59 protein-coding genes, 2 tRNA genes and 1 rRNA gene are annotated in these 55,095 nt (G+C 45.5%); 1 reads left to right on the forward strand and 61 read right to left on the reverse strand.

Translation table 11 applies throughout. The features are described from left to right. Positions 1 to 310: 310 nt before the first annotated feature. From lysS to metG, 47 genes are all read right to left on the reverse strand, one after another. Positions 311 to 1,810: a lysine--tRNA ligase gene (lysS, locus tag SB847_RS19955; protein WP_014416740.1), complete on the reverse strand. Its 1,500-nt coding sequence runs from the start codon at positions 1,808 to 1,810 to the stop codon at positions 311 to 313. 89 nt (positions 1,811 to 1,899) lie between these two features. Then, entirely contained in the window at positions 1,900 to 2,901 is a 1,002-nt protein-coding gene (gene dusB, locus SB847_RS19960; RefSeq protein ID WP_007409948.1) for a tRNA dihydrouridine synthase DusB, read from the reverse strand. A 24-nt stretch (positions 2,902 to 2,925) separates the two neighbouring features. Continuing rightward, positions 2,926 to 3,135, reverse strand: coding sequence for a helix-turn-helix domain-containing protein (locus SB847_RS19965; RefSeq protein WP_032872207.1), 210 nt, complete (start codon positions 3,133 to 3,135; stop codon positions 2,926 to 2,928). Continuing rightward, positions 3,087 to 3,590 carry a 2-amino-4-hydroxy-6-hydroxymethyldihydropteridine diphosphokinase gene (gene folK, locus SB847_RS19970; RefSeq protein ID WP_025854071.1) on the reverse strand — a complete coding sequence of 168 codons (504 nt, stop codon included), beginning with the start codon at positions 3,588 to 3,590 and terminating at the stop codon, positions 3,087 to 3,089. The genes SB847_RS19965 and folK overlap by 49 nt, the downstream gene beginning before the upstream one ends. Beyond that, on the reverse strand, positions 3,587 to 3,949 hold the full coding sequence (gene folB, locus SB847_RS19975) for a dihydroneopterin aldolase (RefSeq protein ID WP_003150671.1): 363 nt from the start codon (positions 3,947 to 3,949) through the stop codon (positions 3,587 to 3,589). Before folB ends, folK begins: the two co-directional genes overlap by 4 nt. Beyond that, positions 3,942 to 4,799 carry a dihydropteroate synthase gene (gene folP / locus SB847_RS19980; protein ID WP_410565245.1) on the reverse strand — a complete coding sequence of 286 codons (858 nt, stop codon included), beginning with the start codon at positions 4,797 to 4,799 and terminating at the stop codon, positions 3,942 to 3,944. The genes folB and folP overlap by 8 nt, the downstream gene beginning before the upstream one ends. Further along, complete coding sequence (gene pabC, locus SB847_RS19985; protein ID WP_410565248.1) at positions 4,780 to 5,664, reverse strand: aminodeoxychorismate lyase; 885 nt, start codon at positions 5,662 to 5,664, stop codon at positions 4,780 to 4,782. Before pabC ends, folP begins: the two co-directional genes overlap by 20 nt. Next, positions 5,661 to 6,248 (reverse strand): aminodeoxychorismate/anthranilate synthase component II, encoded by a 588-nt coding sequence (pabA, locus tag SB847_RS19990; RefSeq protein WP_082999159.1) that lies wholly within the window; start codon positions 6,246 to 6,248, stop codon positions 5,661 to 5,663. The genes pabC and pabA overlap by 4 nt, the downstream gene beginning before the upstream one ends. Positions 6,249 to 6,254: 6 nt before the next feature. Further along, positions 6,255 to 7,676 (reverse strand): aminodeoxychorismate synthase, component I, encoded by a 1,422-nt coding sequence (gene pabB, locus SB847_RS19995; RefSeq protein ID WP_285980395.1) that lies wholly within the window; start codon positions 7,674 to 7,676, stop codon positions 6,255 to 6,257. Between the two features lie 167 nt (positions 7,677 to 7,843). Next, a complete protein-coding gene (gene cysK / locus SB847_RS20000) occupies positions 7,844 to 8,770 on the reverse strand; it encodes a cysteine synthase A (RefSeq protein ID WP_007615206.1) in 927 nt (308 codons plus the stop codon). Between the two features lie 75 nt (positions 8,771 to 8,845). Beyond that, positions 8,846 to 9,736, reverse strand: coding sequence for a peptidyl-prolyl cis-trans isomerase (locus SB847_RS20005; protein WP_410578352.1), 891 nt, complete (start codon positions 9,734 to 9,736; stop codon positions 8,846 to 8,848). Positions 9,737 to 9,781: 45 nt separating this feature from the next. After that, a complete protein-coding gene (gene hslO, locus SB847_RS20010; protein WP_004264606.1) occupies positions 9,782 to 10,657 on the reverse strand; it encodes an Hsp33 family molecular chaperone HslO in 876 nt (291 codons plus the stop codon). A gap of 10 nt (positions 10,658 to 10,667) precedes the next feature. Next, entirely contained in the window at positions 10,668 to 11,444 is a 777-nt protein-coding gene (locus tag SB847_RS20015; RefSeq protein ID WP_007409940.1) for a type III pantothenate kinase, read from the reverse strand. A 148-nt stretch (positions 11,445 to 11,592) separates the two neighbouring features. Beyond that, positions 11,593 to 13,512 (reverse strand): ATP-dependent zinc metalloprotease FtsH, encoded by a 1,920-nt coding sequence (gene ftsH / locus SB847_RS20020; protein ID WP_007615201.1) that lies wholly within the window; start codon positions 13,510 to 13,512, stop codon positions 11,593 to 11,595. Positions 13,513 to 13,609: 97 nt separating this feature from the next. Beyond that, complete coding sequence (gene hpt / locus SB847_RS20025; RefSeq protein ID WP_004264611.1) at positions 13,610 to 14,149, reverse strand: hypoxanthine phosphoribosyltransferase; 540 nt, start codon at positions 14,147 to 14,149, stop codon at positions 13,610 to 13,612. After that, positions 14,146 to 15,564, reverse strand: a complete 1,419-nt coding sequence (gene tilS / locus SB847_RS20030; protein ID WP_410565257.1) for a tRNA lysidine(34) synthetase TilS — start codon at positions 15,562 to 15,564, stop codon at positions 14,146 to 14,148. The genes hpt and tilS overlap by 4 nt, the downstream gene beginning before the upstream one ends. Positions 15,565 to 15,668: 104 nt before the next feature. Beyond that, positions 15,669 to 16,670, reverse strand: a complete 1,002-nt coding sequence (locus tag SB847_RS20035) for a protein kinase domain-containing protein (RefSeq protein ID WP_410565260.1) — start codon at positions 16,668 to 16,670, stop codon at positions 15,669 to 15,671. Beyond that, entirely contained in the window at positions 16,636 to 17,373 is a 738-nt protein-coding gene (locus SB847_RS20040; RefSeq protein ID WP_004264624.1) for a vWA domain-containing protein, read from the reverse strand. The genes SB847_RS20035 and SB847_RS20040 overlap by 35 nt, the downstream gene beginning before the upstream one ends. A gap of 67 nt (positions 17,374 to 17,440) precedes the next feature. After that, complete coding sequence (gene spoIIE, locus SB847_RS20045) at positions 17,441 to 19,930, reverse strand: stage II sporulation protein E (RefSeq protein ID WP_007409936.1); 2,490 nt, start codon at positions 19,928 to 19,930, stop codon at positions 17,441 to 17,443. Between the two features lie 209 nt (positions 19,931 to 20,139). After that, positions 20,140 to 20,211, reverse strand: a tRNA-Glu gene (locus tag SB847_RS20050). 7 nt (positions 20,212 to 20,218) lie between these two features. Beyond that, positions 20,219 to 20,295: transfer RNA gene (locus tag SB847_RS20055), tRNA-Met, on the reverse strand. Positions 20,296 to 20,453: 158 nt separating this feature from the next. Further along, positions 20,454 to 20,840, reverse strand: coding sequence for a S1 domain-containing RNA-binding protein (locus SB847_RS20060; protein WP_004264630.1), 387 nt, complete (start codon positions 20,838 to 20,840; stop codon positions 20,454 to 20,456). An 80-nt stretch (positions 20,841 to 20,920) separates the two neighbouring features. Then, positions 20,921 to 21,298 (reverse strand): cell division protein DivIC, encoded by a 378-nt coding sequence (gene divIC / locus SB847_RS20065; RefSeq protein WP_014416730.1) that lies wholly within the window; start codon positions 21,296 to 21,298, stop codon positions 20,921 to 20,923. Between the two features lie 17 nt (positions 21,299 to 21,315). Then, complete coding sequence (gene yabQ / locus SB847_RS20070; protein ID WP_310528081.1) at positions 21,316 to 21,951, reverse strand: spore cortex biosynthesis protein YabQ; 636 nt, start codon at positions 21,949 to 21,951, stop codon at positions 21,316 to 21,318. Next, a complete protein-coding gene (gene yabP / locus SB847_RS20075) occupies positions 21,948 to 22,250 on the reverse strand; it encodes a sporulation protein YabP (protein ID WP_410565266.1) in 303 nt (100 codons plus the stop codon). The genes yabQ and yabP overlap by 4 nt, the downstream gene beginning before the upstream one ends. Positions 22,251 to 22,328: 78 nt before the next feature. Next, a complete protein-coding gene (locus SB847_RS20080; RefSeq protein WP_007409934.1) occupies positions 22,329 to 22,589 on the reverse strand; it encodes an RNA-binding S4 domain-containing protein in 261 nt (86 codons plus the stop codon). Position 22,590: 1 nt separating this feature from the next. Further along, complete coding sequence (yabN, locus tag SB847_RS20085) at positions 22,591 to 24,066, reverse strand: bifunctional methyltransferase/pyrophosphohydrolase YabN (RefSeq protein ID WP_007615180.1); 1,476 nt, start codon at positions 24,064 to 24,066, stop codon at positions 22,591 to 22,593. Continuing rightward, positions 24,056 to 25,636 (reverse strand): putative polysaccharide biosynthesis protein, encoded by a 1,581-nt coding sequence (locus SB847_RS20090; protein ID WP_410565271.1) that lies wholly within the window; start codon positions 25,634 to 25,636, stop codon positions 24,056 to 24,058. Before SB847_RS20090 ends, yabN begins: the two co-directional genes overlap by 11 nt. A gap of 168 nt (positions 25,637 to 25,804) precedes the next feature. Continuing rightward, the gene (spoVT, locus tag SB847_RS20095) at positions 25,805 to 26,341 is read right to left on the reverse strand and encodes a stage V sporulation protein T (RefSeq protein ID WP_004264646.1); all 537 of its coding nucleotides are present in this window, start codon (positions 26,339 to 26,341) and stop codon (positions 25,805 to 25,807) included. Positions 26,342 to 26,477: 136 nt separating this feature from the next. Continuing rightward, complete coding sequence (mfd, locus tag SB847_RS20100; protein ID WP_319937387.1) at positions 26,478 to 30,011, reverse strand: transcription-repair coupling factor; 3,534 nt, start codon at positions 30,009 to 30,011, stop codon at positions 26,478 to 26,480. Positions 30,012 to 30,080: 69 nt separating this feature from the next. Further along, the gene (gene fin, locus SB847_RS20105) at positions 30,081 to 30,311 is read right to left on the reverse strand and encodes an anti-sigma-F factor Fin (protein WP_004264650.1); all 231 of its coding nucleotides are present in this window, start codon (positions 30,309 to 30,311) and stop codon (positions 30,081 to 30,083) included. A gap of 61 nt (positions 30,312 to 30,372) precedes the next feature. Next, a complete protein-coding gene (gene pth / locus SB847_RS20110; RefSeq protein ID WP_029974667.1) occupies positions 30,373 to 30,939 on the reverse strand; it encodes an aminoacyl-tRNA hydrolase in 567 nt (188 codons plus the stop codon). An 84-nt stretch (positions 30,940 to 31,023) separates the two neighbouring features. Continuing rightward, complete coding sequence (locus SB847_RS20115) at positions 31,024 to 31,632, reverse strand: 50S ribosomal protein L25/general stress protein Ctc (RefSeq protein ID WP_410578355.1); 609 nt, start codon at positions 31,630 to 31,632, stop codon at positions 31,024 to 31,026. A gap of 84 nt (positions 31,633 to 31,716) precedes the next feature. Beyond that, positions 31,717 to 32,670: a ribose-phosphate diphosphokinase gene (locus SB847_RS20120; RefSeq protein WP_004264656.1), complete on the reverse strand. Its 954-nt coding sequence runs from the start codon at positions 32,668 to 32,670 to the stop codon at positions 31,717 to 31,719. Positions 32,671 to 32,691: 21 nt separating this feature from the next. After that, a complete protein-coding gene (gene glmU, locus SB847_RS20125; protein ID WP_004264658.1) occupies positions 32,692 to 34,062 on the reverse strand; it encodes a bifunctional UDP-N-acetylglucosamine diphosphorylase/glucosamine-1-phosphate N-acetyltransferase GlmU in 1,371 nt (456 codons plus the stop codon). 192 nt (positions 34,063 to 34,254) lie between these two features. Next, complete coding sequence (spoVG, locus tag SB847_RS20130; protein ID WP_004264660.1) at positions 34,255 to 34,548, reverse strand: septation regulator SpoVG; 294 nt, start codon at positions 34,546 to 34,548, stop codon at positions 34,255 to 34,257. A 196-nt stretch (positions 34,549 to 34,744) separates the two neighbouring features. After that, a complete protein-coding gene (ridA, locus tag SB847_RS20135) occupies positions 34,745 to 35,125 on the reverse strand; it encodes a 2-iminobutanoate/2-iminopropanoate deaminase (protein ID WP_004264663.1) in 381 nt (126 codons plus the stop codon). Beyond that, a complete protein-coding gene (purR, locus tag SB847_RS20140) occupies positions 35,122 to 35,979 on the reverse strand; it encodes a pur operon repressor (RefSeq protein ID WP_004264666.1) in 858 nt (285 codons plus the stop codon). Before purR ends, ridA begins: the two co-directional genes overlap by 4 nt. A 55-nt stretch (positions 35,980 to 36,034) precedes the next feature. Further along, positions 36,035 to 36,904 (reverse strand): 4-(cytidine 5'-diphospho)-2-C-methyl-D-erythritol kinase, encoded by an 870-nt coding sequence (ispE, locus tag SB847_RS20145; protein WP_007409927.1) that lies wholly within the window; start codon positions 36,902 to 36,904, stop codon positions 36,035 to 36,037. A gap of 143 nt (positions 36,905 to 37,047) precedes the next feature. Beyond that, positions 37,048 to 37,236 (reverse strand): small, acid-soluble spore protein, alpha/beta type, encoded by a 189-nt coding sequence (locus tag SB847_RS20150; protein WP_011996172.1) that lies wholly within the window; start codon positions 37,234 to 37,236, stop codon positions 37,048 to 37,050. A 162-nt stretch (positions 37,237 to 37,398) separates the two neighbouring features. Further along, positions 37,399 to 37,659 carry a biofilm formation stimulator Veg gene (gene veg / locus SB847_RS20155; RefSeq protein WP_007615173.1) on the reverse strand — a complete coding sequence of 87 codons (261 nt, stop codon included), beginning with the start codon at positions 37,657 to 37,659 and terminating at the stop codon, positions 37,399 to 37,401. A gap of 211 nt (positions 37,660 to 37,870) precedes the next feature. Then, a complete protein-coding gene (yabG, locus tag SB847_RS20160) occupies positions 37,871 to 38,746 on the reverse strand; it encodes a sporulation peptidase YabG (RefSeq protein ID WP_032872185.1) in 876 nt (291 codons plus the stop codon). 172 nt (positions 38,747 to 38,918) lie between these two features. After that, positions 38,919 to 39,800, reverse strand: coding sequence for a 16S rRNA (adenine(1518)-N(6)/adenine(1519)-N(6))-dimethyltransferase RsmA (gene rsmA / locus SB847_RS20165; protein ID WP_038456675.1), 882 nt, complete (start codon positions 39,798 to 39,800; stop codon positions 38,919 to 38,921). Continuing rightward, complete coding sequence (gene rnmV / locus SB847_RS20170) at positions 39,790 to 40,353, reverse strand: ribonuclease M5 (RefSeq protein ID WP_004264696.1); 564 nt, start codon at positions 40,351 to 40,353, stop codon at positions 39,790 to 39,792. The genes rsmA and rnmV overlap by 11 nt, the downstream gene beginning before the upstream one ends. A 134-nt stretch (positions 40,354 to 40,487) precedes the next feature. Next, complete coding sequence (locus tag SB847_RS20175; RefSeq protein WP_410578357.1) at positions 40,488 to 41,813, reverse strand: resuscitation-promoting factor; 1,326 nt, start codon at positions 41,811 to 41,813, stop codon at positions 40,488 to 40,490. A 134-nt stretch (positions 41,814 to 41,947) separates the two neighbouring features. After that, positions 41,948 to 42,715, reverse strand: a complete 768-nt coding sequence (locus tag SB847_RS20180; protein ID WP_410578359.1) for a TatD family hydrolase — start codon at positions 42,713 to 42,715, stop codon at positions 41,948 to 41,950. Positions 42,716 to 42,791: 76 nt separating this feature from the next. Next, positions 42,792 to 44,783, reverse strand: coding sequence for a methionine--tRNA ligase (gene metG / locus SB847_RS20185; protein WP_410572257.1), 1,992 nt, complete (start codon positions 44,781 to 44,783; stop codon positions 42,792 to 42,794). Between the two features lie 483 nt (positions 44,784 to 45,266). Between metG and abrB the strand changes: the two genes are divergently transcribed. Beyond that, a complete protein-coding gene (gene abrB / locus SB847_RS20190) occupies positions 45,267 to 45,557 on the forward strand; it encodes a transition state genes transcriptional regulator AbrB (protein WP_169510469.1) in 291 nt (96 codons plus the stop codon). A gap of 50 nt (positions 45,558 to 45,607) precedes the next feature. Here the strand turns inward: abrB and rsmI are convergent, their stop codons facing one another. The 14 genes from rsmI to rrf all read right to left on the reverse strand — a co-directional run. Further along, a complete protein-coding gene (rsmI, locus tag SB847_RS20195) occupies positions 45,608 to 46,489 on the reverse strand; it encodes a 16S rRNA (cytidine(1402)-2'-O)-methyltransferase (RefSeq protein ID WP_410578361.1) in 882 nt (293 codons plus the stop codon). Further along, positions 46,464 to 46,763, reverse strand: coding sequence for a GIY-YIG nuclease family protein (locus tag SB847_RS20200; RefSeq protein ID WP_038456669.1), 300 nt, complete (start codon positions 46,761 to 46,763; stop codon positions 46,464 to 46,466). The genes rsmI and SB847_RS20200 overlap by 26 nt, the downstream gene beginning before the upstream one ends. Continuing rightward, positions 46,750 to 47,493: a tRNA1(Val) (adenine(37)-N6)-methyltransferase gene (locus SB847_RS20205; RefSeq protein ID WP_004264717.1), complete on the reverse strand. Its 744-nt coding sequence runs from the start codon at positions 47,491 to 47,493 to the stop codon at positions 46,750 to 46,752. Before SB847_RS20205 ends, SB847_RS20200 begins: the two co-directional genes overlap by 14 nt. A 60-nt stretch (positions 47,494 to 47,553) precedes the next feature. Then, positions 47,554 to 47,913 (reverse strand): replication initiation-control protein YabA, encoded by a 360-nt coding sequence (gene yabA, locus SB847_RS20210; RefSeq protein ID WP_004264720.1) that lies wholly within the window; start codon positions 47,911 to 47,913, stop codon positions 47,554 to 47,556. A 14-nt stretch (positions 47,914 to 47,927) separates the two neighbouring features. Beyond that, the gene (gene ricT, locus SB847_RS20215; RefSeq protein WP_004264723.1) at positions 47,928 to 48,755 is read right to left on the reverse strand and encodes a competence/sporulation regulator complex protein RicT; all 828 of its coding nucleotides are present in this window, start codon (positions 48,753 to 48,755) and stop codon (positions 47,928 to 47,930) included. A gap of 2 nt (positions 48,756 to 48,757) precedes the next feature. Further along, a complete protein-coding gene (holB, locus tag SB847_RS20220) occupies positions 48,758 to 49,747 on the reverse strand; it encodes a DNA polymerase III subunit delta' (protein ID WP_032872173.1) in 990 nt (329 codons plus the stop codon). An 11-nt stretch (positions 49,748 to 49,758) separates the two neighbouring features. After that, positions 49,759 to 50,199: a YaaR family protein gene (locus SB847_RS20225; RefSeq protein WP_004264730.1), complete on the reverse strand. Its 441-nt coding sequence runs from the start codon at positions 50,197 to 50,199 to the stop codon at positions 49,759 to 49,761. A gap of 12 nt (positions 50,200 to 50,211) precedes the next feature. Continuing rightward, positions 50,212 to 50,541 carry a cyclic di-AMP receptor DarA gene (gene darA / locus SB847_RS20230; RefSeq protein ID WP_004264734.1) on the reverse strand — a complete coding sequence of 110 codons (330 nt, stop codon included), beginning with the start codon at positions 50,539 to 50,541 and terminating at the stop codon, positions 50,212 to 50,214. A 70-nt stretch (positions 50,542 to 50,611) separates the two neighbouring features. Beyond that, positions 50,612 to 51,250, reverse strand: a complete 639-nt coding sequence (gene tmk, locus SB847_RS20235) for a dTMP kinase (RefSeq protein ID WP_038463554.1) — start codon at positions 51,248 to 51,250, stop codon at positions 50,612 to 50,614. Continuing rightward, positions 51,247 to 52,680, reverse strand: a complete 1,434-nt coding sequence (locus tag SB847_RS20240; protein ID WP_410578363.1) for an aminotransferase class I/II-fold pyridoxal phosphate-dependent enzyme — start codon at positions 52,678 to 52,680, stop codon at positions 51,247 to 51,249. The genes tmk and SB847_RS20240 overlap by 4 nt, the downstream gene beginning before the upstream one ends. Before the next feature lie 76 nt (positions 52,681 to 52,756). Further along, on the reverse strand, positions 52,757 to 53,875 hold the full coding sequence (locus SB847_RS20245) for a toxic anion resistance protein (protein WP_410578365.1): 1,119 nt from the start codon (positions 53,873 to 53,875) through the stop codon (positions 52,757 to 52,759). A gap of 15 nt (positions 53,876 to 53,890) precedes the next feature. After that, positions 53,891 to 54,505, reverse strand: a complete 615-nt coding sequence (locus SB847_RS20250) for a 5-bromo-4-chloroindolyl phosphate hydrolysis family protein (RefSeq protein ID WP_410578367.1) — start codon at positions 54,503 to 54,505, stop codon at positions 53,891 to 53,893. A 148-nt stretch (positions 54,506 to 54,653) separates the two neighbouring features. Further along, entirely contained in the window at positions 54,654 to 54,848 is a 195-nt protein-coding gene (locus SB847_RS20255; protein ID WP_038456651.1) for a sigma factor G inhibitor Gin, read from the reverse strand. 174 nt (positions 54,849 to 55,022) lie between these two features. Further along, positions 55,023 to 55,095 (reverse strand): 5S ribosomal RNA (rrf, locus tag SB847_RS22610); the annotation flags it as partial.

Raw genomic sequence — 55,095 nt, forward strand, 5'->3', positions numbered from 1 at the left:
GCACATCGCTGTGCGATTTATTTAAAACTTTGAATTAACAGGTACGTTTTGTCTTGTTTAGTTTTCAAAGATCATTTTGTCTTTCGTTCAAGCGACTTTATTATTATATCTTATCAATCTCTTGAAGTCAATAACTTTTTAAATTTCTTTTTTTCGTCAGCGCCTTGTTTAGCGGCAACGAATAATAATATACCACCTCGCAAATAATAGTGCAATAGTTTTTCAAAACAAAATCAAAAAAGTTTTATGAGCGGCTTGTTTCTAAAAAAGCGCCGTACTGCGATAAGCAGAAACGGCGCCTTCCCTTTTATTAGCGTTGTCTCATTTGAGGGAATAATAAAACGTCTCTGATAGACGGAGCATTTGTTAACAGCATGACAAGGCGGTCGATACCGATACCCAATCCCCCGGTCGGCGGCATGCCGTATTCAAGAGCTTCAACGAAGTCTTCATCCATCATATGCGCTTCATCGTTTCCTTCTTCTCTTTCTTTTAATTGCGCTTCAAAGCGTTCCCTCTGGTCAATAGGGTCATTCAGCTCCGTAAACGCATTAGCGTGCTCACGGCCGACGATAAACAGCTCAAAACGGTCTGTAAAGCGAGGGTCCTCCGGATTTTTCTTAGCAAGAGGAGAAATCTCTACAGGGTGGCCGTAAATAAATGTAGGCTGAATGAGTGTTTCTTCAATTTTTTGTTCGAAGAATTCATTGATGATATGACCCACCGTCATTGAGTTTGTGATCTCGATACCATGCTCTTTTGCATGACCGCGCGCTTCTTCAACAGTCATCTCATTCCAGAAATCTACACCTGTCGCTTCTTTGACCGCATCTACCATGTGGAGTCGTTTCCATTCAGGTTTCAGATCAATCTGCTCTTCGCCGTACTGGATTGTGGTGCTTCCAAGCACTTCCTGCGCAATATGTGCAACGAGGTTTTCCGTAAGGCTCATAATATCTTTATAATCGGCGTACGCTTCATACAGCTCGATCATCGTGAATTCAGGGTTGTGGCGTGTAGAAACACCTTCATTACGGAACACACGGCCGATTTCGTAGACTTTTTCCAATCCGCCGACAATCAGGCGTTTTAGGTGCAGTTCAATCGCAATACGCATATAAAGAGGCATGTCGAGCGCGTTATGGTGCGTGATGAACGGGCGTGCAGACGCTCCTCCCGGTATGCTGTGCATCGTAGGTGTTTCAACTTCTAAGTATCCATGGTCATCTAAGTATCTTCTCATCGCTTGGATGATTTTGCTGCGTGTGATAAACGTTTGTTTGCTGTCAGGGTTTACGATGAGATCGAGATAGCGCTGGCGGTAACGCTGTTCAACGTCTTTTAACCCATGATATTTATCAGGAAGAGGACGCAGTGCTTTTGTCAGCAGTTCAAAAGATGTCGCTTTGACAGAAAGCTCGCCTACGTTTGTTTTGAAAACTTTCCCCGTGATGCCGATAACGTCTCCCAGGTCTGAAGATTTAAAGATTTCATATTGTTCTTCGCCGACACTGTCTTTTCTTACGTAAATTTGAATTTGACCTTCTAAGTCCTGCAGATGCGCAAAGCCGGCTTTCCCTTTTCCGCGCTTTGTCATCATACGGCCTGCAATGGTCACTTCGATCGCTTTTTCTTCCAGTTCTTCTTTAGAAAGCTCCTGGTAGGCGTCAATGATCTGTTGAGATTGATGCGTTCTCTCGAAACGTTCGCCGAAAGGGTCAATGCCGTTTTCTCTCAGCTGGTTCATTTTATCTCGTCTGACTTGCAGCTGGTCGTTCAATTCCTCATGATTTTGCTCTTCTTGACTCATTGGTATCACTCCGTTACATTTTGTTTTCACGAAAAAGCAGAAAAACTGCCAGCGGTAAGCTGGCAGTGAGCAGCAATAGAGGGTGTATATTAACCTACTTTTGCATCTTGAAGCTCTTTTGCCTCTGCTTCGGCGGTAAATGCATCTAAAAGCTGCACAACTTCTTCACGCGTCTCACATTGGTTAATTTCGTTGCGTACATTCGCATTGCCTCTGACACCTTTCAGGTACCAGGCAGCGTGTTTTCTCATTTCTCTGACTGCCACATTTTCGCCTTTTAACTTAATCAGGCGGTCTAAGTGCAGTTTGCATACCGACATTTTTTCACGGACTTTCGGTTCGTCTTTTAACTCACCGGTTTCAAGGTAGTGCACCGTACGGTAAATCATCCACGGGTTGCCGAGTGCGGCCCGGCCGATCATGACGCCGTCAACTCCTGTTTCCTCAAGCATGCGTTTCGCGTCCTGAGGCGTTTTGACATCACCGTTTCCGATGACGGGAATGGAGACGGATTGCTTCACTTCTTTAATGATATCCCAGTTCGCAGTGCCTTCATACATTTGCACTCTTGTGCGGCCGTGCAGGGCAACGGCTTTTCCGCCGGCACGTTCAACGGCTTGGGCGTTTTTCACCGCATAGATGTGCTCTTCATCCCAACCCATTCTCATCTTCACTGTAACCGGCTTATCAACAGCATCTACTACTGCGGATACCATTTCATAAATCTTATCAGGATCGAGTAGCCATTTGGCGCCCGCATCACATTTTGTAATCTTGGGTACGGGACAACCCATGTTAATATCAATAATATCAGCAGTTGTATTTTGATCTACAAACTTCGCCGCTTCCACAAGGGTTTCCTTTTTTCCTCCAAAAATCTGAAGGCTGAGCGGTTTTTCACGTTCATCAATGTAAAGCATCCCCATTGTTCTTGCGTTGTTGTAAAGAATCGCTTTGTCACTGACCATTTCAGCGCATACCAATCCGGCTCCGAATTCCTTTACAGTCAATCTGAACGCTGAGTTACAGACACCGGCCATAGGGGCAAGCACGACCCGGTTTTTCAATTGAATATCACCGATTTTAAACATTTTTCCCCTCCTAACATTATTTGTCTATTTTTCAGGCGGGGCCAATTCGTCCGCACTTATATTTAAAACATCTGCCGCATCTTGAATGATGGCATCTGATGGCAATCGGTTTCCGCGTTCAATTTCACCGACAATAGAAACTGATACACCTAATGCTTTTGCAAATCCTTCTTGAGTATAACCTTTCAGCTTTCTGAATGCACGAATTCGCCTACCCCAGATTTCTGCTTCCATACTCTTACACCTTCTTGGTTTGTTTCAGCGCTTATCGTGATATGATCCGCCTGCGGACATATTTCTTTTAACGGCGCAAGGACAAATAAGCGCTCATACATTCTCGGATGCGGAACAATCAGCCGCTCTGTTTCAATATTTTCACGATTATACAGCAAAATGTCAAGGTCTGCCGTCCGCGGTCCCCAGCGAATCTCTCTCGTTCTGCCTAATTCAGCTTCAATGCTCTGCGTTACGTCAAGAAGTTCAAAAGGAGATAACGCCGTTTTCACTTCAACCGCCATATTAAGAAACTGATCTTGATCCTCATAGCCGACAGGATCTGTTTCATATATGGAGGACACCTTTGACACCGTCACGCCATGATGGCGGCTGAGCATGGCCACTGCCTGGCGCAAATAATGTTCACGGTCGCCCATATTGGAACCGAGGCCGATATATGCCGTATTGTTCATGATTTTTTTCTCGTCATTTCTATGGCTACTGATTTATAATGGCCGGGAATCGGCGGGTCAGGCTTAACAACCTTTACCGTACATTGCTGCACCGGCTCAAATTTCTCAAGGACGGTGTCTGCGATCCGTTCCGCAAGGGTCTCGACCAAATTAACGGGCTCGCCCTCAACGATGCCGCGGCAGACACTGTACAATTCCGCATAGTTAATGGTATAAGAAAGGTCATCCGTTTTTCCGGCTTTGCTCAAATCCAGTTCGGCAGTCAGGTCTACTTTGAAGCGCTGGCCGAGTTTGTTTTCTTCTTCGAACACGCCGTGATATCCGTAAAACTCCATACCTTCTACATATACTTTATCCATAATGTGCGCCTCCTTTGTTCAACATGGCATCCATCATCTTAGTCATTCTTGCGATCTCTTTGACATCGTGCACCCTCACAATGTCGCAGCCTTTCTGGACGCCAAGGCATACTGTCGCTCCCGTTCCCTCGGCACGTTCTTCAGGGGGAAGGTCAAGCACACGGCCGATGAACCTTTTTCTCGATGTCGCCAGGAGCAGCGGATAACCTAACCCGCTGAACACCTCCAGCTTGTTCATGACAGCCAGATTGTCCTCATAGTTTTTCGCAAAGCCGATCCCCGGATCCAGAATCATGTTTTCATCTGTGACGCCGGCTTCTGCGGCAGTTTTTACGCTTTCCATCAAGTCTGCAAGCATATCAGGAATAAGATCGTTGTAGTTTCTTTCCATGCGATTATGCATTAAGATAATCGGAACCCCGTGTGCGGCGGCTACTGACGCCATATCAGGGTCACCTTTCGCCCCCCAGATGTCATTAAGGATAGAGGCTCCCGCTTTGACCGCTTCGTCTGCCACGGACGCTTTGTACGTATCGATTGAAAGCGGAATGTCCAGCTCGCTTGTAATCCGTTCTATGACGGGGATGACTCGCGACATTTCCTCATCAGCCGACACGAGTGATGCGCCGGGCCTTGTCGATTCGCCGCCGATATCTATGATATGCGCCCCTTCTTCAGCCATCTTCGCCGCATGCAGAAGCGCCCTTTCCGTACTGTCGTATTTACCGCCGTCAGAGAAGGAGTCTGGCGTTACATTTAATATCCCCATAATGAGCGTCTTCTCTTTATAGGACAGAGCGCCTTTTTTTGTATGAATCAGTTTAGGCTGTTCAATTGTTTGCTGCGCCATTTTGTTCCTCCTCCTGTACATTCATTTTGTTTATTTCCTGCTGATACTGCTTACGGAGCAATTGCACCGTTTTTCCGCTCACTCCGGGCAGCGGCACTTCCTCTATTTTAGAAAACGGGATGATTTCAAGCACGGAGTTTGTCAACCATGCTTCATCCGCTTCAAGCATTGATTGAAAACGGAATCGGCCTTCGGTGACTTCTGTCCCCTGCCGTTTCAATTCATCAATAACAAACTGTCTCGTTACGCCGTCGAGAATGCCCGTATCCAAGGATGGTGTAAAGACCTTGTCTCCTTTTCGCCAAAACACGTTGGAGACAATGCCTTCCGCGACATCCCCTTCTCCGGTCAGGAAAATGCCTTCAAGATTGGGATCATTCCCGATCTCCCGTTTAGCATACATGTTGTTTAAATAGTGATGAGATTTTAACCGGAAAAGTCCTTCAGGCGTATTTCTCCTGATAGAGAGAAGCCTGCCTTCTTTTTGAACAGGCAGAGTTTCCAGATTGATCCGGTTGACGAAACAAAGGACGGTCGGCTTTTCATAAGTCTGCGCGGCAAACCCTTTATCGCTGACGCCTGCCGAGATGTTAAGCCGGACACGCGCGCTGCCGTCCTTGATGTCATTGAGGAGCAACAGTCTCCGAAGCATATCAAGCAGCTCCTGTTTGTTCACCTCATATGCAATCTGCAGATCCCGAAGCGCCCTGTTGAGCCTGGCGACATGCGCATCCGGCAGAAACGGCCGGCCGCTGTAAAGCCTGAACGTCTCGAACGCGCCGATCCCGTACAGATAACCATGGTCAAAAGGAGAAAGCGCCGCTTCTTTCTCCTCTATATATTGACCATTCAAATATATAATCACACCGTCACTTCCTTTTTGCGGTGTGTCTCTATAAAGTTTCTGAGCATCTCTTTGCCGAAGGAGGTCATGATGGATTCCGGATGGAACTGAACACCTTCAACAGGAAGCTCATTATGGCGGATTGCCATAATTTCTCCTTCTTTGGTTTGAGCGGATACCGTAAAACAATCCGGCAGCGTGTCCGCTTTGACAATAAGTGAATGATACCGGGTGGCGACCAGCGGATTTTGCAGGCCTTTAAAAACCGTCTGTCCGTCATGCATAACTTCTGACGTTTTGCCGTGCATGAGCCGCTCTGCTCTGACGACATCGCCGCCGAATACTTGCGCAATCGACTGATGCCCGAGACATACGCCGAAAACAGGAATACTGCCGGCAAAATGTTTGATGGCTTCGAGGCTGATCCCCGCTTCATCAGGACTGCACGGCCCCGGTGAAATCATTAAGAAGTCCGGACCCAGCTCTTCAATCTGCTCAATCGTAATCTCGTCATTTCGTCTGACGATCAGTTCCTCCCCAAGCTCACCCAAATATTGAACCAAGTTGTACGTAAATGAATCATAATTGTCAATCATTAAAATCATCTCTGCTCACCTCGTCTGATTTTTTGTCTCTTCTTCGCTCAGCTCTAACGCCTTTTTCATCGCAAAAGCTTTTTTGAACGATTCCTTGTATTCATGCTTCGGAACCGAATCAATGACCACTCCTGCACCGGACTGCATAAAAGCATGTCCGCCGGCTGCATAGATCGTCCGGATCACAATGTTAAACTGCAGATCTCCGTTGAATCCGAACCAGCCTATAGATCCAGTATAAAGCCCCCGTCTTGTCGGCTCAAGCTCTTCTATAATTTCCATCGTTCTCACTTTGGGCGCTCCCGTGATGGTGCCCCCCGGGAACACCGCATGAATAATGTCTGTCGCGTCATATCCGTCCTGCAGCTCTCCCTGTACGTTTGACACGATATGCATGACGTGGGAATACTTTTCGATCGCCATAAATTCGTTAACGCGCACGGAGCCGTAGCGCGATACGCGCCCGAGGTCATTGCGCTCAAGATCCACAAGCATGACGTGTTCCGCACGTTCTTTTTCGTTGTGAATTAATTCCTCAGCCAAGGCCTTGTCTTCAGCATCGTCTTTTCCTCTTGAACGCGTACCCGCGATCGGTCTCGTTTCAAGCTTCTTCCCCTTCTTTGTCACCAATAGCTCCGGCGACCCGCATATCACTTGAAACCCCGGTGTCTCGAGATAGGCCATGTAAGGAGACGGATTGACGTTTCTCAAGTGTTTATACACCTCATACGGATGAACGGATAAAGACTGAGACTGCCTGATAGACAAATTAACCTGGAACACATCGCCGCTCGCGATATATTGTTTAATTTGTTCTACAGCCTGCGAAAACCCTTCTTCAGTGAACGGAGCGGCGTACGATCCGTCCCCATTCCGATTCAGCGGTGAAAAAGGCTCGTCCGCCGTTTGGAGGGAGCACCACATGTCCTCTAAGCCGGACAGCTTTTCTTCCGCAATATCCGCTTCTTCCGCATCAGTATGGGTAATGAGCCATAACGCCTCTTCCTCATGGTCATAAACGGCCACATCATCAAAAACAAGAAAGTAAATATCAGGTGTTTCCAGATCATCTAACGACAGCATCTTAAAATTCTCAATATATCGGGCGTAGTCGTAACTGATAAAACCAATCGCACCGCCCTGAAAGTCCGGAAACTCAACGTTTGTTTCCGTTCCGAGCGTTCCAAACCATTCATGAAAGGCCCGCAGCGGGTCACCTTCTTTAAACAGTGTTTCCCCCTCATGCTTGATCGTTGTAATTCCGTCTTTCCCTCTGACGGACGCAATCGGATCTAGACCGGCTATACTGAATCTTCCCCCTCTCGCGCTTTCGAGCAGAACATGCCGTTTTCTCGATTTCGAAAGGTTTTCATATCGCTGTAAAAATGCTTGTTTCGTAAAAGGTATTTTTCTTCCTGCCGGTCTGCGTTGTGCCATCATATCAATCCTCTGCTTCGTTTTACTGTAGTTTTATTTTAAAGCAATCACACTGGTGAAAAAAGTGAATTTCACTTCCAACCATAAAATTCGAAACGTTTTTTGGATTTTCGATACTTCAGGCACAAAAAAACTCCCGGATACAGCCGGGAGCCGTGTGTATGTCTCTATTCAAACTGATAAAGCGGTGTGCTTAAGTAACGTTCTCCGTTACTAGGGATGATCGCAAGCACTTTCTTGCCTTTCCCCAGTTTTTTCGCGATTTCCAGTGCCGCGTAAATGGCCGCTCCGGAAGAAATCCCGCCGAGAATCCCTTCTTCTTTTGCCGTTTTACGGGCATATTCAAATGCATCCTCGTTTTTGACGGGAATGATCTGATCATAGATGTCCGTATTCAATGTTTCAGGGACAAATCCCGCTCCGATACCCTGAATTTTATGCGGGCCCGGTTTTCCGCCGGAAAGAACCGGAGAATCTGCCGGCTCTACCGCATAGATTTTGATGGATGGATATGCTTCTTTCAGCACTTCGCCCGCTCCCGTGATGGTTCCGCCGGTACCGATTCCGGCCACGAACGCATCAAGCTGGTCGTCACCAAACTGTTCTACGATTTCTTTCCCCGTCGTTTGGCGGTGAATTTCCGGGTTTGCTGCATTGTTGAATTGCTGAGGCACAAAGTATCCGTGTTCCTCGGCAAGTTCTTCCGCCTTTTTAATGGCGCCCTTCATTCCTTCTGCGCCGGGAGTCAGCACAAGCTCCGCTCCGTATGCGCGCAGCAGATTGCGTCGCTCCATACTCATTGTATCAGGCATAACGAGAATGGCTCTGAGACCTTTAGCCGCTGCCACCATCGCAAGACCGATCCCTGTATTTCCGCTTGTCGGTTCAATGATTGTGTCGCCGGCTTTTAATTTTCCTTCTTTTTCAGCCGCTTCTATCATCGCCACTCCGATCCGGTCTTTTACGCTGCTGCCCGGATTCATGTATTCAAGCTTCAGATATACATCTGCACTGTTTTCATCCGTCAGGCGATTCAATTTCACAATAGGAGTATTTCCGATTAGTTCAGTAATAGAATTTGCAATACGCACCATGTTGGACACCTCAATTTCCGACTAAATTTATTGGTATTATAAATATAAGTTATCAATTTCAAAATTTTTTGTCAATCATTTAGTTCTTTTTTCCCCGTAGAACCAAGAGACCCCCGCCTCTTTCCACAGCGTTTTGACTGTCGCCTTGTCACCTAATTGATCCATCGCGATCTGGCGTCTGATTTGGCTCTTCACTTCATTGTATGAGAAAGTTCTCGCTTTAAGCTTTTCTTTCAGCTGAATGACGGCGTATCCTGAAGAAACTTTAATCGGCTCAGCGGACCATTCATCTTCTTTAAGATTTTTAGCTTCTGTGATATATGCCTGCGGGATATTTTCCTGGTTTTCTGTCACAAAGCCGAGGTCTCCGCCATACTGTGACGTGTATCTGTCCGTGGAACGCTCAGCGGCAACGGCTTCAAAGCTGGAACCGCCTTTCAAATCAGCAAGCACCCTGTCCGCCTCATCTTTGTTTTTGACGACGATGTGCCGGATTCTGTAGGAATCATCGAAATGGTACAATTCTTTGTTTTTATTATAAAATGATTGCATTTCCTTATCCGATATATCGATGTCCTTCGTCAGCAGTTCTTCAAGAAGAATGTTGTAGCGGATCTGGTCTCTCCATTCTTTTTCGGTAATATGGCTGTCTTCATAAAATGAATTATTCACCGCTTTGATTAAAAGAAACTCCCGCTCCAATTCGCTGTTTGAAACTGTGAGTTTATTCTTTTTCGCAAGCTCTTCCACTACTTGTGCATTAATCATGTCTTCCAGCGTTGATTTTCCGTACTCGTCTTCCATCTTTTTCATCCAGTCTTGCCGTGTGATATGTTTATCACCGATTGTCGCGATGGATTCTTCAGATGACCCTGCGGTTTGGGATTTTGTTAACTTATACGCCACTGTCACACTGCATACTAACAGCGCCGCTACAATAATCGTCAAAAGTGTTCTCGATTTCAAAATCTACCCCATCCCTTTTATAAAATAGAACAACCCGCTAAAGAGCTAGCGGGTTGTTTCGTCACGAAGCTCTTCCAGTTCTTCTTTTGTAAATAAATATTTCTCATTACAAAAATGGCAAACCGCTTCGGCTTTTCCGTCTTCTTCTATCATATCTTGTATTTCTTTTTTGCCTAGTCCTAAAATGGCCGTTTCGAATCGATCTTTTGAACAAGAACAGTGAAATTTGACCGGCATTGTTTCGAGAACGTCCGGTTTTTGACCAAGAACTTCTTCTAAGATTTCTTCCGGTGTCAGGCCTTTTTGAATCAATTTTGAAATCGGTTCGATTTGAGATAATTGTTTTTCAATTGTTGAAATGGTTTCTTCATCAGTCCCCGGAAGAAGCTGAATGATGAACCCGCCCGCAGCGAGAATGGTGTTATCAGGATTTACTAGAACACCTACGCCGACAGATGAAGGGACTTGTTCAGAAGAAACAAGGTAATACGTGAAGTCGTCACCGAGTTCACCCGAGACAATCTCTACTTGTCCCGTAAAATAATCACGCAAGCCCAAATCTTTTACGACACTGAGTGTTCCGTCAGTTCCGACCGCCCGTCTGACATCCAGTTTCCCTTGTTCATTGAGGTCAAAATGAACGTGCGGGTTTGATACGTATGCTCTTACCTCACCCTTTGCGTTCGCATCCGCGACAATGGCTCCGATCGGGCCGCCGCCTTCTATTTTGACTGTCAGCTTATCTTCACCCTTAAGCATCGCTCCGAGCATCAGAGAAGCTGTCATCGTCCGGCCGATTGCGGCTGATGCCGTCGGCCACGTGTCATGCCTTCTTTGCGCTTCATTTACCATATCTGTCGTTCTGGCTGCATAAGCCCGCACTTTACCGTCATATGCAATTGCTTTAATTAAATAATCCATCGTTTACCTCCTATACGTGACCCACGCGATTTCGCTCATAAATGATTTCCAGCCCTTTCAGAGTGAGAAACGGGTCAACAATATCAATACAGTCTGATTCGTTTGCGATTAATGACGCAAGCCCGCCTGTCGCAATGACTTTCGGTTCCTGTGTTGCCTGCCATTTCATCCGCTTCACTATACCTTCAACTTGTCCGACATAGCCGAAAAGGATGCCGGACTGCATGGCGCTTACCGTGTTTTTGCCGATGATATTGTCCGGACGGGCAATTTCAATTCTCGGAAGCTTCGCCGCACGTGAGTACAGCGCCTCCGTTGAAATCGTAATGCCGGGAGCAATCGCGCCGCCCATGTATTGTTTGTTTTCATCAATGTAGCAATACGTCGTCGCCGTTCCGAAATCAACAACAATTAAGGGGCCGCCATACTGCTGGATCGCCGCAACGGCATTGACGATCCTGTCAGCTCCCACTTCTTTCGGATTGTCATACTTTATATTTAAACCTGTTTTCATTCCCGGGCCGACAACTTGCGGCTCGATGTGAAAGTATTTTGTGCACATTCTTTCTAAAGAGAACATAATCGGCGGCACCACGGATGAGATGATAATCCCTTCAATCTGTTCAAACATGAGTCCGGAATGTTCAAATAAGGAACGGAGCAGCATGCCGAATTCGTCTTCTGTTTTGTGCCTGCTCGTTTCTATGCGCCAATGATATTCTAATTCCCCATCATGATATACACCAATCACGGTGTTGGTGTTCCCCACATCTATAACCAGTAACAACCTCTATCACCACTTTTGAATAGTTTCTAATCATAACATTTTCAACATTCTACAATACCATACACGATCTGCGGCTCTTTTGTAAACAAAACGGAACCAGTAAAAAAACCGCCGGTATACGCCGGCGGTTTTCATATCAGAAAGCGAACTATTCTTTCGGCTCGTCTTTCTTTTCGTCTTCTGTTTTAGACAGGATGTTTACTTTCACATCGTCTTTTTGAAGATGGTCATCTGAGAAATTGCGCTCAGGGAGTTTTCCGTGATCCACGAGATGCTTGATTTGTTCCGCATCTAATGTTTCCACATCAAGCAATGTCTGAGCAATCAATTCAAGCTTATCGCGATTTTCAGTCAGGATGGTTTTCGCACGCTCATAACATTCTTTAATGATGCGCTGAATTTCCTGATCGATTTCGTAAGCGATCTGATCACTGTAGTTTTGCTCGTTGTTGAAATCCCGGCCCAGGAATACTTGACCGCCTTGAGATTGACCGAACTGAAGCGGTCCGAGTTTTTCTGACATACCGAACTCTGTCACCATTCTTCTGGCAATGCTCGTTGCCCGCTGGAAGTCATTGTGAGCCCCCGTGCTGACTTCGCCGAAGATAATTTCCTCGGCAACCCGTCCGCCCAGAAGACCGACAATTTTATCGAGAAGTTCAGGTTTTGTCTGGAAGTAACGGTCTTCTCTCGGAAGCATGACCGCGTATCCGCCCGCCTGCCCCCTCGGAACAATCGTTACTTTATGAACCATATCGGCTTCATCCAGCACAAGTCCGATAACGGTGTGACCGCCCTCGTGGTACGCCACGATATTGCGTTCTTTTTTCGATATGACGCGGCTCTTCTTCGCAGGACCCGCAATGACACGGTCCGTCGCTTCATCAATGTCGCGCATATCAATTTTCTTCTTGTTTTGACGGGCAGCAACGAGTGCCGCTTCGTTAAGAAGGTTTTCTAAGTCGGCGCCTGAGAAACCGGGTGTTCTTGAAGCGATCGCTTTTAAGTTCACCGTTTCATCAAGCGGTTTGTTTCTCGCATGGACCTGCAATACGGCTTCACGGCCGATGACATCCGGACGGTCTACCGTAATCTGACGGTCAAAACGTCCCGGACGAAGCAATGCAGGGTCGAGAATGTCCGCACGGTTTGTCGCAGCGATAATAATGATTCCTTCATTCGCACTGAAACCGTCCATCTCTACAAGCAGCTGGTTCAGCGTCTGTTCGCGTTCATCATGCCCGCCGCCAAGACCTGCGCCGCGCTGACGTCCCACCGCGTCGATCTCATCAATGAAGATCAGGCAAGGCGCATTCTTTTTCGCATTTTCGAATAAATCACGCACACGGGAAGCACCGACACCGACAAACATTTCAACGAAGTCAGATCCGCTGATGCTGAAGAAAGGAACGCCCGCTTCACCGGCTGAGGCTCTCGCAAGCAATGTCTTACCGGTTCCCGGAGGTCCGACCAGCAGCACGCCTTTAGGGATTCTGGCGCCAAGCTCGGCGAATTTGCGAGGATCTTTCAGAAACTCAACAACCTCAACAAGCTCCTGCTTCTCCTCATCCGCGCCGGCTACATCTTTAAACTTCACGCGTTTCTTTTCTTCCGTATACAGCTTCGCTTTGCTCTTCCCGAAGTTCATGACACGGCTGCCGCCGCCCTGAGCCTGATTGAGCAGGAAGAAAAACAGAATAAAGATGATGACAAACGGAATGATCGTCGTTAAGAACGTCACCCACCCGCTTGTTTCCTGTGCGGGATCAACTTTTACGTCCGTCTTTTTAATTGCATCAAATATCTGGTCTGCTCCCTTTCCTTCAGGAACATGTGTTAAAAAGTACTGGTCTTTGTCGTATTTTTTCAGCTGTCCTTTTACCTCATAAACACCTCTGACAGGCTGAACCGATACGCTATCAACTTTCCCCTCATCGAGGTTCTTGATAAACGTACTGTACGACATATTTTCTGTTTTCGGGTTTGAAGTCTGGAAGTAACTCACAACCCCGATTACTACTAATAAAATAAGTAAATAAAAAATGGTATTACGGAAGACCCGATTCATTCCTTACCTCCTCCCACAGTAAGCACAACTATGTTCAATAGTACCATAGAAAATCATTCCAATACAACCGATAACCATCTCGGAAGCAGGCAGCCGATCAGCTTTCATAAATCGCCGGTTTTAATACTCCGATGTAAGGCAGATTGCGATAGCGTTCGGCATAATCAAGTCCGTAACCCACAACAAACGCGTCAGGAACTTCAAAGCCTACGAAGTCTGCTTTAATGTCCGCTTTTCTTCCGCTTGGTTTATCCAACAGGGTAACAATCTTAATTGATTTCGCTTTACGATATCGGAAGAGTTCTACGAGATAGCTCAAGGTTAACCCACTGTCGATAATATCTTCAATGATTAAGATGTCCCGGCCTTCTACAGATGTATCCAAATCTTTGATGATTTTGACTTCTCCGGAAGAAACCGTGGAATTTCCGTAGCTTGATACATCCATGAAGTCCATTTCCAAATATGTATCAATATGCTTTATAAGATCAGCCATAAAAGGAAGCGCTCCCTTTAACACACCGATTGCCAACGGAAACGTGTCGCTGTACTCGCTTGTTAATTGTTCTCCAAGCTGTTTTACTTTCTGCTGGATCTCATCTTCTGAGATCAGCACTTTTTCGATATCCTGTTTCATGTTAATGCTTGCCCCCTACACTTTTCATGCTGTCTATATTGTAATACAATGCGGTCACTGTTTGAAATCACAAGATCGTCAAAGATGGATTTTTTCAAGCCAGGCAGCCAGATAATTTCACCGCTCGCATCCGTTACAATCGGCCATTCGTCCCGATCCCGCAGAGGCAGTTTATGATCAATAAATATATCTTTCACCTTTTTCGAGCCATTCATCCCTTTAAGTTTGATCCGGTCGCCGATTTTTCTCGTCCGGATTGTTAAAGGAAATTGCACCTTGTTTCTGCTTGTCATAAAAACAGCATTCCCATTTTTGATATGAGGGTCAGCCTGAACGGCCACCTCTATCATAAAGCCGTTGGGGAGAACAGCAGTCTCGCCTTCCGCTCCTTGCAGCTGCAGCTCAAAGGGAACTTTTTCACATTGCCATTGTTCAAATGTAAACAAACATGTCTGATATGATTTGACCACCTTCAGCCCTTTCGGAAAATCAAGCACTCCCGAGGCGCTTCCATTTTCCGCCCATTCGAGAAACTGCTGTATGTGGCGGGCGGAAAACGACGATGGAACGTTTTCATAAAGATAGTTTAATATTAGTTGAACTCCTCTTCTTTGTAAAGGTATCGGAAGGGCAAGCAATTGAGAGGAATTGACTTCAACCGATGTGTCAGACTTGCTTGTAATAACCTTATTCATTCGTTCTTTCGTTAATGACTGCAGGTATTGTTCGTCTTCTGTCAGTGCTTCACTCACCTTTTGAAACATTTTATGAACGTCAGGTGATTCTTGTTTTAAAAAAGGAAGCACGGTCTTTCTGAATCTGTTTCTTGTATAATCGTCTTTTGCATTGCTCTCATCCGTTCTGTAGCTGAGCCCTTCTTGACGGCAGTATTCAAGGATTTCATCCTTTGCCGCATAGAGGAAAGGCCTGATCAGCCAGCCGGATGCAAATTCGCGGACGGGCTGCATTCCCGCAAGCCCTGCCCCGAGCGTACCTTTCGCAAGCCTCATGAGCATTGTCTCAACCTGGTCATCGCCGTGATGAGCCAGCGCCAAAAACTTCGCTTGGTGTTTTGCCATCAGATCTTCGAAAAACTGATATCTGCAATCACGCGCGGCAGCCTGCTTGTTCAGCCTATTCTTCTTTGCGTATGCAGAAACATCAATCTGTACCGTTTCGCAGAAGATGTGTTCCGCTTCGCAATATGACTGCACAAACTTCATATCTTCTTCAGATTCAGGACCCCTGAACTGATGGTCGACATGCGCCGCTATGATAACGGAGGAATGCCCGAAGTGCTTATTCAGCATACTGAGAAGCGCCATTGAATCAGGGCCTCCGGAGACCCCGGCAATAATCGTTTCTCCCTCCGCCTGAAGATGATATGTTTTGAAAAAATCTTCCACGCTTTTCACAATGTCCCCCTCACAATGAGCAGGTTTTTTAAAGATATACATATCCTATCACTTTCATTCCCTCCAAGCAAAGAAGAAGCATGAGCGCAGGCGTCCGGCCGGCATTAGATGAGAAAAAAGACGATGTAAGCGAAATAAAGGGCGAGAACGCTGATTAAAATAAGTGTTGTTTCAAACAAACCATTGTGCTTTGCGGGTTTTTGTTTAGGTTTATACCGCGTTTGAGATACAGTGCCCTGCCGCGGTTTTGATTGCGGCGGCTTAGTCTTGGCGGCGGCTTTCCTTTTGCCCCCGGCGCTCTGCCCCGCCGTCAGGATGTCATGCTTCATGGCTTCCGCAGACGGATATTGGCCGTTTAAAGCAGAAAACAGAACCTTCTTATACTTATTCAGAAACGGGTGGCCTTCAATGATAGAACGAAGCTGTTCTTTCGGCTGTCCTGACTTTTTGCACTCTTTCTTCTGGACACAGTGGATCATGATCATTGCGACAGCAAACAGGTCGTAGGATGGTTCTGCTTTTCTTGTTCCATACCCCCAATAGCCCCTATCGTAAAACTCCGTATACTCTTTAATCGCGCGGCCTTGTTTTGTCGTTCCCCCTACATCAATGCAGCGAATGGCAGCCGGTGGTCCGGTTACAATGAGATTGTCCGGTTTGAGGTCGCCAAAAACCCATCCCTGCTGATGAAGGACTGACAGGCTGGAAAGAAGCTGCACCATCAGCACCGGAATCCACTCCGCTCCCTTACTGCTGATATATTGCGGAAGAAGCGGCCCTTCTATGTACTCCATCACGTAAAAAGAGACATTTTTATTCAGCTGCGGAATAAACGCGTCGTCCGCATCAAAAAAAGAAGGCCCCATCGTTTGCGACCGGGCCTTTGAAAAGGATTTTAAGACATTCACTTCAGAGGTAACAGACATGCTGTCGCTGCTTATTTTCAAAGCGACCTGTCCGCCTGATGCTTCTGCCAGATATACAATACCGTTAGCCCCTTTTCCAAGCTGTTTGAGCAATCTGTAGGATTTGCCGTTCCATTTGCCCTGAATTGCCGTCCCCGGTGCCAGACTACATGCCAAACTCGTTAAAGCGTCGTTCATCATCTGCCAACATGCTCCTTCTTGAGCGGATTCTCTCAAACTGCTGCGTCGCTTCCCGGATAGCGGGGCCCGTAGGGGTGATACCGCCGGTCGACAGCTTCGCAAAGAGTGCAGAAAGAGATTCAAGCTTCGGCGTCCAATTCAGCACAAGCTCAACTTCCTGGCTTTTCCCGGGAAATATACACATGGCAAATTCATTTTGCCCGGCCCGGGAATTTAAACTGATGGAAAGATCGATCAGCGCTTCTTTCACCGTCGGCAGTTTCGGCGCCATACTCGCACTCGTATCAACCAGCACAAGCACTTGCAGATGAACCGTTTCGCCGAGTTCATCAACCACTTCCATCACTTCTCCGCGTTTTTCAGGAGAAAGCTCTTCCATTTCAACGTTTTTCCCTAAAATTTGTTTAAGCTCTTGATTGACGACACCTTGCAGCGTCTGGGTCATTGCTTTTTTCGTCACCATTTGAACCGTCTGAGACAATTGTGACGCATACACAACTTGATGGACGCCGCCTCCGGCCATGGCGATGCCTTCAACTTCCTTCATTGCCTCTTGGTCAATCGCGTTTTCTTCCATAATTCCTATAACATTCACCGTAATCCCCTGCTCCTTGGCGAAAGCCGCCATTGCGATCGGGTCTTCACCATGATTGGAGCAGCCATCTGTAATCAGCAGAACTTGATTTAAATGTCCCTTATTCACATACATTCCTCCCGGTGATACGATTAGTCCCATCTTCGCCAGAAGGAAAGTGATTTATACGAAAGGATTAAGAAATCTCCTTTTTATTTTGGAAAACCGCCGGCACCGGGATGGAAGCCCATTTCGGCGTGTTGTGATCAATCCGGACAACAACCACTGTCATATCGTCTTCGATTTGGCCGGAACGCGTTCTGATGACCTCTTCCATTAATATATCAGCAATTTCCTGCGGATCTTCGGTTTTCAGCCCTTTCATTTTCCGCTTCATCCACAGGTCGTGGTTTTCAACGTGCTTCGGCCCTTCAAAAATACCGTCACTCATCATGACGAGCAGATCTCCCGCTTTTAACTGTTCACTTACAACCTCCACATCAAATTCATTGATGATGCCGATCGGCAGATTGCTGGCCTGAACTTTCATGACTTGATCTCCCCGCTTGATAAAACTCGGCGTTGAACCGACCTTCAAGAATTTGCAGCTTGCATCCTGAAGGTCAATGATAGAAAGATCGAGAGTTGAGTAGATTTCGTCTGTCGTCCGTAAAGACAGAATACTGTTGATCGTTTTGATTGCTATTTTTTCATCAATACCTGATTCGAGAATTTTTTCGAGCAGCTTAATCGTTTCATTGCTCTCATAATGGGCCCTCGCCCCATTGCCCATGCCGTCACTGATCGCGGCTGCATACTTTCTCGCCCCCAGTTCCATCATGCTGTAGCTGTCGCCGGAGACAAGGCCGCCGCCTTTTGCCGCATGAGCCGCGCCTGTCGATACCCGGTACGACTTGGTCGAACCGAACGCGACATGGCTGTAGCCATTCGGATGAGTCGAGTGCTGTTCGCTTTTGACAAGTATCTGCTCCTCAAGAATGTCAGACAGCATCGGGGCGATAATTTTTTCACTCTCGCCGTGTCCTCCGCTGAACGGGATTGTCATTTCGATATCAATATTGCCCTGCTCCAGGCTGTATATCTCGACATGCTGAATCTCGATTCCGAAATGCTGAAGCGCCTCTATCATTTGTTCTTCCTGAATAAAATGCTGCTCCCTCTCCCGTTTTATTTCCCGAGAAAAGTCCGCCATGACCTCAGAAACCCCCAACAGCTGCTCGGCAACAAGCCTTCTGCTGTCCTGAACTTTTCTCTTCAGTGTCAGATGGGCGTGATGGTGGGCAAGTTCGTCCTCAATCAGCTCTTCCACCTGTCTGGATTTGGAACAGTGCTGTTGAAACTCCTTTTTTAATCTGCGGTTTGAGGCATACTGTTTTTCTTCTGTTTCATGCATAACTTGTTTCATTAAGTCATATGTTTTATCAAAGTTTTGAACCCAGCATTTGCTTTTCTTATAGCAGGATTGGCAGGAATGCTCGGTGATTTTGCTTAAAAAGAGATCCACTTCCCCTTCTTCCGCCTGCTCATCAGAAGACGTCTGATGAAAGGTGGCGAAGCTCTCCGACAAGGCATGAAACACATTGGAGAACTGGTCTACTTTCTGGGCGGTGACATCTCTGATTTTCCTCGCGTACTGCTGCTGTTCCTGACTGTGCTCAGCCGTGCCCGGTATGTATCGCGCCACCTTTTTCGTAATCGATTGGGGCGTAATCAAAAACAAAACAACGGCAATCAAAGATTCATAAAGAGTGGTCATTAATCCGGCAGACCCTTCTCCATATAATGAAATCAGCAGTGAGCCGATCACTAACCCGACTGCGGCGCCGGCTTTCTTTCCTTCTTTCAGCAGCCCGCCAAGAAGCCCGGAAAACGCAAGCAGACTCATTTGATAGAGATTCCCGATATTCGCAAGCCCGAGGATCAGTCCGGTCACAACACCGACCGTACAGCCGATGCTTGCCCCGCCGACAAAGGAAAAACTCAGCACGACATAGCGGGCCAGGATATGTTCAGCCTGCATTCCCTGAAATGAAACACCGGCAAGCCCGGTTAAAACGGATGCGATCAAGATCATAAAACAGATGATTTCTTCTATTTTTAACGATTGCTTCACTTTTTTGATCGTGAAAATCGGCAGGCTTTGCAAAAAGATCAGCGTCAAAATAAAGGCCAGGCCCGCCTCGACAACAGCCATCACATAATCATAGGTGGTAAAAGCGCCGCTTTCAAAATAAACAAATCCGATTCTCGCGGCAGCCATAGAGAAAAACACCACGATCGGCAGCATCTTCACCCGGTCCTGCACGATATATGTACCGATTTTTGAAAATAGAGTGAAGACGGCCAAAGCTGTGAGAATCAATAAAGAGTGTTTCGGCGAAATGGTTAAAGCGCCCGCAAGTAAAGACAGACAAGCATAGAAGGCTTTATCTCTTCTGATCAAAAGCATCGCTCCGAAAAACGGCAGCGCAAACGGAAGAACCTCAGATAATATGAAAGCCCGTCCAAGTAAAAAACCGATCACGACATAAATGAAACCCTTATAGAAAAAAAGTGAATGCGCTTGATGGACTGTTAGCTTTGCCGCCTTTTCAAAAAACGATTGCAGTTTTTCCAGAGCTTGTCCCGCCATCGGCCCGTTCACTCTTCTTTCTGCTTTTTCCATTGCTCTCATCCCCCACCTGTTTTATTCGTTGCTTGTCATTATAAATGAAAGCCCAGATAGGATTTTGTCAAAAGAAGGTAACAATTCCAAAGAACTCTTCGACGCTTTCTCCCTTGTTCCCCTTTCCTTTCGTATTTCCTCCGACATTTCTCAAAAAGTTGTCTAAATATGAAAAAACCGGCTTCTGCAACAGAAGCCGATTCGCTTGATGACCCGTACGGGATTCGAACCCGTGTTACCGCCGTGAAAGGGCGGTGTCTTAACCGCTTGACCAACGGGCCATATATATGGTAGCGGCGGAGGGGATCGAACCCCCGACCTCACGGGTATGAACCGTACGCTCTAGCCAGCTGAGCTACACCGCCATATAGGTGCTTATAAGCACAAGTTATATAATACAAAGGTTTCTTCATTCCGTCAACAGGAACTTTAAAGTTTTAATTTTCTGACTATACGGACACATACAAAAAAAAGCACCCGCTGGGATAGACGGATGCTCCATGTATTTATAGAAAGCAGCAAGTTATCCTCTTCTTGCTCCGCGCCCTCCACGTTTTGATTCCGTGTTTCGTTTTAAAGATGATAAGCGGTCTTCGCTATCTTTAAGAAACTTGTTCATTTTCTGTTCAAAAGATTCTTTCGGACGGAAATCATTTCTAGGTCTGGCTTGCGGACGGTCTTTAGCTTTTTTAATTGATAAACCAATTTTCCCGTCTTTTTCAACGTTGATGACTTTCACTTCAACTTGATCGCCGACTTTTAAATGCTCGTTAATGTCTTTTACATAATTATCGGCTACCTCACTGATATGAACGAGACCGGTTGAGCCTCCAGGCAATTCAACAAATGCTCCGAAATTTGTAATACCTGTTATTTTCCCTTGCAACTTGCTGCCAACTTCAATCGACATAAAAAAAGTGCTCCTCCTTAGGCTTATAAAAAGATCGTTTGTTTAATTATACCTAAATAAAAATTTAAGTGTCAACAAGGCTACTTGCTCTTCTTCTCTACATTAAAGAGAATCTCACCATTTCCTGACATAAACAAGTCTCTTCTGGCAAGCTCTGTGACGTAATCCTCATCCTTTAATTTGGAAATTTCATCTTTTAAATCAGCCTGTTTCGCGTTCAATTTTTTCACTTGTTTTTCCAGCTGAGCTTTCTTTTCTTCGTTTGCGCTAAGGGAAGAGGTCTGTGACCAAAGAGAACCCGCTAAGACAATAGCCGTCAACAACACAAGGGCGCCGAATACGATCAACCGTCTGAAAAGCCCTTTCCGCCTTCTTTTCATAAGCTGGGATTGCCGTTCAACCTGCTCTTTATAGTCGTTTTGAATTTCAGTTATTGTACGTTCTCTAGATAGATTCAAATCAGACGGTCCTCCTTTCACCTTTTCAAAATACGTATCATGGTCGATCTGATTGTTATGATTAGTTTCTTGCTCTTTTGTAAAAATCCTGCACTTTTTTGAAAATATCGTTTGAAAGTAAGACGCCACTTTTCAGGAAGAAGTTTCAATAATTGTTTCAACAGGAAAAACAGCGGATACAGCAAAAACGTTACGATCTTAAAAAGACACTTCGCAAAAAAGGCACTCACCCGATAGGAGTATAAAGAAATAGCCGTGATCAGCCCGATGAGCAGCTTAAAGAGCAGAAGCACCGGACGGAACAGCACGTGCTGAATGAGCTTTTTTGCGAATTGGCAAAGAGACACCGCAAGATGAATGGCAAATTTCAGTATTTTTATATACATTCGTTTAAACAGGCTTTGGTACGTCGCAATACCCAGTAAGACAGCCAAGAAAATGTATACCCTGAGTTCTCCTTCATTCACGTTGAGCAGCACATAGAAAAACAGCAGACCTTGTACAATCCAAAAGAGAATGTCATGAATGAATAACAGCCATCTGGCCGTTTTGGCGCGGCTGACAAACAGCCTGTATGTATCAAGCGACGCTCCGAGCCAGGCGCCCATACCGGTCATTGCCAGCATCGTATAAAATTGGGTCGTCAGCGTCATTTAAACAACTTGCTAAAAAACCCTTTAGCTTTATCCCCTTGCTGCTCGTCTAAATATACAAGGTCAAACACCCTGCCTTTTATAGATACAATCCCTTTTTCCACATCAAGATTTTTCATCTGCAGGTTCTCGCCTCTGACGGAAAGCATTCCCATAACCGTTTCCAGCAAAAACTCTTCTTTGTCAAAACTTTCCACATGCTTGACGCCCGAAATGTCTAAATGCTTTCTCCCTTTCATCGTTACATCATGCTGTTCCGGAACAGAAGAAGAACCTTTTTGCTCATAATATGAATTCATCTATTCAGCCCCCATATCCTCGATACTTTTAGCATTATTACTGCATTGTATGAGGCGGGAGCCTTGTTTAGAACAAGCCTATTCGCCGAGTTTTTCTTCCTTGACGATTGTATACATGCCCGCGGCTTCTTCTTTTTTCGTTGTTTCTTTCAATTCGTTTACCTTCACGGTGACAAGCTTCTGGCCGAAGCGGACCGTCAGTTCATCACCGGCTTTTACGTCTGAGCTGGCTTTCGCCTGATTCCCGTTAACGGTGATTCTCCCTTGATCGGCGACCTCTTTCGCCAATGTGCGGCGTTTAATTAATCTGGATACTTTTAAAAACTTATCAAGTCTCATATCAGAATCTCCTCTCCATTTCTTTTGCTTCATCCCACAATTTGTCCATTTCCTCAAGTGACATTGCGGTCAATTCAAGTCCCTTTGCTGCCGCTTCTTTCTCAATATAAGCAAAGCGTCTGCGGAATTTGTCATTTGTCATGGCGAGCGCTTCCTCAGGCTCAATTTTATAGTATCGGCCGATATTGACCAATGCAAATAAAACATCGCCGAATTCAGCTTTTAAGCTGATTTCATCTGCTGATTCGGCGGAAGCCTCTGCAGAAAATTCCTTCAGCTCTTCATTTACTTTATCCCATATATCCTGAACGTCATCCCAGTCAAAGCCGGTTTTCGCGGCTTTTTTCTGAAGCTTGGCGGCTTTTGCAAGAGAAGGCAGTGTTTTCGGCACGGCATCCAGCAATGAAGAGGATGTTGTTTGCTTTTCCGCCTTTTTGATTTCTTCCCAGTTGGCGACGACATCATGTTCATCCTGAACCTTAACATCCTTAAACACGTGCGGGTGCCGTCTGACCATCTTCGCACTGATGTCTCTGATGACATCATCAATTGAGAAATACCCCTCGTCTTCCCCGATCTGGGCGTGCAGCATAACCTGAAGCATGACGTCCCCGAGTTCTTCTATCATGTGATCCGTGTCCTCTTCGTCAATGGCCTCAAGCAGTTCGTAGCATTCCTCAATCATATATTTCTTTAATGACTGGTGTGTCTGCTTTTGATCCCACGGACAGCCGTTCGGCCCGCGAAGCTCGCGAATAATACTTCGGAATGCAGAAAATTCCTGGTAAAGGAGTTCTTCTTTTTTAATCGGCGGAACATACACGCTTGTTAAGTTATTTATTTCTACATTGCGGTCAAGTTCAAACAAAGGCACCTTGGTCATCTTTTCACCCTTGCTTCCGGCTGCCGTGACGATGACCACTTCATAGTCGTCAGGCAATTTCTCCATAAGCGTCAGCTTCACCTCAGAGGCCGTCATTTGGTCATAAACCTGGCAAATGATCAGGTGATGGCGGAGTTCGAGCTCATCCGGCGTCATTGTTTGCGCATCCGTAAATTGAAACCCTTCAATCGGATCAATTCGCAATGCATTAAAAGTGGCATCCAAAAAGCTTTGCCCTCCGGCAGTATGAACAGCTACCTGTTGTTCTTCCCGGCGTTCAAATAACAGCTGAACGGTTTTCTCAGCGACAAACGGATGCCCGGGCACAGCGTAGACGACATCCTCTTGCTTCGCTTTTTCAAACAGAATGTCCGCGATCTCTTCATAGACCGCTTCAAACTGATCATGTTTTTCATAAATATCATCAAAATACCGGATGTCCGCTTCCGTCTCTTGCTCTAATTCCGGAATCAAAGGGTGGTCTTTCGTTCTTATATATAAATGCTTCGCCTGAGTCAGCAGCTTATGTACGCCCACTGTCAACTGATCCATGTCTCCGGCGCCGAGGCCGACGACCGTAATGTTACCTGCCATGTTTTTCTCTCCTCTTTTTCAATTTGCTTAAAGCACTGCCGAAAGGAAGGCCGCTCAGCTCTTCGTCCGTGAAAATCTTCATTCTTATCATACAATAAATAAACAATAGCCCTCCGATGACTGACGCAGACAGACTCTCGCATACAGCTCCGGCCCTGCTGACGGGAACAAATAACTGCCATAGCTTCATATATACGAGCAGAAAGAAGACCATCAGCAGACTGCACCAGCACAGACGGGCAATCACGCCTCCGATATTCGTCAGCCAGCCCTTCGACCAAATTCTCCGGAGATTCAGGCACGCAACTGCGGCAAATGCCAAGACGGTCGCCAGTGCCGCTCCTGTAATACCCCAGCCGGGGACCAGCCAAACATTCAGCACCCATTTCAGCGCCCCTCCCGCCAAAACGGATACGGCGGGGAAAACGGTATGTCCCGCTCCTTGCAGAATCGCGGCTGCCGTAAGCGCAATTGAGGCAAAAAAGATAGATAAGCTGAATATTTGTAAGGTCTGCGTCCCCTCACTGTTTTGGAAAAGCATGATATTCACCGGCTCTAAAATGCAAAAAAGCCCGGCTGATGCACCGATCCCTACCGCAAGGCAGAGCTTGACGGCTGATGTTGCTTTCTCTTTTATGATAAACGGCTTATTCTCATGCACCGCTTTTGAAATTGAAGGAACCAATGACGCGGCAATACTGACGGCAAACACGGTTCCCAGCTGAAGGAGCGGCTGTCCGCGGTCATATATGCCTTTCAGCTGTTTCGCGGCATGGCTCTCCGTCCCGTCTGAAAGCAGTGAATATAAGTTTAAGGCGTCTACAAGCTGAATCAAAAGCATGAGTACACTGCTGATACAGATGGTGACTGAATAAAGCAGCAGCTTTTTTACAATGACGGCCGTTTCGATATGTCCGCCGTCTTTCTTGGTTTCTTCCCGCTTATACCAAAAAACAGCCAATACACAAAGGGCCGCCAAGCTTCCGGCAATTGATCCCGAGGCCGCCCCCGCACCAGCCGCGTATAATGAACGGCCGCTTTTCAAAAGCCAGAAGGATAAACCGAGAAGCACCGCCACGCGAAGAAGCTGTTCCGTAATCTGGGATAAGGCTGACGGCATCATATCATGCACGCCTTGGAAATACCCCCTGAAAACCGCCGTAAACGGAAACAGTATGAAAGCGAACGCCGCGACCCTTATCAGCATCACAAGGCGGGCGTCACCCATAAAACCGGCCAACGGCGCCGCGCCGGCATACATGAGCGCAAACAGAACAAGTCCGGCCGCCGTGACATAAAGGGCGGAAATTTTCATTATTTTTTGTTTATGATTGCTATAATCGTTCATTAATTTTGAGATGATTACCGGAAAACCGGATGTTGACAGCATGACCGCGATCCCTAAAAACGGATACACCTGCTGATAAATGTAAAATCCGACGTCACCGACAATATTCTGAAAAGGAACCCTGTACACAGCGCTTAATATCTTCGTCACGATACCCGCAACGACGAGCACAAAAGCACCTTTCCATGCCGATTGCCGCTTGGCGCCAACTGAATCGTTCATCCAAAAGCTCCTTCCAGCCGCTAGAAAATTACGTCTATAAAACGAGCTTATTATATCACAATCCTAACGGCCGAACCGATAGAGAGCACATATGAATATGAAAAAGAACAGCACTTGTATAAGAGCTGTTCTTTCTCCGTTTTCTTATTTCAATAATGGTAATAAGACCTACTGCTCCATTTGTCTCGCCAAAAAACTGGCTGCCGTTTCTACTGCTTTATGTTCTACTTCTCCAAGTGCCTGTTCCTTGGAAAAGATGACCACGGCGCCGATAGGATCGCCATTTGCCACGATCGGAGCTATTGTATAGGAGCTCATATCTTCATCAATGTCATTAACAAGCTGCGCGGACTTCACGTCGTTTTCTACCACAGAGCTGCGCTGATCCATCGTTTTTTCGAGTAAATCGCTGATGGCTTTGTTCAGAAATTCTTTTTTCGAACTGCCTGAAACGGCAATATACGCGTCACGGTCGCAAATCAAGACGGAATGGCCGAGACTGTCATACAATGCATCTGCATATTCTTTCGCAAAATCGCCAAGCTCACTGATAGGAGAATATTTTTTCAATATAACTTCTCCGTCGCGGTCAACGAATATTTCAAGCGGGTCTCCTTCCCTGATCCGCAGTGTTCTCCGAATTTCTTTAGGGATGACGACCCGTCCTAGATCATCAATACGACGTACGATACCTGTAGCTTTCATCTCTCTGGTGCCTCTCTTTCATGTGATGATATTTAAGGGAAAGTACTAAAGCTCTTTACTTTATGTAGCTTCCGCCACTCGCTTGAAATTAGTATCCGTCACATCAAATGTAATATACACCAGAGAGTAACAATTTTTATGAAGACGCGATTGTTTCTTTCTTCACATCCTGAAGGCCTTTCAGCATGCCGAGCACGGTCTCCAGCCACTCTTCCGTTTTGCGGCCTTTCGTCTGTACTGAGATTTTCAGCTTTTTCCCTTCCATTCCCAGTCCGATCTGCCGGCCGTATTTATTGCCGAGTTCGAACAATTTCTGGCCGTCAATCTGTGCGCTGGCCTCTTCAGAAATGGTAAATCTGATCGCGTCTTTATCCTGCTTGATGAGTTCGACGCGTTCATATTTTCCGTATACCTTCATCTCAGCAACCGTAAACAGCCATTCAACCTCTTTAGGATAGCTGCCGAACCTGTCGATGATTTCATCTTGAAGCTCATTTTTCTCCTCAATTGTGGCGATCGACCTGAAGCGTTTGTACATGTCGATTTTTTGCTTGCCGTCTTGTATATAGTTCTCAGGAATATACGCGTCCAGCTCGATATCGATTTCTGTCTCAAACTGTTCGCTTTTCGGAATATCGCCTTTCCGCTCTTCAATCGCTTCCTTGAGCATTTGCGAGTACAGGTCAAAACCGACTGAGTCGATAAAGCCGTGCTGCTGGGCGCCGAGAAGGTTCCCCGCTCCCCTGATCGTCAAGTCACGCATGGCGATTTTAAAGCCTGATCCCAGCTCGGTAAATTCTTTAATCGCCTGCAGCCGTTTTTCCGCTACCTCAGTGAGCACTTTGTCTCTGCGGTACGTAAAATACGCGTAAGCGACGCGGTTGGAACGGCCGACCCGTCCTCTCAGCTGATACAGCTGAGACAGCCCCATTTTGTCTCCGTCGAACACAATCAAGGTATTCACATTTGGTATATCTACGCCTGTCTCAATAATAGTCGTGCTGACAAGGACGTCTGATTCCCCTTCCAGAAAATTGAGCATGACGCTTTCCAATTCATTTTCGGTCATTTTTCCGTGGGCATATGCCACTTTCGCATCGGGAACAAGCATGGAAATTTCATCAGCCTTCCGCTCGATGTCATCCACGCGGTTGTACAAGAAATATACCTGTCCTCCGCGCGCCAGTTCTCTTTCGATGGCTTCCCGCACAAGCGCGCCGTTGTATTCCACGACATATGTCTGAACAGGGAAACGGTTTTCCGGCGGCGTTTCAATAACAGATAAGTCCCGCACACCGAGCATGGACATATGAAGCGTACGCGGTATCGGCGTCGCTGTAAGAGTCAGCACATCGACATTGGCTTTGATCTGTTTGATTTTTTCCTTATGCGTTACGCCAAAGCGCTGCTCTTCATCAATGATGAGCAAGCCGAGATCTTTATAGACGACGTCTTTAGATAAGAGCCTGTGGGTCCCGATTACGATGTCTACCGTTCCGTTTTTCAAGCCTTTAATCGTTTCATTGGATTCTTTTCTCGTTCTGAATCGGCTGAGAAGACCGATGTTAATCGGATAGTCCTGGAAACGCTCCATAATGGTTTCATAATGCTGCTGCGCGAGTATTGTCGTCGGCACAAGAAGCGCGACCTGCTTTCCGTCTGCGATCGCTTTAAAGGCCGCTCGGATGGCTACCTCCGTCTTCCCGTAACCGACATCACCGCAAAGCAAACGGTCCATCGGGCGCTCTCTTTCCATATCCTTTTTAATCTCCTGAATGGAACGGAGCTGGTCCTCTGTTTCCTGATAAGGGAAAGCAGATTCGAACTGCCGCTGCATTTCATGATCCGGCGAGAACGCATAGCCCTTGCTTGCTTCCCGTTCCGCATAAAGCTTAATCAGATCATCGGCAATATCCTGAACGGAGTTTTCAACTTTTTTCTTCACCCGTTTCCATTCACTGCCGCCCAGTTTATAAAGCTTCGGTTCTTTTCCTTCAGAGCCGACGTACTTCTGCACCTGGTCGATTTGTTCTACAGGGACGTACAGCTTATCGCTGCCCTGATAATGAATGTTGAGGTAATCTTTATGAATGCCTTTGATTTCTAGTGTTTCGATCCCCAAATACTTACCGATCCCGTGGTTGACGTGGACGACATAGTCACCGACCTGAAGCTCGGAATAGCTTTTGATCCGTTCGGCATTTGTCAGCTTCTGCTTTCTCGGCTTTTTCTTAATTCGGTTTTTGAACAGCTCTTCCTCCGTAATGACGGCCAGCTTCATCAGCGGCAGTTCAAAACCGGATTGCAGCTCGCCTTCCATGACATAGACCTGTCCTTGCACAAGCGCTTTGGAGCTGTCCGTTTTTGCGGCTTCAATTTCGTAATCAGCCAGCACGGATGCCAATCTGTCGGTTCTGTCCTTATTTGCGCCTAAAAAGACGACGGTGAAGTTTGATTTCTTAAAGCGCTCCATTTCACCTGCGAGCACATTCATCTGCCCGTGAAAACTCTGCATCTGCCTGCTTGTCACATTCACGATATTCTGAGGGCTTGTATGCTGGACATGACGCAAAAATAATGAATAATAAATAGCCGGGCGCCGCTTTTCGCTCATAAGCTCCTGAAAGCTGAAGGATAAATGAATGTCATGCAGAATTTTCCCTTCCTCAAGCAGACTTGTCATAAATTCGGCCTCTTCTTTTTGCAGCTGATCCTCCATTTCATGAATGCGGCTGACCTCGTCTAACAGTAACAACGTGTCTGCCGGTGTATAATCTAGCAAACTAGCAGGTTTTTCGTAAAAGTACGAGAGATACTTCACAAGTTCCTGATCAGTCTGTCCCGTTGATAACCGTTCTTTATCATGTGAGATATTGATATGAAGCATTTCCTTTTGTTTGTCCTGCTTCAGCTTTTTCAGACTGTCGGCAAGCCCTTTATCGAGCCTTTCCATTGCCCGGGCTTTTTCTTCCGCCCTGATGATCAATTCCTTCGCCGGTCCGATCGCCACATGTTTGAGCGTCTCAATTGATCTCTGGTCATCAGAATTGAAGCTTCTGATGGAATCGACCTCCGTATCAAACAGTTCAATTCGCACCGGATGCTCCGACGTCAGCGGATAAATGTCGATAATTCCGCCGCGAATACTGAATTCACCGGGTGCAGAAACCATATCGGAACGCTCATACCCCACCTCTACAAGGCGCGCGGACAGCTGATCCGGTTCTATTTCGTCTCCGAGTGAAATGACGAGCTGGCTGCTTTTCCACAGCTCCTTCGGCGGAAGCATTCTTCTCACTGCCGCAACGGGCGCCACAACGATCGGCGCTTCTCCGTTTGTTAATCTATTAATGACATCAAGCCGCTGAGCGCGCAGTTCAGGGCTCGCTACCGCAATTTCTGAAGAAATCAATTCATTCACGGGGTATAAAAAAACAGATTGATCCCCGAGAAGCGCCGTCAGATCTTCCGTCACTTTTTGGGCCTGATATAAATTATGGGTGATAAAGAAAATCGGCCTTTTCGTTTCCTGTGCAAGGGCGGAGGTAAAAACAGAACGCGCGGAACCTGACAGACCCGCAAGCAGCTGTTCCTTCAGCCCCTCATGTAAACCGTTGACAATGGATTTAAAATCATCGCTTTCTTTAATAAAGGTTTGAATGTTGTCCATATGGGCCCTCCTCTCTATTTTCTGCAAGAACAGAAAAACGCTTTGGTCTAGAATCTACACCAAAGCTTCTTATTGAATAAATGTGTTGTGTTCATGGTAGTGCGGATTGCGCTCCAGCGCCTCTTGGCAGTCTTCACAAATTGTAAGAACATGGACATCTCCATTGTCTTTATATGAAATCATATCGTTTCTTTCCTCATTTGTTAAGTGCTGAAATCCAAGTGACTGTGTCGGCACCGTCGAATATTCCAGGCTCCCTACCTTAAAGCCGCAGTGGCGGCAGAAATAATGCAAAGCCATACGTTGGACCTCCTGATGTGAAAAAATCATTTTTCCCTAGTATGGTCTCCCATTATTTATCTTATACATTTGCATTAAATTCGTTCATGACTTCTAAAAATGGTTTCGTTAAGGAAGCTTCGCAGGCTTTTACGGTTTTTGAGACGGCATCATCGATATGCGGCGCTTCTTCCTTCGTAAAAGCTCCCAGTACATAGTCAACGACTTTCATTCCGCCAGCGGGGCGGCCGATTCCGATTCTGACCCGGTCAAATTCAGGGGTTCCGAGGTGCTGTATAAGCGATTTAATTCCGTTATGTCCGCCTGCGCTCCCTTTCGTCCGGAGCCTGATTTTTCCCGTCGGAAGATCAAGGTCATCGTATATGACTTTCAGATCTTCATGATCGGCATCATAATAATCCAGTAGCGGCCGCAAACATTCCCCTGATAAATTCATATATGTAAGCGGTTTAACAAGTAGAACTTTTTTTCCGGAAACAAACCCCATTCCGTAAAGTCCGTTGAATTTCGTTTTATTCAGTTCAATATTCCATTCTTTAGAAAGCTCGTCAATGGCCATAAAGCCGACATTATGTCTCGTGTTCTCATAGGTTTTCCCGGGGTTACCGAGACCGGCAATCACAAGCATCGTAAATCCTCCCTCAACATCGCTGTAATTCTTCTCATTCTAGCACAAAAGACGTAACCTCGGGCGGGTTACGTCTTAAAGCGCTTATTGATTTTCTCCTTCGGGCTCTTCCCCAGGAGACGGTTCTGCATCTTCTTCGAATGCTTCCTGCTTAGGAGGAAGGATGGAAGCCACGACTTCTTCCGGATCGTTTGTAAATGTATAATTGCCGTCAGCAGTCAGATCTGCGATGGTCAGCACATCATTCATCTCAAGTCCTGAAATATCAACATTGATTGTCTGAGGGATGTCCTTCGGCTTAGCCTTAATCGAAAGCTCATGCAGCGGCTGCTGGATGACGCCTCCGTCTTTGACTCCCTTCGCCTCTCCCGTCAGCTGAATCGGCACCTCGGCCTCCAGCTCCTCACTCATATTCACGACTTGAAAATCGGCGTGCGTCAATTCGTTTTTGAGCGGGTCTGTCTGAAGATCAGTCACCATAACCGATTGCTGATTTCCGTTGACATCCATTGTGATAATCGTGTTTTTTCCTTCGTCCCGCAATGTTTTAAGCAATTCGACACTGTCTAAAGAGACAGGCGTATTCGTTGTTTCTTTACCGTATATAATCCCTGGAACATGTCCTGAATGACGGATTTTCCGAAGCGTCGAACGTTTAAAATCTGTTCTTTCATTTGCTTTTAAAGTTGCCATATTCAGCACCATCCTAATTATCGTTTTATCGTCCTATTAGAACAATACCCACAATAACTGGGATTTAAACCTTAAAGTTTCGGTTTAGCTGAATAAATAGCTGACAGATTGTTTCTCGTGAACGCGGATAATCGCTTCAGCCAGAAGCGGTCCGACAGAAAGCTGCTTAAAGCGGTCGATTTTTTTCTCATCAGGAAGCTTAATGCTGTTCGTTACGACAAGCTCCTTGATTTTAGAGTTATTGATCCGCTCAACGGCAGGGCCTGACAGTACAGGGTGCGTACAGCATGCATACACTTCTGCAGCTCCGTTTTCAACCAGCGCGTTAGCGGCAAGTGTGATTGTGCCGGCCGTATCAATAATATCATCGATCAGAATCGCTGTTTTACCTTCCACGTTACCGACGATGTTCATCACTTCTACCTCATTCGGTCTAGGACGGCGTTTGTCGATAATCGCGATCGGCGCTTTCAGACGGTCCGCAAGTTTGCGGGCGCGCGTCACACCGCCGTGGTCAGGAGAAACAATGACGATATCTTTCAAGTCTTTACCTTCAAAGTAATGGCCTAAAATCGGAACACCCATTAAGTGGTCAATCGGAATATCAAAGAAACCTTGAATTTGCGGCGCGTGTAAATCAAGCGCGATCACGCGTGTCGCACCCGCTGTTTCAAGCAGGTTTGCAAAAAGTTTTGCCGTAATCGGTTCACGTGATCTTGCTTTTCTGTCCTGGCGCGCATAACCGTAGTACGGAATCACAATGTTGATTGTTTTCGCGGAAGCGCGCTTTAAAGCGTCAACCATAATCAGCAATTCCATAATGTGCTCATTAACCGGCGCACTTGTAGACTGAATGATATAGCAATCACAGCCGCGAATACTTTCTTCTATGTTGATCTGGACCTCTCCGTCACTGAATCTTGTAACAGAGCACTTTCCTAATTGAACCCCTACATTATCCGCGATTTCTTTTGCAAGTTCTGGATTTGAATTCAAAGAAAAAATCTTTAAATTCTTATCTCCGTATTCGTTAGACATGGTAAACCTCCGATTTTAGGATTATTTTTTATGAATATTTTTCACATAATCTTCTTTATTTACTTGTCTTGCTCTGGCAATGGCAAGCGCTTCGCCCGGCACATCTTCAGTTACGGTTGAACCCGCAGCGACGTACGCGCCTTCTCCTACTGTAACAGGAGCGACCAGATTGGAGTTGCAGCCAATAAAGGCACCGTCTTCAATTTTGGTTAAATACTTTTTCTTCCCATCATAATTGACCGTGATGGAGCCGCAGCCCAGATTCACATCCGTGCCCACTTCGGCATCACCGATATAGCTTAAATGAGATGCTTTGCTCCGGTCGCCGAATTGTGTTTTCTTGATTTCAACAAAGTTTCCGATCTTCACTTCATTGCCGATTGCGGAATCGGGTCTGATGTGAGCAAAAGGACCGATATTTACATCATTCCCAACTTTGCTGCGATTGACAACGGATTGTTTAATCACAGTGCGGCTGCCGATTGAGCTGTCCTCTATCTCAGTGTGAGGGCCGATGACACATTCATCGCCGATTTCAGCTTGTCCCTTTAACACAGTTCCGGGATAAATAACTGTATCTTGTCCGATACGTGCGTCAGGTGAGATGTACGTATTCATCGGATCGATTAAAGTGACTCCGTTCTGCATATGCCGTTTGTTAATACGCTCTTTCATATACATTTCAGCCTGAGAAAGAGCGACTCTATCATTCACTCCGAGCGTCTCTTGGAAGTTACCAGTCTGGTAAGCGGCAACAGTTTCGCCTTCGTCTTTGAGGATTTCGATCACATCCGGCAGATAATACTCGCCTTGGGCATTTTCATTCGAAACCTGTTCGATGACACGAAAAAGAGCCTCGTTATCAAAACAGTACGTTCCCGTGTTAATTTCTTTCACAAGACGTTCTTGTTCCGAAGCATCCTTGTGCTCCACGATTTTTTGAACGGCGCCGTCTTCACTGCGGATGATTCTTCCGTATCCGGCGGGATCGTCGGCAACGGCCGTTAACACCGTGGCTTTTGCACCTTTGTCTGTATGTTCATTCAGCATGGCTTCCATCGTCTCCGCCGTCAGAAGCGGTGTATCGCCGCAAATAACGATCGTGACACCCTTTTCTCCGTGAAGAAATGGTTTTGCCTGTTTGACCGCATGAGCCGTACCGAGCTGTTCTGCTTGGAGAGCGTAATCGCTTTTCTGTCCGAGCTGCTTCTTCACATCTTCGGCGCCGTGTCCTACGATGGTGACAAGCTTCGCTAAAGATAATTTCAGAGCTTCGTCTGCGACGTGCTCTACCATAGGCTTTCCGCATACCGGATGAAGGACCTTGTAAAGCTTCGATTTCATTCTCGTTCCTTTTCCGGCAGCTAAAATCACTGCAAACCGCTTATCCATTTAATGGCCTCCAATATCCCTTTTATCCATAGAAAAATATATCCTAAATAGCTGTTGATTTCAAGAAGACATCAAAAAGTGCAAGAATTTTCTATGTAATCGCTTTATTACTGAAAAATCAGATTTAAAAAAAGGACTGCCAGAAAAGGCCTTGTGTCAGCCTTTATCAGCAGTCCTTACATTTTGTTATGTTTAAGAAGCCCCGGCTTCTTCATATTCTAATGCTTCAGAATCACCCAAACGATGATACTCATTTAAAACAGCATCCTGGATCTTGCCCCGCGTGCTGGAATTAATAGGATGAGCAATATCGCGGAATTCTCCATCAGGGGTGCGTTTACTCGGCATCGCAACGAAAAGACCATTGTTTCCATCAATCACACGAATATCATGTACGACAAATTCGTGATCCAGCGTGATGGATGCAATCGCTCTCATGCGACCATCGGTATTCACGCGGCGTAATCTTACGTCAGTAACTTCCACAGTAGTTCACCACCTTTTCCCTATATAAAAGCATTAGTCTAACAATTCCACGATTCTTTTTAAATTCCTGCACGTTTCAAAAAGTTTTTTTGAAAATATAGGATATACATACACAATTAGGTGATAAACCATATTTGGGGATCATATACTGCATAAAAAAAAGTGATCCCGGAGACCGGAAACACTTTTCTGAGATTTAAGATTTCACCAGCGCAATGACTTCAATTTCCACGAGAGCGTCTTTCGGCAGTCTCGCCACTTCCACACAAGACCTTGCCGGCTTATGTACATCAAAGTATTGTCCGTACACTTCATTCACTTCCGCAAACTGCTCCATATCAGCAATAAATACCGTTGCTTTTACAACCGTCTCGAGAGAAGCGCCCGCTTCTTTCAGCACAGCTTTTAAATTGCTGAACACCTGATGCGTTTGTTCTGTGATATCACCGTTTACCATTTCTCCTTCAGCAGTAAGAGGAATCTGGCCTGAGCTGTAAAACATGTTGTTTACGATGATTCCCTGTGAATATGGCCCGATCGCTGCCGGCGCGTGTTTTGTATGGATTGCTTTTGTCATTTTTCTGTCTCCCCATTCTTTAAATGCTGTTCTTTAAAAAATCGCAGAAAATTGCCGTTTTGAATCTCAATCGTTTTGTCTTTCATATTGATGGTTGAAAGCGTGAGCAGTGACATGTATTCATCGACAAGCCGTTCATTCACTCCCTCGGCTTCAACCAAGACACCTATTCCCGCGACGTTTGCATTAAACTCATCAAGCAAACTGATCATGCCGTTAATGGTGCCGCCGGCTTTCATAAAGTCGTCAATAATCAAAACGTTCGAACCCGTAGCCAAACTTCTTTTCGCAAGCGACATCGTTTGAATGCGGTTAGATGACCCTGATACATAATTGATGCTCACCGTGGAGCCTTCCGTCACTTTATTGTCCTTTCGCACGATGACAACCGGAACGTTCAGATAACTGGCCGCTGCGTAAGCAAGAGGGATTCCTTTTGTCGCAACGGTCATCACCACATCAATCTCCCGCTCCGCAAAAACGGAAGCAAAAAGCCTGCCTACATGAGAGAGGACAGAGGGTTTTCCTAAGATATCCGTTAAATATACATAACCGCCCGGAAGGATACGCTCAGGATTTACTAAAGACTGTCCCAGCTCCTGTATAAACGCTTCTGCTTCAGCCTGTTTCACTTTCGGAATGTATTTGACGCCTCCGGCAGCTCCCGGCACTGTAAGCAGCGTCCCAATGCCTTGCTGTTCAAAGGTCTGTTTAATAATCGTTAAATCTTCACTGATTGATGACTTTGCTGATTGATACCGTTCTGAGAAAAACGTTAACGGTATTAATTCATGCGGATGGGTTAACAAATAATTTGTTAAGTCCACCAATCTGCCGCTGCGACGAAACTTCATGAACTTACCCCCAAAATCCGAATAATTTAAAAATAATATAACTTAACATACGGATTTAATCAAGAGCATTCTGTTCGCCGATCATCCGCACTGCGTACACTTGATCACAGAAACCTCTTAACCCGTTATAAATCCGCTGCACCTTCGATTCGTATTGAACCAAACCGAATACAGTCGGTCCGCTTCCGCTCATTAACACCGCATCAGCGCCGAAGCGTTTCATTTGATTTTTAATCATCGCCACCTCGGGATGGAGGCTGAGCGTAACCGACTCCAATACGTTTCCTAATTGTCCGCATACCTTTTGGAAGCTTTTTTCTTCAATCGCGTCAATCATCGCCTGCACATCCGGATGCCGAACCTGCTGCAAATTCAGCCGGCGGTACACTTCGGCGGTCGATACCCCGATCGTCGGTTTGGCGAGCACGACCCAGCAATGAGGCGGAGCACTGATGTGCCTGATCTTCTCACCCCGTCCGGTTGCCAGGGCAGTGCCTCCGTATACACAGAAGGACACGTCTGAACCGATTTCAGCTCCAAGCTCCGCGAGCTCTTCGACAGAAAGCTTTAAATCCCAAAGCCTGTTCAGCCCTCTGAGCGTGGCTGCCGCATCGCTGCTTCCGCCGGCAAGCCCTGCCGCTACAGGGATCACTTTTGTAATCATAATGGAAACGCCTTTTTTGACTTGAAACCGTTCTTTAAGCAGTTTGGCTGCCTGATAAGCCAGATTCCTTTGATCATCCGGAACAAAGCGGTTATGCGACGCCACTCTGATAACGTTTTCGGGCAGTTCTGTCAGTTCAATCCGATCTGCCAAATCAATTGTCGTCATGATCATCTCCACTTCATGATAACCATCCGGGCGTTTACTCGTCACATCGAGGGACAGATTGATTTTGGCCGGCGCTTTTTCTAAAATACGCATAGCTTTCACCTACTTCTCCATCTAAACATAAGTATGAACATTGTATCACATTTGGAGACCCGGAGGTACTTATCCGAAATTGACGCCGGTTTTGACAGCCGATAGAAAAAACCGGGGAACGGATTGTCCCCCGGGCCACTGCATTATCGGTTATTTTGGTTCTGAGCCGCCATCTGCTGTTCGGCAATCTCAATCGCGCGCTTTACCATATTCCCGGCGTCACGCGCCCGAATGCCTCCCCAGCCCTCGTTTTTCACCGTATCGTAAAAACCAAGGTCCTTCGCCAGCTCATATTTGAACTCATCTGACATAACTCCACGACGTCTGCCCAAACGAAACAACCCCTTTTATAGAATTGATCACCATTCGTGCACGCCACGATAAAACATGTGACACCTATAGCTTCCGTTTAATCGGCTGAAACTTTCGAGGGAATAATTAGAAGAGCTTTGGAAGGCAAAACAAAAAGCAGTAAACAAAAGGTTCACTGCCCATTAAAATGCTACTGAGCTTGCCGTATCGTCATTGAATGTCAATTCAACAGTCTCAGTCAGAATATCAGCATAACTGTATGAAACTCTTTCAAACGAATTCTCGTCTTGATCTAGTTGTATCACAAAAACAGAAGGGTACGTCTCAGCTAAAATGCCCGAACGCTCAATCGTTTTTCGGCGGCCGCCGTTTGCTTTTAACGTAAGCCGTTTACCTAAATTCCCATCAAGCGATCTTTTTATATCGGACAACGTCTTCGCCATTGCATCCACCTCACTACATTTATTGTACAACAAGAGCCCAATTTTGTCAAATAAAATTTAAATTATATCAACGTTAATAAGTCATTGTCAACAAAATTATTTTGACAAAATTCTATTGATTTCTGCGTTATTTTTCACAAGTTCCGGAAATTTATGTATCAATATGTAAAATAATTAACCCGCATAGCGAAATATATGCGGGTTTTATCACTCATCCATTTGATTTATACGGCATACCGACACGCAGCACACCCTTCGTTTCAATTCCTCCCAGCCCTTTCTCTCTCGTCAGCGTATTTCTCAGGACATCCCATACATTGATCCGCTCCATAAACGGGGTGAAGCTGATTTTCGCGACAATATATACCGGGTCAAGCGCATGGATATTGACGCGTGACGGCGAACTTGCGAAATTCGCGCCTGCTCTGATTAAAGACTCGAAATGAGATTGACAGGCCCCCGCGAATATGACCAGCTGATCCAAATGAGGGACTTTACGCCTCGCTTTTTGAACGGTTTCGACAAAGTGTTTAGAATGCCTGTAGGCGCTTAAATCGTTCACGTCACCCTTATGCTTGGAATATGCATCATGGCCGGTGATGACTAAAATATCCGGCCTGTATTTATCAAGCAGCTCGTCAATTGATGCCGGCATTTTTTTCTCATGGCAGTGAATTCCGTATACCGGCACACCGATTTTTTCATAAAAGTTCAGGCACTTTTTCAAATAGGCCTCATCGCCGTCCAGATGCAATACCTTTCCGGGCATATGAAAGTAGTGCTCCTGATGCTGATATTGATTTGTCGCATAATATTCCTGTTTTTCCCGAAGCAGCTTATAATCCTGGCGGAGCAGCTCGAGAGATTCATTCATCCTGCTTTCATCTCTTTTCTTTCTCATGGCCTGTTCGTCTTTTCTGACAGGCTCCAAATCAGAAAAATCAGCATCCGCAATCAACCTGACTTCGTCACCATGCAGGATGGCAATTGAATTTCCGTTGCTTGTTTGCTCTATACCGATAATGCGAAATAAAACATCCATTTGATAGGATTTCCTGGCTACCATATCTCCTATTTGAAATTGCACGTTACCCACTCCACAAATAGACTAAGCCTCATCATGAAAGAAGTCTTGGCAAATACACCTCTTTCCGCTGCGGCGCTTGATGTTTCAAGCTTTTCTTGCAGTTGAATGAATAAGGTTCTCCTCTAGCCTATGTAGCGGCAGTCCAAGTGGTGACGCAAAACAAAAAGCCCTCTTAGAAAAGGGCTTTATGCAATCCGTTGGACAGGAGCGCGAATTCTTCTATGGACAGGGATTCACCGCGCCGCTTTCCGTCAATATTCGTTTCTTGAAGAACTTCTTCAATTTGAGCTTTTTTCTCTTTTCCGTCCGGAAGATTGTTCACAAGGTTGTTCAGCAAGGTTTTCCGGCGCTGTGCGAAGCTTGCTTTAATAAGCTGGAAGAAAAACGGTTCATTATCGACATCAACCGCCGGGCCGTCACGAAGCAAGAGACGGATGACGGCTGAATCGACATTAGGCTGAGGCACAAACACCGTTTTCGGGACGGTCATGACGGTTTTGGCCTCCGTATAGAACTGAACCGCAATGGAAAGCGATCCGTACTCCTTAGAGGAAGGATCAGCGGCCATCCGCTCAGCGACCTCTTTTTGCAGCATCACGACAATTCCTTTTAACGGAAGATGTTCTTCCAATAGCTTCATGATGATAGGCGTCGTCACATAATATGGGAGATTCGCCGTCACCATAATTTCATCACAATCCTGAAACTGCTCTTCAATGACAGATTTTACGTCTGCTTTCAGCACATCTTGATGAATGATCGTTACATTGTCATATGGAGACAGCGTATCATTGAGAATGGGCAGCAGGCGCTGATCAATTTCAAACGCGACGACCTTTTTCGCCCGTTTGGCAAGCTGCTCTGTCAGCGCGCCGATTCCGGGCCCGATTTCAATGACTCCGGTCCGATCCGTAATTTCCGCATGGTCCACAATTCTGTCCAATATATTTGTATCAATTAAGAAATTCTGTCCCAGACTCTTTTTAAAAGAGAAACCGTACTTTTTCAGAATTTCCTTCGTTCTGATAGGTGTCGCGATATCTTTATTGTTCATCCTGTTCCTCCTGCCTCATAGCATCGAGCGCATCAATAAAATCACTTCTTTTGATTTGAAACATTTGCAGCCGTTTTTGAAGCTGCTTGCCGTTTGTATAGCCGATCTTCAGCAGGTCGCCCAATCGTTCGCGGCGTCTTTTGGCAGCCGGTCCGCCGATCAGACCGGCCTGTATGACATCTTCAGCTGAAATCTCACTCGGCTTTGCCTCCATCTCTTCATGCACATTTTCCAAACATGCTCTGATGCTTTCAATGGATGCGTGCTCAACGCCAATGCCGCGCTTGTTTTTCGGTTTGGCAAGATGTTTGGGCAGAAATGCGTGTTTACAGCCGGGTACTGCTTCAGAAATGGTTTTCCGGATCTTTTCCCCCGGAAAATCCGGGTCCGTCAGCACGATGACCCCTCTCGTTTCCTGCGCCAGCCGAATCTGCCTGATGACTTCGTCTCCGATTGCGGAACCGTTTGTCTCGATCGTATCCGCATCAACGGCAAGTTTTATGCGCGCAGTGTCATCGCGTCCCTCGACTACAATAATTTCTTTAATTTTCATTACTTCCTCCAAAAAAACTTTTTATATCCAAAACGAAACCTTTGCTTGCATGTCACGTCTAATATACTGAAAATACACTTTACCTATTATAACGAAAAAAACAGAGGGCGCAAAACCCTCTGAGTGAATCGGAATTAATTTAAGATTTTTATTTTGACCTGTTTCTTTCCCCAGCGGTAAGCTGAAGATTTTTCAGGGAAAAAGACATCAATCCGTCTTCCTTTAATGGCTGAGCCCGTATCAGCGGCCACGGCTTCCCCGTATCCGTCTACGTGGACTCTTGTGCCGAGCGGGATGACGCTTGGGTCTACCGCAATGACTTTGGCATTCGGATTGCTTGTCAGGTTAACGCCTGTAGCCGTATGGCCGGAACAGCCGCTGCAGCTTGCGGTATAAGCCGTGGAAGACACGGTAATCACTTTACCGGAAGATCTGGTTTCGCCCGAAGATGCCTTCACAGGTGCACTGAGCTGCTCAATCTTGGGACTGTGCCGCTTTGTGCCAACCGCAATGATCTGATCTTTGCTTTTTTCAGATGTTTCTTCTTTAACAAGCTTTCTTGAAACTTCTTTTCCATTTTCTTTGACAACATGAAAATGCTTTTTAAGTTTGCCTTCTTTTCCTTTTTGAACGATCTTTTCTTTCCCGCTGTCGAGAGACGCATCTTCTTTTTCTTTCACTTGATACGCTATTTTTTCCTCAACTACATCGGTGACTTTTTCGATACGAGTGATTTGTATACCGGCCTGATTTTTTGTGAGCTTTTCGTGTAACGCCGGTTTTACTTTATCTTCGTCTTTCATGTCCATCTTATGCTGCGTTAAAAAGTCAGCGACCGTAGTCGAAGTCGTCCATATTTTCTTTTTCTTTCCCGCATCATTTACAGTGACCTGAAAAGCCGGGTCGACCGTGACTTTCATGCCGTTTGTCACTTTCGTATCTGCTGCTGGATCTATTTTATCGTGCTGATTCACAGGTGTATGCTGTTCGTTCAGAAATGCGCCGACTGTTTTTGCCGTTGACCATAAAGTCTTTTCTTCTCCGCCTCTTGTCACACGGATCTGCTTTGCAGCTTCATACACGACATTCATGTTGTCTGCCAATGCTGTCTGCTTAGACGGGGTAATCCGGTCTTCATTTCTCGTCTCTATATGTAAATCTTCCAGAAGTTCCCCAACCGTTTTTGCATGAGTGCGTATTTGCTTTTTCTTGCCGTTGATGGAAACAGAAACTGATTGTTTTGAGAGCTCATGTGCCCCGTATGCAGTCCCGGTTCCGCCCAGCAGAATAATAGCTGCAATAAGAATAACCTTGCTTTTACCAAGCTTTACGGAAAACAGTTTTTTCATTTTTTGTGTGATGAAAAACGCCTCCTTCTCCTCGGAGAGATTATATAGAGTATCTAAAATGCTGTCAACCCTCCCATCTCGAAGATGAAAAACCTTCAGCGTATCCCTCATTATGCAAAAACAAAGCAAAAAAAGGAAGAGAGACATATCGACAACCTATCTTATGAGGAGAAGGAAGCTTGTAGAACCGTTTTACATATCCACTAAATCGGACAAGCTTTTACACGTTATGACAGCGCATTCTGTCAGTTCATGCGGAAAAGTCTTTTTGCGTTTTCGGTTGTAATTGAGGCAATTTCTTCATATGTCAGCCCTTTTAATTCAGCGAGCTGTTCAGCAACATATTTTACATAGCTTGGCTCATTCCGTTTGCCGCGGAAAGGATGCGGTGTCAGGAAAGGACAGTCCGTTTCAATCAGCAAACGGTCATTCGGAATTTCCTTTGCTACTTCTTTTGGTTTCTTCGCATTTTTGAAGGTAACCGGTCCGCCGAATGAAATATAAAAATTCATATCCATACACTGCCGCGCAACCTCCGTACTCCCCGTAAAGCAGTGCATAATGCCGCCGACTTCTTCCGCCCCCTCTTCTTTCAAAATCGTGACAACATCTTCCGTTGCATCACGATTATGAATGATAATTGGAAGGTTCACTTCTTTGGCGAGAGCGATTTGTTTCCGGAATACTTCTTTCTGAACGTCTTTTGGTGATTTATCCCAGTGATAATCAAGGCCCATCTCTCCGATTGCCACGACTTTTTCGTGAGAGGACAGTTCCTTAATCCATGATAAATCTTCCTCTGTCATGTCAATTGCGTCTACCGGATGCCAGCCGATCGCAGCGTATATAAAGTCATATTCCTCAATCAGCTCCATCGCACGCGTGATAGTGGGTTTGTCGAATCCGACAACGACGATCCGTTCAACTTTTTCAGCCTTTGCACGCGCAATGACTTCCTCTAAGTCTGTGTCAAATTGCTCGGCATTTAAGTGCGCATGTGTATCAAAAAGCATCATAAAAACTCCTTTCTTGTTGAAAAACAAAAGGTGTTCGACGAAATGTTACACGTGAAACACCTTTTGCATCTATTTATTTAATTCGAGTGCCTTTCGGTAATGACTGGTCGACAGCTACAACTTTGAGAACGCCGTCCGATTCTCCTGCCAGTATCATTCCTTGAGAAAGCTCGCCTCTCAGTTTTACCGGTTTTAAATTCGTTACACAAATGATCTTCATTCCCACAAGCTGATCCGGTGTGTAATGCTTTGCGATACCTGATACAACTTGGCGCTGTTCAAAGCCCAGATCAATTTGCAATTTCAGCAGCCGATCTGCTTTTTTCACCGGCTCTGCGGACAAGACCTCTGCGACGCGAAGTTCTGTATCCATAAATTGATCAAACGTAATTTCAGGAAGACGCTCTGCTTCTTGCGGCTCTTCCGCCTTTTCTTCTTTAGCAGGAGCAGTTCCTTGCATTTTTTGCTTGATGTAAGCTACTTCTTCTTCAGCTTCAAGACGAGGGAAAAGCGGTTCCCCTTTTTTCACTTTCGCGTTCTTCAATTGGCCGAATGTCTGAATGCTGTCCCATGCTTTAAGAGACTGATCCTCAACTCCTAGCTGGGCAAACAATTTTTCAGGCGTTTGTGTCAAGAAAGGCTGGAGCAATACGGCTGAGATACGTAAAGATTCAGCTAAATGATACATGACAGAACGTAATTCTTTTTCTTTTTCCTCGTCTTTAGCAAGCACCCACGGAGCAGTTTCATCAATATATTTGTTCGTACGGCTGATTAATTGCCATAGCGTTGATAAAGCGACTGAAAACTCCATGTTTTCCATTGCCTTTTCATAAGCTTTAACCGTTTCACCGGCTACAGAAGAAAGCTCTGAATCAAAATCGGTCACATTTCCTTCATATGAACCAATCTCACCGTCAAAATATTTTTGGATCATTGCGACTGTACGATTCAGAAGGTTTCCTAAGTCGTTCGCCAAGTCATAATTAATCCGTTCTACGAAACCTTCCGGCGTAAAGACACCGTCTGAACCGAACGGTACTTCGCGAAGCAGGTAATAGCGAAGTTCATCCAAACCGTAGCGTTCAATTAACGTTACCGGATCAACGACATTTCCTTTTGATTTCGACATTTTTCCGTCTTTCATCAATAACCAGCCATGCGCAAATACTTGCTTAGGCAGCGGGAGATCAAGCGCCATCAGCATAATCGGCCAGTAAATGGTATGAAAACGGACAATTTCTTTACCGACAAGATGGACGTCAGCCGGCCAGTACTTTTTGTAAAGCTCATCATTTTCCGTATCGTAACCGAGCGCTGTAATATAGTTGAACAGTGCGTCAATCCATACATACACGACATGCTTCGGATTTCCCGGCACTTTTACGCCCCAGTCGAACGTCGTTCTGGAAACGGCCAAATCTTCAAGCCCCGGTTTAATGAAGTTGTTAATCATTTCATTTTTGCGTGATTCAGGCTGGATGAAAGAAGGATTTTCTTCATAAAACTTCAGCAGGCGGTCTGCGTATTTGCTCATGCGGAAGAAGTATGACTCCTCTTTGATTAATTCGACAGGGTGGCCGCTGTCAGGGCTTTTTCCGCCGACAACCTCACCCTTCTCATTTCTTTCCACATCCACCAGCTGTGTTTCCGTATAGAATGTTTCATCAGGGATGCTGTACCAGCCCTCATACTCATCCAGGTAAATGTCACCATTATCAAGAAGTTTTTGAAACACTTTCTCGATAATTTCTTTGTGCCGGCTTTCCGTCGTCCGGATGAAATCATCGTGAGAAATGTCGAGCTGCTTCCATAGTTTTTGGATTTCAGCAACTGCACGATCCACATAAGCTTGAGGCGTGATATTCTCTTCCTCCGCTTTCTGCTGGATTTTCTGTCCGTGCTCATCCGTTCCGGTTAAGTAGCGTACGTCAAATCCTTTTAATCTTTTGTAACGCGCCATCGCATCGCCGGCCACGGTAGTATAAGCATGGCCGATATGTAATTTTCCGCTCGGATAATATATCGGGGTTGTAATATAAAAAGTATTATTGTCTTGCGGCATGTTGCAACCTCCCATTCAGAATGTCGAAAAGCTCACGCCCAAAGGACGAGAGCGGTTTTATTTGATATACAATATTGATATTTGTCCTCTATCTATGATACCATCTTAGCCTTTAAGATCAAGGATATATACGTACTGCGCGTAAAAGAGTAAATAAAATTAAAAATTTTTATTGAAATTAAAAAAAGTCTTAACATGTCGAAATTTGTCGTATATAATCTACTAATATAAAACATCTTGGTTCGAAAGTCTTGATTTAAAAGGATTTTCAGTAGGATAATAGGTTCGAAAAAGCAGTCAAAAAGCCTGTTATTTCAGGATTTCCAAGGCTTTACTTACTATAAGAACTAATTCTTACAATCAATAGTAAACAAAAAGATTGACGATTATTGGAAACCTTGTTATGCTAGGAATGTAAGGAATTTTGTCGAATAATGACGAAGAAAAATATAAACTACAAAATAATTATCTCTCGGGAGGAGACTGTTAATGAAATCTACTGGTATCGTACGTAAAGTTGATGAACTTGGACGCGTAGTTATCCCTATCGAACTTCGCCGTACACTGGGCATCGCAGAAAAAGACGCTCTTGAAATTTATGTTGATGATGAAAAAATCATCCTTAAAAAATATAAACCAAACATGACTTGCCAAGTAACTGGTGAAGTTTCTGATGATAACCTTAAACTTGCCGGCGGTAAATTGGTACTCAGCAAAGAAGGCGCTGAGCAAATCATCTCTGAAATTCAAAACCAGCTTCAAAACCAAAAATAAGCTATTTCATACAAAAACCGTTCTTGTTACGATACAAGAACGGTTTTTTTTTATGATTGAATGTGATAAGCGTCATAAATCTCGCGTTTCGGAACGCCCCGATCTACCGCTGTTTGTTTTATGGCCTGTTTGGAAGATGCTCCTTCGTTTATGTAATGCTCCACATGCTCTTTCTCAGAAAGCTCCGTCCACCAAGTCTTTTCCTCTTCATCCGGTTCAGCGGTTTGATTTCCTTCGACAACGAGACAGAACTCACCGCGGATTTGATCTTCATTTGCCCATTCAATCACCTCGGCGATGGTTCCTCTGATGAATTCCTCATACTTTTTCGTTAATTCTCTCGTGACGGCGATGGTTCGATTACCCAAAACGTCATGCATTGCTGTTAATGTTTCTTTTAATCTGTGCGGCGCTTCGTAAAATATCATCGTTTCCTGCCGTTTTTTCAGGAGTTCGAGTTCTTTCTTCTTTTCTTTTTTCTGTCTGTTTAAAAATCCGTAGAAGAAAAACGGCTGCGGGGTGATGCCTGATGCGGTCAGCGCGGTTAATGCCGCATTTGCACCCGGAAGCGGAACGACATATCCGCCGATTTGGGTGAAATCTCTCACAATCTCAGCCCCCGGGTCGGAAATTGTCGGCATGCCGGCATCACTGACCAATGCCACATTCTTTCCGCTTTTCAGCCATTCAATGATTTTATGGCCGCTGCTTTCTTTATTATGTTCATGATAGCTGATGAGAGATGTTTCTATGTCATAAACATGGCACAGCTTTTTCGTCTGTCTCGTATCTTCGGCAGCTATGACATCGGCCGATTTCAGCGTCTCTACTGCACGAAAGGTCATGTCCTCCAAATTGCCGATCGGTGTAGGAACAAGGTACAGGGTTCCCATTTCAGATTTTCCGTTAAAACTCATCTGGCGTCTTAACATATACAGCCTCCTTGCTGCGTCGTTTTTCTTCTATATATTGCTCTTTTTTCTTTCGGGTCAGCTGTTTAAAACGGTATTCCGCCTGCATCGCTTCCCGTTTTGTTTCAAATGATTCCGCATGGCATAACAAAACCGGCCTCCGCGCTCTTGTGTACTTCGCGCCCTTTCCCTCATTGTGGGTTTTCAGCCGTTTTTGCAGATCATTTGTATAACCGGCATACAGACTGTTGTCATTGCACAGCAGCACATAAAAGAAATGACTATTTGTCTCCATATAAAATCGTGCGGATCTCTTTCGTATATTCATTTTGTTCATTGTATACGAACAGCGGGGGAAGAATTTTGAGATCAGGGCGGCCGCCTTTAATTCCTTCAACCAAAATGGTATTCGCTTCTTTACCTTGTTTCGGATAAATAAACTGAACCCGTTTCGGTTCTATTCGGTACGCTTTCATTAATTCAAAGATTTCCAAAAGCCTCCCCGGCCGATGAACGAGAGCCGCTTTTCCGCCTTGCTTCAGCAGTTTGCTGCTGACGGAAATCACATCTTCAAGCGTGCAAAGAATTTCGTGCCTTGCGATTCTGAGATGCTCGTTCAGGTTCTGCTCCGCCTCTTTCGGTGTTTTAAAATAAGGCGGATTGCAGGTGACAACATCATATTTATTATGTCCGAGTCTTTCCGGCATATTTTTCAGATCATCATGAATGAGACTGATCTGACCGCCCAGCCCGTTGTATTCCACGCTTCGGAGCGCCATATCATACAAGCGTTCCTGAATTTCAACGCCGGTGATATCGGCTTTTGACCTTGTGCTGAGCAAAAGCGGCACAATGCCGTTCCCCGTGCATAAATCAACGATGTTCCCCTTTTGAATCGGAACGTATGCAAACTTAGACAGCAGCACGGCATCTAATGAAAAAGCGAAAACCGTCGGACTCTGTACTATTTTCATATCCTCTGCTAATAAGTAATCCAATCTTTCATCATCACGTAATGAAACCATAATCTTATTCCTTTCGGCACTCTTTGAAAAAGGCTTCCGACATCAGCGGAAGCCTTTTCCTTATTTTTTATTTAAGAAGGACAGACAAAAAAGGCAATCTCCCTTGCGGACGCTCCCATAATGGACGTTGCAAATATGAAAGCCTTCTTGATACAGCCGGGCCAGATTGTCGTACCCTTCTCCTATATCACTCTGCTCTGCCTTCTGTGTTTTTGTTTCTTTCTGATCAGCTTTGAATTTCTCAATTTGCTCTGTCGTGTCATCAAGCCGCTTACGCAAATGCTTATTTTCAAGCTGAAGATGGTGATTCTCTTCAATCATTTCGCCGATATGCTGCTTTAAGTCACCCAGCTGACGGTACAGCGAACCGATTTGTTCCTCCAGGTTTATGACAGTATCAAATAACTCTTTTTTATCCAAGGTTCCACACCTCGTTAATCTGTGGTTTGTGCGGATACGACGCCCTCTTCCAAGAGCTCTTCCCAAGTATATTCTATCACTTTTTCACGATTCTTCAGTTCCACCTGAAGCACCCGTTCCAGAATATTAAGACCGACAACCTTTGCGGGGCCGTTTGCCGTCGTAATCATTTCGCCTAAATCCGGCAGCTGTTCTTTTGCCGTCTCATACTCATCATTTTCGTACTTCAAACAGCACATCAAACGGCCGCACAGACCGGAAATCTTCGTTGGGTTCAACGATAAATTTTGATCCTTCGCCATTTTGATGGACACCGGTTCAAAATCACCGAGGAACGTGGAGCAGCAAAGCATTCTCCCGCATGGTCCGATACCGCCGAGCATTTTCGCCTCGTCCCTCACCCCGATTTGGCGCAATTCGATTCTCGTTTTAAAGATAGAAGCCAAGTCTTTGACCAATTCCCTGAAATCAACCCGTCCGTCTGCTGTAAAGTAAAAAATGACTTTATTGCGGTCAAATGTAAACTCAACATCAACCAGCTTCATATCTAAGCCGTGGTCAGCCACTTTTTTCTGACAGACTTCAAAAGCGGACAGGGCCTCCTGTTTGTTTTCTTCTACAATGAGAAGATCGCGTTCATCAGCAACGCGTATGACCTTTCGAAGCGGAAGCACAACATCATGCTCGTCCACTTGTTTATTTGCGATGACAACCTGCCCGTATTCGACACCTCTTACGGTTTCAACAATGACGCAGCTGTCTTGTTCTATATCAAATCCGTTCGGATCAAAGTAATAAATTTTTCCCGCTTTTTTAAAGCGGACGCCTATTACGTTGTACAAGCTTATCCCTCCTGCAACGTTAACACCAAGTGCTCCATTAATCCCTGCACATTCACATTGGAATGAAGCCGTTTTTTTGCTTCTAAAACAGCGAGAATTTGGTTCGTAACGCTTTGTTGTGTAAATTGCAGCGCATGCTGTTTTATTGATTGGAATAAGTCTTGATAAATCAGTTTATCTTCATTTCCAATTTGGATGGATAATACATCACGGTATATCAATAAGAGCATATCAAGACCCATTTCTTGATGGGTTTTTTCTTTGAAAAAGGGCACCCACTGATCCTGAATGAAGAAAAAGGCATGTCCTTTCCGCTGATGTAAGACTTCATACAATTTTATCACTTTCGCTCTGGACTCTGCAAACTCATCATTTCGACTTAATTCGACTGCTTCCGCAATATTATTTGTCATATTTGCTAAGAGCCGGGCCATGTGAGGGCTCACTTCCTGTTCAATCAGCCTTTCTTCTATGGCTTTCGGCTGAAGCGGCTGGAACGGAAGAACCTGACATCTCGAAACGATGGTATCCAGTATTCGGTGGAGCTGCTCAGTAATAAGAATTGCGATGGTGTCTTGACTCGGCTCCTCTAAAAATTTCAGCAGACTGTTTGCCGCATTTGTCGTCATTTGATCCGCATGGGATATAATGTATAGCTTTTTATGCGATTCCAGTCCTGTTTTAGAAAACTCTTCCTGAAGCGATTGGATCTGAGCCTTTTTAATGGATAATCCGTCGGGCTGAACCACATGCAGGTCGGGATGGTTTCCGGATTCAATACGCTTACAGTTCCGGCATTTCCCGCAAGGCTCAGTCCCGCCTTCAAGGCAAAAAAAGCTTTTTGCGAGAAGCAGTGCGGCATCCAATTTGCCCGTACCTTTTTTGCCTTCAAACAGATATGCGTGAGAAAGCCTTTTCTTTTCAATACTGTTATGCAAAAGCCGCATCACTCTGGGCTGCTGCCCGGTCATTTCCTTCCATGATATTGCCATTGTATCACTCTCTATGTGTAAAGGTTAATCAATAAACCTTTTATTTCTCCGATTCGATCCAGCAAATCAATTGCCGGTTTTTCCTGATCTAACATTTCTTCTGTCAGCTGGAGCAGTTTTTCATCTATTTCTTTCACAAGCCCCAGAGTCCGGCTGCTGCCGTACAGGTCAAAGCTTTTCTCCGTCTCATGCGATAATCCGCTGTCTACGGCCTCTTTTACAAAACGTTTTACCAATCCTTTGAATTTCGCTAAGTCTTTGAAGTTTCTCGACTTCGTCAGCCTTTTCCCGAACGTTTCTATATCCGTTAAGAACCTGCTCAGCTGATCAAATTTCAGCTTGCTGCTTTGACTGTCCATTGAACTTTTAAATGTTCCGGAAAGCTCTGCCGCTTTATAAGCAGGCTGCTGCTTTTTCTCAATAAATGTACGTAAGTCAGAATTTATTTTCACGTCGTCAAATCCTTAAAATTGATGAAATTCATCGACCGGGAGGACAAAGACCGTCGCTCCGCCGACTTCCACTTCGACGGGATATGGAACGTAGGAATCCGCATTCCCGCCCATCGGGGATACCGGGGCAATCATCTGATCACGTTTACAGCCATTCTCTTTAATAAGGCTGAGCGCTTTATCGACACGGATATCTTCCACCCCGATCATAAACGTCGTATTGCCTGATTTAAGGAATCCGCCTGTTGTCGCAAGCTTCGTCACCCTGAAGTTGTGGTCGGTTAATACTTTCAAAAGCCTGTTGCTGTCCTGATCCTGCACCACTGCCACTATTAGTTTCATTCTCTAGGCCCCCTTTAGGTTGGAAAGAACATTGTCGTTACATTCATTATAGCAACTTATGAGAAACAGGTCACAACTGAATTTTTTTCAATGCTTCATTTATCACTTTAAGTGCGTCCTGAATGACGAGTTCCTTCTTTTTCGAAGCGTCAATTGTATGAAATCTTTCCGGAAAACGCTGCATGACCTTTTGGTATCCTTCCCGTACTTTTGTGTGAAAGTGCAGGGCCTCAAGATCGAGACGATTCTTCTCTCTTGAATCATTCGACGTAATCCGTTTCAACCCTTCTTCCGGCTCAATAGAAAAATAGATGGTGACATCAGGCATCGTATCGCCGATTGCAAACTGGTTGATAGAAAGGACTTCATCAATGCCGAGCCCTCTCGCATAGCCTTGATAAGCCAGCGAACTGTCGATGAAACGATCGCACAGCACAATGCGGCCTTCTTTCAATGCAGGCTGCACCTTTTCGGCTAAATGCTGTCTTCTCGCCGCAGCGTAAAGCAGCGCCTCCGTTTTTGCATCCATCAGTGTATTGTTTTTATTTAAGATCACTTCTCTGATCTGTTCCGCAATGTCGATGCCGCCCGGTTCTCTTGTCGCTGTCACCGGGAGCCCCTCTGCCGACAGAATCTCTTTCATTTCCTGAAGCACAGTCGTTTTCCCTGCACCTTCAGGACCTTCAAATGTTATAAATAAACCGCTCATGATTTCTCCTCTTCTATATAGACAAGTAATTGTTCCCCGTTTAACAAGCCTTGAATATGCGTGTCCATGCCGATTAAACGAGAAAGCTTTTGTACGATCTCTTCTGTTATCCGTTCTCCGTCCATGATCAGCGGAATTCCCGGCGGATAAGGAATAATGTTCCCCGCATGCAAGCGCCCGGCAGCCTTATTTATATCTGTAAGCTCTTTTTTAAACTTCCGCATCTCATTTTGCGGGTATTCAAGTGTCGATATGGACGGAAATGTCCATTTCACGGCATCCGGCAATTTATCGGGCGGTGTATTCTCCAGTTTCTGCTGTATGTTTCTTACGGTTGCCTGTTCTATCATCCGCCGGCCGCCTATCGGCAGTACGAGCAATACTTGGTACTCGTCAGCCAGCTCGGCAACAATGTCTTCACTCTCCAAAATGCGTTGTAATGAGTAGCCGGAATGTCCGAGCTTTGACCGAAGAATTAATTTTAACGGGTCCGCCCGCAGCCCATATCCGGAAGGCTCGATTATTTCAATAGAAGAAATTGATGCGAACCTTCGTTTGATTTTCTCAATGTGCTCCATATGAACGGGAAGTGTCCCTTTTTCAGCAATATCCTGCACATAAGCGCGCGCCGTATCTAAAGATGCCATAATCGGGTATGACGGGCTGCTGCTTTGCAAACTGCTTATATAATAAGTTAATCGATCTCTGTCAATTCTGGTGCTGTTCAAATGAAAGTAAGACCCCATCGTCATAGCCGGAAGCGTTTTATGAGCCGATTGAACAACGGCGTCCGCCCCCATAGCCAATGATGAAGGCGGGAAAGGCTGGCCTAACACAAAGTGAGCCCCATGAGCCTCATCTACCAGTACAGGAACGCCGTATGAATGGGATTTGTTAACTGCCGCAGTCAAATCGGCGGCGTGTCCGTAGTAAGTCGGATTGGTCAGAACAAGTCCTTTCGCGTTCGGATATGACGCCAGCGCTTTTTCGATGACTGAAAGGGATACATGTGCCGGCACATGCATGTTTTCATCGATTTCCGGCGCCAAATAAACCGGCTTGGCTCCGGCCAATGCCGCCGCATGGAAAACAGACTTGTGACAATTACGCTGGATCAGAATGGGTTCCCCCGGTTCACAAACAGCTAAAATCATCGCCAGATTGCCGGCGGTCGTTCCATTGACGAGAAAGAAACTTTCCTGAGAGCCGTAAAATCTGCTCACCAATTCCTGCGCTTCCTTAATGACCCCCGTCGGGTGATGCAAGTCATCAAGACCCGTGATCTCAGTCATATCAATAGATAAAAGAGATTGATATACAGATTTGGCTTCATCAAAAAAGACATCTCCATTGTGATGTCCCGGAACATGAAAAGAATACGTATTTCGGTGCGCATGCTTCATCAGCGCTGTATATAAAGGTGTGTCCATTTTTAAACAAATCCTTTGCCTGTCTTTCTTATTATATCGTGACTGCGAGCCAACTTAAAGCTAAGACTTTTGCCATCTAGCCGTTATCCCGGCCGGACCTCATATCAAGCAGCTTCTTTTTTAAATCGCCTTCCATGATAACAAGCTCCTCCTCGGCACGCCTGCGTTTCATCCTGCCTTCTTCTTGAATAGACATGATTTCTTCAAGTGTGCTGACTAAGCTTTCCTGCACTTTTTTGAGGGTTTCTGCCTCAACAAGTCCGCGCTCATTGGCTTTGGCGGTCTCGACTGTACTTGTTTTCAGAAGTTCGGCGTTTTTCAGCAGCAATTGATTTGTCGTATCCGCCGCCTTCTGCTGCACATCTGCCGCACTCCGCTGCCTCATAAGGGTCAGCGCGATGGCGACTTGATTCTTCCATAAAGGAATAGCCGTAACAATGGAGGACTGAATTTTCTCTGCCAGTGCCTGATTCGTGTTTTGAATCAGGCGGATTTGCGGCGCACTCTGAAGCGTAATCTGCCTGCTCAGCAGCAGATCATGCACCCTCTTATCCAGACGGTCGGCAAACTGGCGAAGATCATTCACTTCCTGCGCGGCCATTTGATTGTGTTCTTGTAATTCGGCTTTTCTTGCCGCATCGGGTATCAGCTTTGTTTTCAGCTCATCTAATTTTAATTCCCCCGCTGCTATATACATAGTTAAATCAGAAAAGTATTGTTTATTTTGGGCGTACAGCTGATCTAACAATTTATTGTCACTCAACAGCACATTTTTAGAATGTTCCAGCCTTCTGCTGATACGGTCAATCTGCACACTTGTCTTTTGATATTTCGAAAGCACTTCCTGCACAGAACCGGATACCCTTTTAAACAGCCGGGCGAAAAACCCTTTGTTCTTCATCTGCAGATCATCGGGGTTTACCTGGTCAAGCTTCAGCATCAAATCAGCCAGTATCTGTCCCATCTCTCCTGCATCTTTTTTTTGCACGTGCTCTATCATCGTGTGGGAAAATTCCAGAAGATTCGCCTGCGCCTGTGAACCAAACAGAACAATGCTTTGCATGTTCTCAGGGTCCAGTTTTTCAGCGAGCTGAAGTGCCGCTTCTCTTTTTTCTTCCGGCAGCGTATCTGCAAGCTTTAGATGAGTCTGGTCATTTTGGGCGCCCATGCTGTCGTCGGAACGGTCTTTGGCCATTTCCTTCTTCCTTTCTTATTTTCTCAGTGAATGCTTTGCCATATCTAATTCAAAGTGCAGGTCGTCGATGTCCTCCTTCATCAGTTCATGAAGATCCTCTTCCAGCCTTCTGGAAAGCTCTGCTAGAGTCACCCTCGTATCACTCAAGGACATTGATAAATCTTTATTTTTTCGCGGCTGTGAGGAGAGCAGAGCATACTTTTCCGTCAGTTCCACAACAGAATCAAGCGTTTGATAATAGAAACGCTCTGCCTGATAAAAACGCTTCGGCTCTTGCTTTGTGAGCAGATATATTCGTCGGGTTATCCGCAGTATCTCTGCATTCTGCTTCAGCATTTGTATACTTTTAGAGCGAAAAAGCGCCCTGCGTAATCGGATGATTTTACCCTTTGCTTCCTCAAGATTTTCCTTGATATAAGCATATTCTTTTCTTGTCAGCCGGTGTTTTTTTAAAAGGAGACGCTTCGCATTCCACAGGCCGGCCGCACTGACAGCGGCTCCGCCGGCCGCCCCGTATAAAAGCGAATACAGAAAAGGCTGATGCCCTATCGTAAAGAAGGTTATCCCCGCTAATACAAAAACTGTGCTGCCGCAAAGCGTCCATTTCATATATTGAATAAACGGTTTCATACTTGATCGACTCCTATTTATTCACTTTTATCAGTATTATCTATTACATTCCATGTCTAAACAAGTTCCTCTTCTTATCGTATCAGTTCTTTTATAAAAAGTGTAAAAACTCCTCTGATTTCAGGCAAAAAAAAGACCCTTTTCAGGGTTAAGAATATAACGTCGGTGTATGAAGGCTTTTCAGTTTACGAACGAAAAATTCATAATTTGGATCAGAGGTCGGAGTGGAAACTACTTTCTTCTCACACTCTAAACATATAAATTTCGTATAAATATGGATTCCCCTGCTTTTTTTGTTTTCACACACAATACATGTTTCTTCATGGCTGGACGTTTCATTCATTTTGCCCACCTCCGTATGAATAGCCTTCCCTTAAGCTGTTGATTGTATACACAATTTGGACCTTTTTGAAGTTTGCAATTAGTATATGGGTGTTTCCGTATTTCGGTGTTTGTTTTGTTTTTATTCAAAAACAAAAAAGGCAGCTCATCATGAGCTGCCTTTACCGTAATGATAGCTTGGCGGCGTCCTACTCTCACAGGGGGAAACCCCCGACTACCATCGGCGCTGAAGAGCTTAACTTCCGTGT

Origin of the sequence: Bacillus sp. SIMBA_026, assembly GCF_046535335.1 — a bacterium.
In the GTDB taxonomy this organism is placed as follows: Bacteria; Bacillota; Bacilli; order Bacillales; family Bacillaceae; genus Bacillus; species Bacillus velezensis.

Bases quoted from the DNA above. Each gene is read 5' to 3' on its own strand.
- SB847_RS20200 (WP_038456669.1), bottom strand. From the start codon at position 46,763: ATGGAGACAAATAGTCATTTCTTTTATGTGCTGCTGTGCAATGACAAC.
- veg (WP_007615173.1), bottom strand. From the start codon at position 37,659: ATGGCGAAGACGTTGTCCGATATAAAAAGATCGCTTGATGGGAATTTA.
- SB847_RS20250 (WP_410578367.1), bottom strand. From the start codon at position 54,505: ATGAAACCGTTTATTCAATATATGAAATGGACGCTTTGCGGCAGCACA.
- folP (WP_410565245.1), bottom strand. From the start codon at position 4,799: ATGGCGCAGCAAACAATTGAACAGCCTAAACTGATTCATACAAAAAAA.
- rsmI (WP_410578361.1), bottom strand. From the start codon at position 46,489: ATGTTAAGACGCCAGATGAGTTTTAACGGAAAATCTGAAATGGGAACC.
- ispE (WP_007409927.1), bottom strand. From the start codon at position 36,904: ATGCGTATTTTAGAAAAAGCGCCGGCCAAAATCAATCTGTCCCTCGAT.
- SB847_RS20115 (WP_410578355.1), bottom strand. From the start codon at position 31,632: ATGGCAACTTTAAAAGCAAATGAAAGAACAGATTTTAAACGTTCGACG.
- ftsH (WP_007615201.1), bottom strand. From the start codon at position 13,512: ATGAATCGGGTCTTCCGTAATACCATTTTTTATTTACTTATTTTATTA.
- tmk (WP_038463554.1), bottom strand. From the start codon at position 51,250: ATGAGCGGTTTATTTATAACATTTGAAGGTCCTGAAGGTGCAGGGAAA.
- SB847_RS20080 (WP_007409934.1), bottom strand. From the start codon at position 22,589: ATGAGACTTGATAAGTTTTTAAAAGTATCCAGATTAATTAAACGCCGC.
- folK (WP_025854071.1), bottom strand. From the start codon at position 3,590: ATGAACAATACGGCATATATCGGCCTCGGTTCCAATATGGGCGACCGT.
- holB (WP_032872173.1), bottom strand. From the start codon at position 49,747: ATGGCAATATCATGGAAGGAAATGACCGGGCAGCAGCCCAGAGTGATG.
- lysS (WP_014416740.1), bottom strand. From the start codon at position 1,810: ATGAGTCAAGAAGAGCAAAATCATGAGGAATTGAACGACCAGCTGCAA.
- darA (WP_004264734.1), bottom strand. From the start codon at position 50,541: ATGAAACTAATAGTGGCAGTGGTGCAGGATCAGGACAGCAACAGGCTT.
- yabN (WP_007615180.1), bottom strand. From the start codon at position 24,066: ATGGCAGGTAACATTACGGTCGTCGGCCTCGGCGCCGGAGACATGGAT.
- spoVT (WP_004264646.1), bottom strand. From the start codon at position 26,341: ATGAAAGCTACAGGTATCGTACGTCGTATTGATGATCTAGGACGGGTC.
- spoIIE (WP_007409936.1), bottom strand. From the start codon at position 19,930: ATGGAAAAAGCAGAAAGAAGAGTGAACGGGCCGATGGCGGGACAAGCT.
- pabA (WP_082999159.1), bottom strand. From the start codon at position 6,248: ATGATTTTAATGATTGACAATTATGATTCATTTACGTACAACTTGGTT.
- SB847_RS20120 (WP_004264656.1), bottom strand. From the start codon at position 32,670: ATGTCTAACGAATACGGAGATAAGAATTTAAAGATTTTTTCTTTGAAT.
- SB847_RS20035 (WP_410565260.1), bottom strand. From the start codon at position 16,670: ATGATGAACGACGCTTTAACGAGTTTGGCATGTAGTCTGGCACCGGGG.
- rsmA (WP_038456675.1), bottom strand. From the start codon at position 39,800: ATGAACAATAAAGATATCGCGACACCTATCAGAACGAAGGAAATTCTG.
- SB847_RS19965 (WP_032872207.1), bottom strand. From the start codon at position 3,135: ATGGAAGCAGAAATCTGGGGTAGGCGAATTCGTGCATTCAGAAAGCTG.
- SB847_RS20090 (WP_410565271.1), bottom strand. From the start codon at position 25,636: ATGAACGATTCAGTTGGCGCCAAGCGGCAATCGGCATGGAAAGGTGCT.
- dusB (WP_007409948.1), bottom strand. From the start codon at position 2,901: ATGTTTAAAATCGGTGATATTCAATTGAAAAACCGGGTCGTGCTTGCC.
- SB847_RS20180 (WP_410578359.1), bottom strand. From the start codon at position 42,715: ATGCTTTTTGATACACATGCGCACTTAAATGCCGAGCAATTTGACACA.
- SB847_RS20205 (WP_004264717.1), bottom strand. From the start codon at position 47,493: ATGGTTTCATTACGTGATGATGAAAGATTGGATTACTTATTAGCAGAG.
- hslO (WP_004264606.1), bottom strand. From the start codon at position 10,657: ATGGATTATTTAATTAAAGCAATTGCATATGACGGTAAAGTGCGGGCT.
- pth (WP_029974667.1), bottom strand. From the start codon at position 30,939: ATGCTTGTGATTGCCGGTCTCGGTAACCCCGGGAAAACCTATGAGAAC.
- yabP (WP_410565266.1), bottom strand. From the start codon at position 22,250: ATGAATTCATATTATGAGCAAAAAGGTTCTTCTTCTGTTCCGGAACAG.
- rnmV (WP_004264696.1), bottom strand. From the start codon at position 40,353: ATGAAAATTAAAGAAATTATTGTAGTCGAGGGACGCGATGACACTGCG.
- fin (WP_004264650.1), bottom strand. From the start codon at position 30,311: ATGGCTTTGCATTATTTCTGCCGCCACTGCGGCTTTAAGGTAGGGAGC.
- SB847_RS20175 (WP_410578357.1), bottom strand. From the start codon at position 41,813: ATGAGGGATACGCTGAAGGTTTTTCATCTTCGAGATGGGAGGGTTGAC.
- SB847_RS20245 (WP_410578365.1), bottom strand. From the start codon at position 53,875: ATGGCCAAAGACCGTTCCGACGACAGCATGGGCGCCCAAAATGACCAG.
- mfd (WP_319937387.1), bottom strand. From the start codon at position 30,011: ATGGACAACATTCAAACCTTTATTAAAGAAAGCGATGATTTTAAATCC.
- purR (WP_004264666.1), bottom strand. From the start codon at position 35,979: ATGAAGTTTCGTCGCAGCGGCAGATTGGTGGACTTAACAAATTATTTG.
- cysK (WP_007615206.1), bottom strand. From the start codon at position 8,770: ATGGTGCGTATTGCAAATTCTATTACTGAACTAATCGGAAATACTCCT.
- SB847_RS20060 (WP_004264630.1), bottom strand. From the start codon at position 20,840: ATGTCGATTGAAGTTGGCAGCAAGTTGCAAGGGAAAATAACAGGTATT.
- SB847_RS20240 (WP_410578363.1), bottom strand. From the start codon at position 52,680: ATGGACACACCTTTATATACAGCGCTGATGAAGCATGCGCACCGAAAT.
- pabB (WP_285980395.1), bottom strand. From the start codon at position 7,676: ATGGCACAACGCAGACCGGCAGGAAGAAAAATACCTTTTACGAAACAA.
- folB (WP_003150671.1), bottom strand. From the start codon at position 3,949: ATGGATAAAGTATATGTAGAAGGTATGGAGTTTTACGGATATCACGGC.
- glmU (WP_004264658.1), bottom strand. From the start codon at position 34,062: ATGGATAAGCGGTTTGCAGTGATTTTAGCTGCCGGAAAAGGAACGAGA.
- hpt (WP_004264611.1), bottom strand. From the start codon at position 14,149: ATGAAACAGGATATCGAAAAAGTGCTGATCTCAGAAGATGAGATCCAG.
- SB847_RS20255 (WP_038456651.1), bottom strand. From the start codon at position 54,848: ATGAATGAAACGTCCAGCCATGAAGAAACATGTATTGTGTGTGAAAAC.
- ridA (WP_004264663.1), bottom strand. From the start codon at position 35,125: ATGACAAAAGCAATCCATACAAAACACGCGCCGGCAGCGATCGGGCCA.
- yabQ (WP_310528081.1), bottom strand. From the start codon at position 21,951: ATGACGCTGACGACCCAATTTTATACGATGCTGGCAATGACCGGTATG.
- metG (WP_410572257.1), bottom strand. From the start codon at position 44,783: ATGCCGCAAGACAATAATACTTTTTATATTACAACCCCGATATATTAT.